Origin of the sequence: Arenibacter sp. S6351L (genome assembly GCF_023016025.1) — a bacterium.
GTDB classification, from domain to species: Bacteria; Bacteroidota; Bacteroidia; order Flavobacteriales; family Flavobacteriaceae; genus Arenibacter; species Arenibacter algicola_B.
The window spans coordinates 1-57671 of the sequence record NZ_JALKBB010000020.1 but is presented as its reverse complement, the minus strand read 5'-3'; the positions used below and the strand labels follow the sequence as shown (position 1 = coordinate 57671).

The following is a 57671-nucleotide window of genomic DNA, read 5'->3' as shown; positions in this document are numbered from 1 at the left end:
AAAAATAGGACTCCGTTATGGGATAGGGATATTTCCCCAGGTTGGGGATATGCTCCGCCACCGACAAGGGCGACGTCCGAAATAGTGTGATGTGGGCTACGAAATGGTCTTTGGTTCATAAGGCCCATATTCTTGATCTTCCCCACAACAGAATGAATTTTGGTGGTCTCCAAAGCTTCGTGCAAGGTCATGGGCGGTAAAATGGAAGGCAGGCGTTTGGCCAACATGGTCTTCCCCGCACCCGGGGGACCTATAAGGATAATGTTATGTCCGCCGGCAGCGGCGATTTCCATACAGCGTTTTATACTCTCCTGTCCTTTCACATCCGAAAAATCGAATTCAGGGAAATCCAGGCTTTTATAAAATTCTTCTTTAGTGTCTATTATGGTTTGATGTAAAGGGGTACCCTTATCAAAGAAGTCCATCACTTCTTTAATATTGTCTATGCCGTACACTTCCAAATCGTCTACTATAGCGGCTTCCCTTGCATTTTCATTGGGTAAAATAAACCCTTTAAATCCCTCCTCCTTGGCCTTAATGGCTATGGGCAAGGCTCCCTTTATGGGCTGCAAACTCCCGTCCAGTGAAAGCTCGCCCATGATAATGTACTTTTCTATGGATTCCGATTTAATCTGATTGGAGGCGGCCAGAATACCCAAAGCCAGGGTAAGGTCGTAGGCCGAACCTTCTTTGCGAAGATCGGCAGGTGCCATATTTATGGTGATTTTTTTTCCGGGTATTTTGTAGCCATTGTTCTGTAATGCTGCCGCTATACGGTAATTGCTCTCCTTTATAGCATTGTCTGGCAGACCTACTAAATGGTAGCCGATGCCTTTGTCGATATTTACTTCAACGGTGATGGTCGTAGCTTCAACCCCAAAAACCGCACTACCATAAACTTTTGTAAGCATTTACTTGTTATTTGTCTAAATGTAAACAAATAAAATAAATTTTCGGGTGTTGATAATAAGCTAATTTATAGGGTATTGGCAGCTAATTTGAAAGGAATGTTGGAATTAATACTATATGTCCAGGTTTATATTATGGCTTAATCTTCTACAGTAATTTGGCCACTGCCGTTGATACATTACTTTTTAGGCTCAAAGATCAATATGGATTCATGGGTTTTGATAATCTCCTCTTTGTTCATCATCATTTTTCGAAATTTGCCCTGATTGTACATTTCGGCCTGATCTTCATAATGTTCACTGAAAGGATTCCCGGACTGTCCTGTTGGTAGTATACTGGTGCTATTTTCAATGTCGGAAAAATCGATTACCCTTCTTGTAGAGGGGCCGGAAGTTGCCGGGTATAAACCGGTGTCGTCATATTTGAAATACATATTGTTGATTACTTCCCTAGTTCCTGAAACAGGGAAGGGCCCCACATTAAAAAATGATCTTAGTGCCTTGATCTGTCCTATGGGATGCCCGTGTTCCAGAGTATGTACCTTATTCCAGGTCCATTGGTTAGGGTCTGTGCCAAAATCTTCTTCCAGTGACCGAAATGCTTGTCTGAAAGCGAGGTTCACCCTTTCATTTTTTGTTTCTACACTGTCCGTGGTGGTTACATCATCCCACCAAACCGAATTATCTTTTGCGGCCATTGGGGCTATTAGCCGTTTGTGGAAATGGGTGTCCAACAATTGTTGAAACATCTGGGGTCCCAATTCGTCCTCGAACGTATTTTTTAGTAAGAAGTAGATCCAACGGTGATAAACGGTAGGTTCTATTTGTTGTAGTTGATTGTTCCCGTCCCAAACATTCATTCTATCCAAGACGCTAATCTGTGCCTCTGTCATACCCTTTACTTCAATACTTTTGGCCAAATTGGTGACCACTTTGGCATTTACACTGGAAGTAGCATCCACTATCATTTCCTGTACCGTATCCCTATCCCAATCATTTTTCGGTTCTAAAAGTGCTACAATCCTTTTCGCCCTATTCTCGGGCAGGTAATAACCTGGATAAAACCTTCCATTGATGGAATCGGGCTGATTGTTGGCAGAATACACATAGTTCCAAGGCGGATTAATGGCCATGGGGTTTTCGGTAAAATCCAAATAACGAATGGGTTCCTCCTTTCCCGTACTTCCTTCTAAAATAAATTTGGTATTGGTACTATCTGGCATTTGATAAAGGTTGGCTGTTGCAAACCACCCTACATTGCCCACAGCATCCCCGTACATAATATTTAAGCCTGGGGCATGAATATGTGGCAGGGCTTCTTTGAATTCCGTTAAATTTTGGGCATGAGACATGCCATAAAGGGCATCCATGACCTTGTTTTCCAATTTGGTATAGATCCAGGACATGGCTATTGGCCGCTGGTCCATTACCTGATCGGCAATTCCGTTGAGAATGGGACCATGATGGGTTTTCTTAAAGGTAAAACTAAGGTCGTCCTCCCCTTTTACTTTTATGGTCTTGGTTACCAACTCATATTTTTCCCACCCCGTAGAGGTTTTGTAGAAGCTGGGGTCATTTGGTTTTTCCTCTTCATAGTAAAAATCAATATCATCATTCCCGAACATGGTGAGTCCGTAGGCCAATTTTCGGTCATGCCCCAATAAAGGAAATGGTACCCCGGCCAAATGATAACCATACTTTTCGTAGGTAGGGGCATTTACATGGGCCTCATACCAAACGGAGGGTTGGGCAAAACCAATATGGGGGTCGTTGGCCAAAATAACCTTACCGTTTTTGGTCTTATTTGGAGCTATTACCCAACTATTGCTCCCTTCAAATTGAGGGACCGGAAAATCTTTCAATACCTCTGAAACCAAGCTGGCAATTTCATTTTTAATGGAATCTCGAATGCTGGGCTTGTAATTTTTGATCAATGTTTTTTTGGGGTCGGCGCCTATTTCCAAATCACTTAAATAGGCTGGCCCTAGTTTGTTCTTAATGTTCGTCAGCAAGGGATCGGTTTTATGGGCCATGGCAAAGCTGAAGGCCATATATCCCACGGTATTATAGATGTCCTTAAGGGTAAACGGAGTTTTTTCCAAGCTGGTAAGATGGAATTCAATTGGGGTTGGCCCTTCTGCTATAAACTTATTGATCCCATCCAAATATGCCTGGGAAAGTTTGACCATGGGGCTGTTTTTTGAAATTTTTTCCACGGTTTGTTGGGAGGCATCATCTATACCCAAGGACAGAAAGAATTTGTCCGTTTTAAGCATATCCTCACCAAAAACTTCCGAAAGTCCGCCTTTTGCAATCCTGCGAAGCAACTCCATTTGCCACAGCCTGTCCTGGGCATGGACATAACCCAGTACTCTTAGGGCATCTTCTTCAGAATTTGAATAAATATGAGGTATACCATAGGTGTCAAAATAAACCTCCACCTTATTATTTAATTTATCCGTTTCAATGTTGCCGGCATACTCCGGGGTATGGGTATAAACATAAATGGCACTACTCAAGGCCAATATTGCGATAATGCCCAAAATTATCCAGAGCAGCTTTTTTAATACTTTCACACTTATAGGTTTTAGATTAAAGGTATGGCAATTCAGGATATAAAAAAAGTACTCCTGGGAGTACTTTTATTTCTTAAAGTGAAAATAATGTCAAGGTTTTAGGGTGGTAAACTCTATTAAAGAAGTGTTGTAGACACGATGTGTTTGTTTTTGAAAGTCTTCAGGTTTGGCTTGAAATATATTTTCTACAAAGGTTTGAGGATTAATATCTATATAGGGAAACATAGTACTTTGGACCTGCACCTGTATTTTATGGCCTTTCTTAAAAGTATGGAAAACATCCTGAAGTTGAATGTTAACCTGAGTTACCTCTTCAGGAACAAAAGGTTCGGGTTTTGAAAAATCGTTTCTAAATCTGCCTCGCATTACCTCACTACGAACCATTTGATGATAGTTGCCCATTTTTAAATAGGCCTGGGTCTCCTCGTAATCCTTATGGTCTGCGGGATATACATCAATAACTTTTACAATCCAATCTGCATCCGTACCAGTGGTGGAAACGTTAAGTTTCGCCATGATATCACCGGCAAGGGTAAGTGGCGTTTCCAAGGGTTCGGTTTCAAATATTAAAACATCGGGTCTACGGGCGGCAAAACGCTGATCATCGGTCATGAACTTACGAGGGGTAAACACCATTTTTATGTCTTCGGAATAAGGGACAGGTTTTTTTGGGTCGCTTATAAATTCCTGAAAGGAGTATTCCCTAGTTGCAATCTGTCCCAAACGTTCATTGCGCTGTAAGGAGTACGTTTCCTTGGAGGTGTTCTTGGGAGGCCAGGTATCAAAAGTTTTCCATTCCTTGGTACCCGTATCAAAAACATAGGCCTCGGGCAAATTAGTGGTCGCCCCCTCCCCTTTTAAAAAGTGATTAAAAAACCTGGTTTCAATATTTTCCTGATAGAATTTTGAGATATCATCCCCAAAATAGACATTGCCAATGGCTTGGCGTTTTGTTTCCTTGGACCAATCGCCGTGGCTCCATGGCCCCATTACGATGGTGTTATAATTGGAACTGTTTTTTTCTATATGTTCATAGGTGTTTAATGGACCGTAAAGATCTTCCGCATCAAACCAGCCTCCAACGGTCATCACTGCCGGTTTAATATTTTCCAAATGTTGTATGATTCCACGCTTTTGCCAAAAATCATCATAGTTCGGATGTTCTTTTAGTTGCTGCCAAAAAACATTGTCCTCTTTGTAATACTTGTCCAAGTTGGACAATGGACCGGCATCCAAAAAGAACTGGTATTGGTCTTCTGTGCCCAGTTCGGGAAAAGAATACCATTCTTCGGTGGTAGGTTGGTCTTTTATATATCCAAATACCGCCGTAGCCCTCCAATAGCTCAGTAAATAAGCACCATTATGATGAAAATCGTCGAAAAAGAAATCCCCGATCGGGGCTTGGGGCGAAACCGCCTTTAGTGCTGGATGGGCATCCAATAAAGAATAAGTGGCATAAAAACCAGGATAGGAAATTCCCCAAATGCCTACATTGCCATTGTGGTTTTCCACATTGTTTATCAGCCATTCTATAGTGTCATAAGTGTCCGAGGCCTCATCTACTTCCCCATCCTTTTTATTGGGAATATAAGCCCTCATATTGTCATAGACCCCTTCACTGTTCCACCTGCCCCTAACATCTTGGTAAACTACAATATTCCCCTCCTTCATCATTTTTCTATTGGGAGATATCAAGGCTTTATATTCGTTAGAGCCATAGGGTCTGGAGCTATAAGGCGTTCTGGACATGAGAATGGGATACTTCTTGGAAGTATCCTTGGGGGAGTAGATTGTGGTATGTAATTTTACCCCATCACGCATAGGAATGGTGACTTCCTTTTTGTTGTAAAAATTAGTGGGGTTATACGTGTCAACAACTCCGGTGTTGGTTTTATTTGTCGAAGGTTGAATCCCTATTCTTCCACACGATACCAGTATTATAGCCGATAAAATAAATATAATCTTTCTCATGAAGGTTGATTTAGTTTTAATTGTATCTATAGGATTTTATGCCCATTTCACGATTATTTACCTTGTCAGGGACATGGTTTAATGGTTAAATAACCAGGAACACTTTTGTGTGGGTCCTATTTAAGCTGTCCTAATTCCTTAAAATTGCTCACCCCTTTTTTTAACCATTCCTTATAGGTGTCCCGATCTGTATATTGCACAGCTGTGTTCAAAATTTCCAGATCAGGGGACATGATTACATAATATGGTTGAGAGGCGGCATTAAAGTTCAAAGTCTGGAAAGTACCCCATTTTTCACCCACGGTATTGATTTTTTTTACGCGTCCGGATTCGTATTTAAAATCGAATTGTTCTTCGGCAGGCAATTCCTTTCTATCATCTATGTAGAGCGATATTAAAACATATTCATCCTTAAGGATAGGATAGATATCCGGCTCGCTCCAGACCGTTTCCTCCATTTTTCTACAATTTACACAGGCCCATCCTGTAAAATCCAACAGTACCGGTTTGTTTACCTTTTTGGCATGGGCAAGGCCTTTGTCAAAATCCTTGAAACAATCTATTCCTAAAGGGCAATCGCTTTCTGTTTCGAAAATGCTATAAAACTGGGGGGGTGGAAAACCGCTCAACAGTTTCAAATCGGTTATTTTGGATAGCCCCAATATTAGGTAGACGGCAAAAGCTGTGCTTAGGACGGCGGTAAGCTTCCTGCCAGTCGACAATCGTTGTTTTGGTCCGTCGTGCGGAAATCTAAATATTCCGAATAAGTAAAGGGAAAGCAATACAAATAATAATATCCAAATCCCCAAGAATATTTCCCGTTTAAAAATTCCCCAGTTCCCTACTAAATCCGCATTGGACAGAAATTTAAATGCCAATACCAATTCCAAGAAACCAAGGGTAACCTTTACCGTAGTCATCCATCCTCCAGATTTAGGCAGCGAATTAAGCCATGTAGGGAACAATGCAAAAAGGCCAAAGGGCAAGGCCAGGGCCACTCCAAAACCGACCATCCCCATGGACAGGTTGGTAGCCACGTCTCCTTCCGCCAAAGCAGTACTGCCCAACAATCCTCCTAAAATAGGACCTGTACAGGAAAAGGATACAATGGCCAAGGTAACTGCCATAAAAAAGATTCCAAAAGCTCCTCCCACCTTGGAGGAGGCCGAGTCCATTTTATTGGCCCATGAACTAGGGAGCGTCAATTCATAATATCCGAAAAAGGAGAAGGCGAAAAATATAAAAATGAGAAAGAAGAATAGGTTTAGCCATACATTGGTGGCAATGGTATTCAATATTTGTGAATCTACAGAATCGAACAAATGAAAGGGCAAACTCAATAAAAAGTAAATAAGTACTATAAAAAAACCGTACAGCAAGGCATTTGCAATTCCTTTGGATCTGTTGGCCCCTTGTTTGGTGAAAAAGGATACTGTTAATGGTATCATAGGAAATACACAGGGAGTTAGAAGCGCAATTAAGCCGCCCAAAAAGCCTAAAACGAAAATGGTCCAAAGACCAGATTTTTCATTCACGGCATTTATATCCCCGTTAACTAACAATTCCTTGTGCTTAAGGTCCAGCATTAAGGCAGCACTCATATCCAGGCTTCGCTGGTCCACATTCTGTTCCGCAACAACTATTTCCTCTCCGGTCAGGGAAATATGGAATATTTCATCCTTTGGGATGCAGACCTCCTTGCAGATTTGATAGAACAAATCAACGGTAACCTGTTTAACCTCCGGATTCAATAATTTTATTTTTTGGGTAAAGACAGCCTTTTCCTTGAAGAAAGTTTCATCCACCTCAAAAATATCGGAGTATTCGGTAAGGGTTTCACTTTCTGTAGTGGTTCCTACCAATTCATAGTCCTCACCTGCCTTTTCAAATGTAAATTCACTTGGCAAAGAACCATTTTCATCCGTAAACTGGGAATAGATATGCCAGCCTTCATATATATCGGCCTTAAAGATAAGCTTGTACTCGGTATCCGATATTTTTTCTGCTTCATAGGTCCATATGGCCGGATCATTATCCGACTGGGAAAACCCCAAGAAAAAACTGAACACCATTAAAATCAATCCCAGTATATGTTTCATTATTCTAATGTAATCTTTAAAATTTCTTTAGTCCTATCCGTAATTTTATAACGTTCGTCGGCACGTTTTCCTATTATCCAGACAATATTATTGCCAGAACACACCAACCATTGGTTTTCTTTGGCAAAAACATCCATCTTCTCATCCTTGAAATATTTGGATATTTTTTTCCTGCCCGACATTCCAAGGGGGTAAAAATAATCTCCTTTTTGGCATTTACGGACTGTTAATGGGTACTTTAACGTTTCTTTATCTACATAAATTATCTTAGAAGAGGTTTCCCCAATGGCTTTAACCGTGCTGAATTTTAAGGATATAGGTTCTAATACCGCCTCTTGTCCGTCATCAATATTAAAAACCTCGGTATTTTTAAGTACTTTGGGTTTTAACAACAAAAAGTCCCTGTCCTTCAGTAATCTATGGGTGTTTGAATGCACTTCTTTTCCGCTGTTGGCGCTTAGAAGTCCGTAAATGTCGTCCCATTGTGTAAACCCGTACTCCCGAAGGAAATGAAAGAGATATGCTTTGGTAGGATTAAGTGCCAACAGGGAGTCTACATTTACCTTTTCTATTCCGTCCTCTTTTGAAAAAAGTTGCTTTCTTAATTGGACTATTTGCTGATTGGATATTTCTAGGGTCTGCCGAAGATATTCTTGGGTCTTTAAAAAATTTTCTAAAAAATAGGGATTGAGTTCCTTTAACTTCGGAATAATATTATGCCTAATGTTATTCCTTAAGTATTTGGTATTTTCATTACTGGCATCCTCTCTCCAACGAATGGCATTGACTTCCGCATATCTTTTGATCTCGCTCCTGGAAAATTGTAATAAGGGTCTGGAGATGGTGTCGGTATGCGATGGTATTCCGGTAAGCCCTTCGATTCCGGTTCCCCTGGACAAGTTGATAAGAAAGGTTTCCAAACTGTCATCGGCGTGATGGGCTGTGACAAGGGTTTTAATATTGTGAATTGCCATTATTTGCGAAAACCAATTATAGCGGAGTTCCCGTGCAGCAATTTGCAAGTTGGTTTTATGTTGGGCCATATACCCGTGGGTATCAAAAGTGGTCACAAAAATTTCCTTGCCCAAATTCTCGGCCAAATCCCTGACCAGTTCTTCATCCTTATCACTTTCCTCCCCGCGCAATTTAAAGTTGCAATGCGCTATGGAGAAATCCAACCGATAGGAGTTACATAAATGTGCCAGGACAACACTGTCCACACCCCCACTACAGGCCAATATAAATTTACCTTCTTTTAGATGGGGAAAGTGTAGGTCTATGTGATTCCTAAAGTTTTCTAACACACGGCTAATTTACACAAGAAAAATGATAGCAACTACATTTGGTTATAGAACTGGTCCAAGCTTTTCCTTAGCCAAATGCCGATTATATCCAAAGTGTTTTTGCTTCCAACATCCTTGTGTAATTCGTGATAGCCGCCTTCAATTAAATGTAGTTCGGTACTATTGGAGTTTTTGTGTAATTTTTCGGTGGCCCTATAATCTATAATTTTATCGCCGGTACCGTGCAATAAAAGGGTTTTTGCCTTTAGTTTGCTGACGTTGTTTATAGCCCACTCCCCTGCCGCCATTATGGGAAAAGAGTACATGGGGCTTACTCGGTCATGAACTAAAGGGTCTGCAATGTATTTTTCCACCTCCTGGTTTATTCTGGAGATTTGTTGTGGATTCAGGCCAGATGACATTGTAATGGAGGGAATTATTTTCAACATAACTTTGCCTAAGATCATTTTCCATTTAGGGGGTTGAAAAGCCAATTTAAGGTATGGACTCGTCGCCACAATACCGGCCAAATCCGATTTTATTCTCAAGTCGTAGTTCAATACTAGGTTTCCCCCCATACTATGTCCGTAAAGGTATATGGGCTTATTGGGGTTTAGCATTCTTGCCTTTGCAATTATATTGTCCAATAGTTCCAAAAGTGCCATATAACTAGGGCAATGCCCCCGTTTTCCGCCAGATTTTCCATGACCAATATTGTCATAACAAAATACGGCCAAATTTTCTTCCAAAAGTCTTGGGATCACATCGTACATGTAGCGGCCCGAATGTTCGCCAAAACCATGTACCAGTACCACGGCACCTCTAACTATTTTGGGTCTGGAATACCATGCGTTAATGGGGATGTTCTTATAATGAAGATCAAGCATTCTTACATCCATAGTTATTAAATATAGAGTATTAGGTATACCTAAATTTATAAACGCTTAAGGTAGATTGAAAATTGAATATTACCAAATGGCCTATTAATTTTCAAGTACCTGTCTCATAGCCTTGGCCTTAAGCAGGCATTCCTCGTATTCTTTTTCTGGAATTGCCTTGGCAGTTATGGCACTCCCTACGGAAAAAGAGACATATTGGGCCGTTTTATTATAGAGAATGCTTCGGATGACCACGTTAAAATCGAATTCGTTATCAGGGGTAAAATAACCCACCGTTCCAGAATAGAGTCCTCTTTTCGAGGCTTCCAGCTCCTCTATTATCCGCATGGCAGACACTTTTGGAGCCCCGGTCATACTGCCCATGGGAAACGTTTCCTTGATAATATCCACCGGATTTTTGGTGCTGGAGACCTCTGCTGTTATAGTGGAGATCATCTGGTGCACCTGATCAAAGGAATATACCTTACAGAGTTCTTCAACCTTTACAGAACCTTTCCAAGCACTTTTGGATAGATCGTTCCTTACCAAATCCACAATCATAATATTTTCGGCCCTTTCTTTTTGGTCCTTTTCCAAGGCCTCTGCCAATAGCCTGTCTTCGTTTTTATCCAATGAGCGTTTTGCAGTCCCTTTAATAGGCTGTGATATAATTTTGTCCCCAAGTTTTTTAACGTAACGCTCCGGGGAAGATGATAATAGGTACTTATCGTTTATTTTTAAAAAGGCTGAAAAAGGTGCCCTGGTTATGGAATTGAGTTTGAGATAAGTCCTTAAAGCATCTATTTTAGTGTTTTCCGCATAAAACTCCTGACAGAAATTTGCTTCGTATATATCCCCTCTGTGGATATGGTTCAGCATTTTATTTACACGACTAAAATATTCGTCCTTAAATATTCTAAGTTTAATTTTGACATCCGATTGATTTTCCAATTCTGGGGCAAATGGTTTAGGTCCTTCCAGGATGTTATTAAAATCTTCCTCAATTTCATCCGCCACCATATTTAGGTAGTGGAAGGTGACCACTGTTCCCTGTATTTCTATTAATTTTTTGGGCTGAAAGAAATACAGCGCAGGAAAGTTCAAGCCATCGGGATTGCTGGAAAAAAGTTGTTCTGTATCATTTTTTAAGTCGTAGGAGAGATAGCCAAAAATCCAATCTTTGGTGTTGGATTGGTAGTTGCTTAGATCCTCAAATGCGTTTTGGGTATCCGTTACTATAGTTGTTAGTGCATCCGTAGCAAGCATACCATCAAAAGAGCTGTACTTGCTTTTATGTCCATTACTGTCCAGCCAAACAAACTCATAATATTGTTGGGACCAATGTAATAGGGATTGCTTAAAACCTGCAATGTCCGGAACTGTAAATGAAACCTTTTTTCGCAAAGACTTTTAAATTTGTGACAAGAATATTTCCAAAGCGTTTTTATGGCCTTCGGCAAGCTCAGGGTCGGTTATACCCTTGGCCTTGTCAAAGGTATGATTAAAGGACGGTAAAGAAAAGGTAGCTGTAATTTCGCCCCCAAATCGAGGTAACATTCCCTTGACAACCTCTAAGGAGCCAGTGCCTCCCCTTCTGCCTCCAGAACAGGACATTAGTAAAATCTTTGTGTCCGCCAAGAAATTCCTGTCCACCCGGGACAACCAATCCAATACATTCTTGAAAAAAGCGGAAGGATTACTGTTGTGTTCATTTACAGAAATAATCAAGGCATTGGCACGTACTATCCTATCTTTTAGCTCTCGCAGTAAATCGGAATATCCCTCTTCCCTTTCCAAATCCTCACTAAAGACAGGAAAATTATAGTCGGCCATATTTATAAGCTCAACCTCATGATCTATAACAAGGGAGGTGGTGTATTTTACTAATTTATAATTGATGGAGGTGCTGGAATTGCTTCCGGCAAATGCCAGTATACGGGACATCTTGATTATTTAAATGTTTGCACAACGAAAATACCGTAAAATAGATTGAATTGCGAGGAAATTGCATAATTTTGCACGCGAAAACATCCAAAGCCACTGTTTTACAAGTATATAGGGTGTACATAAAAGTTAATATGGGGAATAACAACCTGAGATTGTATTTTATTGATGCTATGAGGGCATGGGCCATCCTTATGATGCTACAGGGGCATTTCGTGGATGGATTGCTGGATAATGCATTTAGGGATAATTCCAATGCGGTTTATTCTGTTTGGAAATATTTTAGGGGGGTTACGGCACCAGTCTTTTTTACGGTTTCCGGTTTTATTTTTACTTATTTGCTGATAAAAGGGAATGAGATTGGGTTTAATAACCCAAGGGTAAAAAAAGGGATAAAAAGGGGGTTGCAGTTATTGGCCATAGGTTACTTGCTTAGATTAAACTTCTTTGGATTGTTAAAGGGCCAGATTTATGGTTCTTTTTATTTGGTAGATGTTCTGCACTGTATTGGTCTTTCTATTTTGGGGATTATTGGTATCTATCTTCTTACCAGCTCCAGAAATAAATATTTGTTCCCTGGAGTGTTATTGGCCACTACCCTGGTCTTATTCGTGCTGGAACCAAATTATAAACAATACGCCCATCATTATCTGCCGGAGATGATAGCCAATTACCTGACCAAGGCCAATGGATCTGTGTTCACAATAATACCATGGTTTGGGTATGCTGCTATTGGGGCTTTTATGTCCGTATTGTTCAATAGATTCAAGAATTTTAAATTTTTATATCCTGTTGCCATTGCTAGTTTTACCATTGTGGGCTTTGGTCTTTTGTTTTATTCCTCAGGCTTCTTTTTAAAGCTGTATAACTGGACCGGAATGTTAGTGTTTTCGAAAGTTTATTTTAATAACTATCTATTTATACGATTAGGGGATGTCTCCTTGGTATTTGCCATATTTATGTTGTTTAGAAAATTTATGAGCAATAGTAGCGTACTTAAGATAGGACAAAGTACCTTATCTATCTATGTGATCCATTATATTATTTTATACGGAAGTTTCACAGGTTTGGGACTTTATTACTTCCTGAACCACAGTTTGTCCCCTACTATAGTAATTCCCGGTGCTCTGGCCTTTATGGTGGCAACTACTATGCTGGCGCTACAATATGAAAGAAACAAAGTTTATATAAAATTGCAATTGTCTTCAGCTGTTAAGTTAGTTCAACAAAAGGGAGAAGCCTGGTTGAACGAGGAAGGTCAGCCCCTTTTAAAAGCATTCGTGCTTAAATCCAAGCTATCTTTGATACGCTTATTTAGAATGGTAAAAAATTAGTAGTTCCATCTTTTTACTACTTGAGTTTCGCTTATTTTCGCACAAAAAATATAGATGAGCGAGACGAATAAAAAATTTTCACCAATTGCGGTGGAATTGGAGAAGGATAAAAAATATAAGTGGTGTACCTGTAGCCATAGTAATGTTCAACCTTTTTGTGATGGTTCCCACAAGGCCGAAAATGCCACACCCCCTTTAATTTTTGAAGCTGAGGAGGATAAAAGGGCCCATTTATGTACCTGTAAACTTACCAAGAATCCACCTTATTGCGACGGTACCCACAAGTTGTAAATACAATTTGAATCCAGATATATAATATTTAAGGAATTACTATAATAAAATAGCCCCGTTAGACATAATCTAACGGGGCTATTTTATTATCAATATGTTTAATTATTTAAACATGTAGGGCTCTATTATCGGTGGCGGCCAAAGCAGCTTCTTTTACAGCTTCTGCAAAGGTTGGGTGTGCATGGCTCATTCTGGAAATATCTTCGGCCGAAGCTCTGAATTCCATTGCCGTAACCGCTTCTGCAATAAGATCTGCCATTCGGGCTCCGATCATATGTACTCCCAAAACTTCATCGGTCTCTTTATCCGCCAATATTTTAACGAAACCGTCCAAATCCATACTGGCCCTAGCCCGTCCCAAGGCACGCATTGGAAACTGACCTACCTTATAGGCTACTCCGGCCTCCTTTAGTTGCTCTTCGGTTTTTCCTACCGCGGCTACTTCAGGCCAGGTGTAAACCACACCAGGAATTAAGTTGTAGTCTATATGTGGCTTTTGTCCCGCCAATATTTCGGCAACAAAGGTTCCTTCTTCTTCTGCCTTATGTGCCAACATGGCTCCTCTTACTACATCACCTAGGGCATATATATTTGGGATATTGGTCTGTAAATGGTCATTTACGGCAATGGTACCGTTCTTTTCCAGTTTAACACCCGAAGCTTCAATGTTTAATCCATCTGTATAAGGCTTTCTTCCTACAGAAACCAAACAATAGTCTCCTTTAAAAGTTATCTCTTCCCCTTTTTTATCCTCAGCTTTTACAATTACTTCCTTGCCTTTAGCCTCTACCGATTTAACTTTATGGGATAAATTAAATTTCACCTTCTGCTTCTTCATTACTTTCAGCAATTCTTTTGAAAGTGCTCCGTCCATACCAGGAATAATACGGTCCATATATTCGATGACCGTTACTTCTGCACCAAGGCGTTTATATACCTGTCCCAATTCCAATCCAATAACACCACCGCCAATCACTATAAGGTGTTTGGGTATTTCCTTAAGTTTTAGGGCTTCTGTTGATGTAATAACGCGCTCCTTGTCCAATTTAATAAAGGGCAGACTGGATGGCTTGGAACCTGTGGCAATAATTATATTTTTTGCCTCAATGGTCTCTGTTTTACCATCGTTCTTTTTTATATTGATGTGGGTTGCATCCTTAAAACTCCCTAGGCCCTCATAAACATCAATTTTATTTTTGTCCATAAGAAACTTTACCCCAGCACAGGTCTGGTCTACCACGGCCTGCTTTCTTCCGATCATTTTCTCTAGGTTGATCTTGATTTCTCCAGGAATTTCAATTCCGTGATCTTCAAAATGCTTTACGGCATCTTCGTAATGGTGGGAAGAGTCCAATAATGCTTTGGAAGGAATACACCCTACATTAAGGCATGTACCGCCCAAAGTTGAATATTTTTCTATTATCGCAGTCTTCATTCCTAACTGGGCACAACGGATTGCTGCAACATATCCACCAGGACCTGAGCCTATAATGGCTACATCATATTGGGTCATATTATTATTTTATTGAAAAGATTAGTTTCATTAATGTGAATACAAAAATACGAATGTTTTATTCTTGGACAACATTCATATTCCTTGGGATATGAACGTTTTATGGACAAATGTTATTATATGAACACTTCTGTAGTACTTTTTACCTCATTGATAACGAATGAACTTTGGGTACTTCCAATATGATTTATGGCCGTAAGTTTGGTGATCATGAATTCCCTATACTCTTCCATGTTGGCCACGTATATTTTTAGGATATAGTCGTAATCCCCGCTGGTGTGATAACATTCCGCTACCTCATTTAATTTAAGTACCTCCCGCTCAAACTGTAGTACATACTCTTTAATGTGCTGCACCAGTTTAATATGGCAAAGTACCGTAAAGGCCTTGTCTACCTTCTTTTTATCCACCAAAGCTACATATTTGGTTACCACCCCCAACTTCTCCAGCCTTTTTATGCGTTCGTATACGGCCGTAACCGATAGATTTAATTGAAGGGCATATTCCTTAGTGGTTTTTTTGCTGTCATTTTGTAGCAATCCCAATAGTTTTATGTCTATTTCGTCAAACTTCATGGTGATATATTTTCTTTGGTTTGGCTATTATTTGTTTCCTAGTATAAAAATAAACTAAATAATATGTAATATATAGATTTATAATCTACATTTATTTTATTTGGTTGATTAATTACTGATATACCCTTAATTTTATAGTAAAATAAATATTTTATTATGGATTTTAAGGCATCTGATGATTTACAGGATTTACAGTATTTTGGAGAATACGGAGGGGTTAATCCCTCTATATCCGACTCTTCCACCTATACTTTTTTATCGGCAAAGACTATGTTCGATACGTTTGAAGGCAATACGGAAGGCTGTTATCTCTACAGTAGGCACTCCTCCCCTTCCAACCTTTATTTGGGAGAGGCATTGGCGGCTGTGGAGGGCACGGAAACGGCCAATGTAACCGCCAGTGGTATGGGAGCTATAAGCGCTGTAATTATGCAGCTGTGCAATGCCGGGGACCATATTGTTAGCAGCAGGACCATTTATGGTGGTACTTACGCCCTAATGAAGAACTTTCTAAAGAAATTCAATATTACAACTTCCTTTGTGGATAGTACAAAATTGGAGGAAGTGGCCATGGCCATTACCCCAAAAACAAAAATGATCTATTGTGAGTCTGTTAGTAACCCCTTATTGGAAGTGGCCGATAATGAGGCTCTTTCCAAACTGGCCAAAAAGCATAACATACCTTTGGTAGTGGATAACACCTTTTCGCCCCTATCCATCTCTCCTGCAAAATTGGGGGCCGATATTGTTATTCACAGTTTAACCAAGTTTATAAACGGTACTAGCGATTGTGTGGCCGGAGTGGTTTGTGGTACTAAAGATTTTTGTTTAGGCCTAAAGGATGTGAATAATGGCGCTGGAATGCTGTTGGGAAGCACTTTGGATAGTTTAAGGGCATCTTCCATTTTAAAGAATATGAGAACGCTGCATATAAGGATGAAAAAACATAGCGAAAACGCCTTGTACTTAGCCCAGAATTTTGAAAATGACGGATTACGCGTGGTTTATCCTGGATTGAAATCACATGCCGGGCACGCGGTTATGAAAAAACAATTTAATCCGGAATATGGCTTTGGGGGATTAATGACTTTGGATGTAGGCTCCTTGGAAAATGCCAATGCCTTGATGGAATTAATGCAAAGGAAACATTTGGGATATTTGGCCGTTAGTTTAGGATTTTATAAAACCTTGTTTAGCGCCCCTGGAACATCCACCTCTTCAGAAATTCCAATCGAAGAACAATTGGAGATGGGATTGTCCAATGGTCTAATTCGGTTTTCAATAGGATTGGACGATCATATTGATAGAACATATAGGGCCATGAAAGATTGTTTGATCCAATTGAAAATTTTAAAAAGTTCCAAGGCATAGGTGTAATATTGGGTTTGCAGAACAGATATCAAAATCGTAATATTACGAAGAAACAAATAGCTACTAGATGCAAAACCTTAGCACTAATCCCGCTGGACCAGAGAATGAACATATTGTAGAAAATAAGGAACTAAATATCTGGGAGGCCCTTATCCCAGTTGTTCTTTTGATGATGATGTTGGCCTATAATATTTTCTATGCCGATGGGGAATGGTTCGGGGAATATTCCAATCAGATTATTTTATTAATCGGTGGCGCTATTAGTGCTATTGTTGGGTTTTTTAATAAAACCTCATTAAAAACCATGTGGCTTGAAGTGCTGGAAAACCTAAAAAGCGTTCTTGTCCCAATAATGATTTTATTCTTGGTAGGGGCATTGGCGGGTACTTGGTTGGTTAGTGGTGTTATCCCTGCCATGGTCTATTACGGACTTAAGGTATTGAATCCCTCCATTTTTTTGCCAGCTTCCGTGGTTATTGCTGCTATAATCTCCGTGGCCACAGGAAGTTCTTGGACTACCTCAGCAACTGTGGGGATTGCACTTGTGGGTATTGGAACTGCATTGGGTATTGATCCCGGTATGATTGCCGGTGCAGTAATTTCAGGAGCTTATTTTGGGGATAAGATGTCCCCCTTAAGCGATACCACCAATTTGGCACCCGCCATGGCAGGGACTGACTTGTTTACGCATATAAAGTACATGACCATTACTACCGTGCCTACTGTATTGATTACTTTGGTAGTTTTTGCCGTAATTAGTTTAAATATAGAGACTTCTGGGAGTGCGGATGTAAGCGCATTATTGGACACTATTAAAAATACCTTTAATATAAGCCCGTATTTATTTATAGTGCCAGGAGTGGTAATAGCACTCATACTTCTTAAAACAAAACCACTGATTGCCTTGGGGACTGGTGTAGGGCTGGCTGGGGTGTTTGCCCTGTTTTTTCAAACCGAAGTATTGAAAACCCTGTCAGATTCCAATGTAACAGCTATTTTCAATGCTATTTTTGTTGATACCGCCATTGTCACGGAAAACGAAAAGTTGAACGATCTGTTCAGTGCCGGAGGCATGCAAGGTATGATATGGACCATATTGCTTATTTGCTGTGCCATGGTATTTGGGGGTATAATGGACGGTATTGGGGCGTTGGCCCGAATTACCAAATCCTTATTGTCTATTGCATCTTCTGTATTTGGGCTATTTGCCAGTACCGTATTGAGCTGTATTGGATTAAACGCTATTGCCAGTGATCAGTACCTGGCTATTGTTATCCCGGGTAAAATGTTTAAGAAAGCTTTTCACGACAAGGGCTTGGCTCCTGAGAATTTGAGTCGGACCTTGGAAGATTCCGGAACGGTAACTTCGGTGTTGATTCCATGGAACACCTGTGGGGCCTACCAATCGAGTGTATTGGGCGTTGGCGTTACAGAATATTTTGTGTACGCCATTTTCAATTGGTTAAGTCCTTTTACTACCTTGTTCTTTGCAGCACTACATCTTAAGATAAGACAGCTTAAGACCTCTTCGGCAGCTGCTTGATCAGTGCGTAATGGACAAGTCATTATTCTATAATTAGGTGTGATTATTTCTGCCATAATTTTTCATCAAATTGACCAATTTTCAAACTATATGTGGGCAGGTAATGAGTAAACCTCTTATAACAAAATGGGTAATAGACCAATAATTGATTTTTTTTAAAACTCGCTCCATTTTCAAAAAACAAATTTGATATTTTTTAGCTCTCATCTTTGCTATATCGCGAAATTTACCGTTCATTTTTTTGCAACTTCGCAAGTAAAATCCATAATGGGCATAGGTATATACAATAGTTATATTGGAATAAGTTTTTTAAATCCAGAATCTGGCAATCCGCCTTATTTAGCTGTAATTTTACATCAGAAATTAATAGTATAAAATTTATAAATATGACTTTAGTAGGTAAAAAATTTCCAAATCTTAGCGTTAATGCAATGAACGATTTGGGCGACACTTTCAAATTGAATGTTTTGGAGGAAGCTCAAAAAAACAATAAAAAAGTGATCTTGTTTTGGTATCCAAAAGACTTCACTTTTGTTTGTCCAACAGAATTGCATGCTTTTCAAGCTGCTTTGGGAGAATTTGAAAAAAGAAACACTTTGGTTATCGGAGCTTCTTGTGACACTGCCGAAGTTCATTTTGCTTGGTTGAATACAGCTAAGGATAATGGAGGTATTGAAGGGGTAACCTACCCTATTCTTGCAGATAGCAACAGAAACCTGGCCTCTACTTTAGGTATATTGGATATAACCAATGAGCAGTATAATGAGGAAACCGGTGTTGTTATGGTAGATGGAGACAATGTAACTTACAGAGCCACCTATTTGATAGATGAGGAAGGTACCGTATTCCATGAAGGAATTAATCATATGCCTTTGGGTAGGAATGTAAACGAATATTTACGATTGATAGACGCCTATACCCACGTTCAAGAAAAAGGAGAGGTTTGTCCTGCCAACTGGGAAGAAGGTAAAGATGCTATGACCGCAGATAGGAATGGTGTTGCCAGTTATTTGTCCGCACACGCAAACTAAATTCAGAAATTAAATATAAGGAGTCAATTTATATTTTGAATTGACTCCTTTTTTATAAAATTAAATTTAGAATTTATGATAGTTGAATTGGAAAATGATAATCTGAAAGAGATTATTGATCAAAATAAAAATGTGGTTGTTCAATATTCGGCTACCTGGTGTGGCAACTGTAGAATAATGAAGCCCAAGTTTAAAAAAGAGGCCTCCATTAACGAGGATATTACCTTTGTTCTTGCAGATGCAGAGAAATTTCCTGAATCCAGAAAGTTGGCCAACGTGGACAATCTTCCCACTTTTGCCATTTTTAGCGATGGTGAATTCAAAAATCAGGTACAGACCAATAAGTATGAAGTTTTAAAAGATTTGATCAGTGAAATTACCAGTAATTAAACACCTTACGAGCTTTATAGCTGAAAATGATGAGGATTATGTATTGGAAACCATAGAAACATTGGAGTCCATCACCGAAGTGTCTTCATTAAAAGATGAGGAATTGGATGTTATTGGTGAATTGATTTCCAATCTATACGGAGCCTTGGAGGTACAAAAATCCATTAAAGAAGGTAAGCCCCAAAAAGAGGCCTTGAACGAATTTATGCAACGGGTAGTTGGTTCTATAGACAAATAATTGTAAAGGAATCCATCAAACCAATTGCGGTTAATCCCTCTATTCCACTGTGCAACTCATTGGTTAGAGGGATTTTCTTTTAGTTTACCCTCTGGACTAGGCTTTTTGTAATCCTACTTTTTTATCCATTATTCCTAACATATCAATCATATATTTTTTATTTTCACGCAAAATTTAAAAAAATAATCATGGCAACAGTAACACTTAAAGGAAACCCCATAAACACTATAGGAACACTACCTAAAGCAGGAAGTAAAGCCCCCGCATTTTCTTTGACCAAGGGAGACTTGTCCAATGCACATTTGGACGATTACAAAGGTGTAAAAGTGGTATTAAATATTTTCCCCAGTGTGGATACGGGTACATGTGCCCAATCTGTAAGGCAATTCAATAAGGAAGCTGCCGAATTGGAGAACACTAAGGTTTTATGTGTTTCCAAAGACCTTCCCTTTGCCCAAGGTCGTTTTTGTGGTGCCGAAGGAATAGAAAATGTAGAAATGTTGTCCGATTTCAAGGACGGTAACTTCGGAAAGGCCTATGGCTTGGAGTTTTCGGACGGACCACTTCAATCCCTTCATTCTAGGGCAGTGGTTGTATTGAACGAGGAAGGAAAGGTTATTTATACCGAGCAGGTTGCAGAAACCGTTGACGAGCCCAATTACAAATCGGCATTAGAAGCCTTGATGGATGCCTAAGGAAAGCTTCTTGGTGAATAGAATAAAGAGTGTTGGTTTCGCTTTAAAGGGAGCATTACTCTTAATAAGAACAGAATCCAGTATCAAGATACAGGTTTTTATTACCTTGGTGATGACTGCTGCTGGATTCTATTTTGAAATTTCCAACACGGAATGGATCCTTCAAATTCTGGCAATTGGATTGGTCCTGGGAATAGAGGGATTAAACACGGCCGTGGAAAAAATTGCGGATTTTGTCCAGCCCGAATTTGATGAAAAAATTGGGTTTATTAAGGATATTTCCGCCGGTGCGGTCATGTTGGTATCCATTGCTGCATCCATTATAGGCCTTATCATCTATATTCCTAAACTCTTATAAGATTTATTAGTTGCACCTTATTCCCTATCGTGCTTGTACAGAGTTTCCGTAAAATGCTATTTCAATCGGAAAAGTTCTAATGAGTTCATAAGTAAATTTGTAATTTAGCCACCAGAATTTAAGATTTAATGGCAAAAAAGGTAAAAAAACCAAAGTCAACACCCACTAAAAAAGGCTTTTCCTTAAAACTATCGCAACAGAACAAAATTATTTTTGGGGGGTTGTTAATGCTTTTAAGTATAGCGCTGTTCTTTTCTTTTGTCTCCTTTTATTTTACCTGGCAAGACGATCAAAGCTTACTGACAGAATTTGCAAACAGGAATGAACAGGCTAGAAATTTATTGAACAAATTTGGAGCCAACGTAAGTCATTTTGTGCTCTATAAAGGATTTGGTGTTTCTTCAATCATATTTACTTTTCTACTTTTTACAACTGGGCTATACATGTTTTTGAGCATGCAGAAACAAGGGCTGCTCCGAAAATGGATATGGGGCTTGGTATTTATAATCTGGTTCTCTGTTGCCCTGGGCTTCTTTGCATCTGGAAAACCGTTGTTAGGCGGTATGGTCGGGTACGAGATGAACGATTTCCTTCAGGATTATGGAGGAAAAGTGGGGGTCTTTCTTTTATTGCTTTTTGGTTTGATCGTAATTTTGGTAAGGTTGTTCCAATTTTCACCGGACAAGGCAGTTGCTTATATAAACGACAAAGGAAAATCTTTGGCTACCGAATTTAAAAACGGTAAGGCTGCCAAGGTTGATAACAGTGACAGGGAGAACGATATTTTATTTACGGAGGAAGATGAAAAGGAAGAAACCCCAGTGGTAATAGACACCTACACCCATAAGAAAGATATCCCCGTTTTGGCAAAAGAGGACAATGACGACGAGTTTGAAGTAAAGGTGGGTCCAGAAGAGGATACTATTGCCATGGAAGTGGAAAAAATTAAGGAAGAGAAAGAGGAATCGGACAATATTTCGGATAAGTTGGTGGAGGATTTCGGTGAATTTGACCCTACATTGGAATTGGGCAATTTTAAGTTTCCCCCATTGGATCTTTTGGATCAGCATGGTGCCACGGGTGGTATTACCATCAACCAGGAGGAGCTGGAGGAGAATAAGAATAAAATTGTTGAGACCCTAAAGAACTATAAAATTGGTATTGCTCAGATTAAGGCTACCATTGGTCCCACGGTTACACTATATGAGATTGTACCTGACGCCGGGGTGCGAATTTCAAAAATAAAAAATCTTGAGGATGATATAGCCCTGTCCTTGGCGGCACTTGGCATTAGGATTATTGCTCCTATACCCGGAAAGGGAACCATTGGTATAGAAGTACCCAATAAAAATGCCACTATCGTATCCATGCGTTCCGTTATCGCCTCCAGTAAATTTCAGAAGGCGGAAATGCAATTGCCCATTGCTTTTGGAAAAACCATTAGCAATGAAACTTTTGTAGTAGATTTGGCTAAAATGCCCCATTTATTGATGGCAGGAGCCACTGGACAAGGGAAATCTGTTGGTCTAAATGCAGTATTGACCTCTTTGCTCTATAAAAAGCATCCAGCAGAGGTTAAGTTTGTTCTTATAGATCCCAAAAAGGTGGAACTTACGCTATTCAATAAGATTGAAAGGCATTATCTGGCCAAGTTACCTGATTCCGAAGAAGCTATTATTACGGATAATAATAAGGTAATCAACACCTTAAATTCGCTTTGTATAGAAATGGACAACCGTTACGAGTTGTTAAAGGTGGCCATGGTTCGTAATATAAAGGAGTACAACGCCAAGTTTAAGGCGCGGAAACTGAACCCCAATGATGGGCACATGTTCTTACCTTATATAGTGTTGGTCATAGACGAGTTTGCCGATCTGATCATGACCGCCGGTAAGGAAGTGGAAACCCCTATTGCCAGATTGGCACAATTGGCCAGGGCTATTGGGATTCACTTGATCATTGCAACCCAGAGACCTTCGGTTAATGTAATTACAGGGATTATAAAAGCCAACTTCCCAGCTAGGATAGCTTTTAGGGTTACCTCAAAAATAGATTCGAGGACCATTCTAGATACCCAAGGTGCCGATCAATTGATTGGTCGTGGGGATATGTTATTTACACAGGGCAATGATGTTACCAGAATTCAGTGTGCTTTTGTGGATACCCCAGAGGTTGCTAAGATTACTGAATTTATAGGTTCGCAAAGGGCTTATCCAGATGCGCATTTACTTCCGGAATACTCAGGAAATGATGATTCTGGCACAAGTATTGATTATAATATATCTGACCGTGATGCCATGTTCAGGGAAGCGGCAGAAGTAATTGTAATAGCACAACAGGGTTCGGCCTCCTTGATACAACGAAAGTTGAAATTGGGATACAATAGGGCCGGGAGAATTATAGATCAGTTGGAAGCGGCAGGTATTGTTGGTCCTTTTGAAGGTAGCAAGGCTCGTCAGGTATTGGTACCTGATATTTATGCCTTGGATCAACTTTTAAGCAATGAAAGTGCATAGAAGGCACCGTTAAAAATTTAAATAAAAGAAAATGAAAATTAAATTATCTATTATATTATTGTTATTAACTACTTCAGTATCTATGGCCCAAAACTCTGCAAAGGCCAAAACTTTGTTGGATGAAGTATATAATAAGGTAAAAAGTTACGACAATATTTTTGTAGACTTTAAATATAGTCTTAATAACGAGGAGGCCAACATAAACACCGAAACAAGAGGGGATGTAACTATGCAGGGTGATAAGTATTTATTTAATTATTTGGGCTCCAAGCAAATATATGATGGGAAAAAGGTTTATACCGTTGTTCCAGAAAATGAAGAGGTGACCATTGAAGAGAAATTGGATGATGAAAACACCATTACGCCATCTAAAATGCTTACCTTCTACAAGCAGGGACATAACTATGACTGGGATATTCTGCAAAATATCCGAGGAAGAAAAATACAGTTTGTGAAGTTGACACCCATCGATACCAATTCAGAAATCAAATCTATTCTGTTGGGCATAGATGTGGAGACCAAGCATATCTACAAGCTTATTGAAACGGGGAAGAACGGTACAAAAACAACCATTACTGTTAATTCTTTTAAAATAGACCAGCCCTTGTCCAAAACCTTATTTACTTTTGACGAGAACAAGTATAAAAATGATGGGTACTACATCATAAGAAATTAGACGTTGAGAATTCTAGACCGATATATATTATCGAGGTTCCTCTTTAATTTTTTCAGTTCGTTCGTAATACTGATGTTTATCTTCGTATTTCAAACGATCTGGTTGTTTATTGATGATTTTGCGGGAAAGGGATTGGATATTTTCATAATTGGAAAATTCCTGTTTTACCTTATGCCCAATCTAATGGAACGGGTAATTCCCTTGACGGTATTGCTTTCTTCCATACTTACCTTTGGTTCCTTTGCGGAGAATTATGAATTTGCGGCCATGAAGGCCTCTGGTATTTCCTTACAGAGGGCCATGTTGCCCCTCATTGTTTTTGTTACGTTTTTAGGGGGGGTCACTTTTTATTTTGCCAATAATATTATTCCAATTTCAGAACAAAAAATATACAATTTAAGAAGGAATATTGCCAAGGTTAAACCCGCGGCGATTATTTCGGAGGGAGTTTTTAGTGATTTGGAAGGTACGGAAATGAACATGAAGGTAGATCGTAAATATGGGGAAAATGATCGATTCTTGGAAAATGTCATTATCCATGAAAAATCCAAAACAAAGGTCAATACCACTGTTATCAAGGCCAAATCAGGAGAGCTTATTAGTAGTGAGGAATCGGACATTCTGCAGTTGGTATTAAAGGATGGGCATTATTACTGGGACGTGACCACTAAAAATAACAAGGAGAAGAAGAAAAATCCTTTTACCAAGGCCAATTTTAAGACTTATACCATAAACAAGGATCTTTCGGACCTTAACGACGTAGATTTGGATGAGGAGCGGGATGTAAGTACGGATAAGATGAAAAATATTTCCCGCTTAACCAAGGATATAGATTCCCTAAAAGAGGACAATGTAAAATTGGTAACTGCTTTTTCCAAGAATATCGTTGGAAGAATGGGTGCTTTCGTGCCCTTGAAAAAGCCCGATTCTTTAAGCCAAGTTAATATCGACAAGAAAAAGAAAGAAATGGATTCTTTGGGCACCAAGAAGGATACCGATAGTATATTGGCCCTCTTTCCTTCCTGGCACCAGACACAGATATTAAGTTCTGCAAAAAGTGCCACTTCCAATATTATAACAAGTATTCAGGGAAAGAAAAATGAGCTTCAAATAAAGTATAAGATATATCGTCTTCACATTTTATCGCTCCACAAAAAATATGCATTGGCATTATCCTGTATTATTTTGTTCTTTGTTGGGGCCCCATTGGGTGCCATTATAAGAAAAGGAGGTTTAGGTTTGCCTATGGTTATCGCAATTGTTCTATTCCTAACCTATTACTTTATAGGTGTATTTGCCGGGAATTATGCCAAGGAGGGGAATATTAATCCTATTATAGGTGCATGGCTATCTACATTTATAATGTTACCTTTAGGTGTTTTTCTAACCAGAAGGGCAACGGCAGACAAAGGATTAATGTCCTTTGGGAGTATTTTGGATTATTTTAAGGGCGTATTTAAGAAGAAAGATAAAATTGCAGTGACATGACAACAAAAGTTGAAAAGGCTATTACGCTAAATACCATTGAGGAAGCTATTGAGGATATAAGGCAAGGCAAGGTAATTATTGTAGTGGATGATGAAAATAGGGAAAATGAAGGGGATTTCTTGGCAGCTGCAGAATTGGCCACTCCAGAATTGATCAACTTTATGGCTACCCATGGTAGAGGGTTGATCTGTGCACCGCTCACGGAAGGTAGATGTAAGGAATTGGGTCTTCACATGATGGTCCATAACAATACTGATCCTATGGAAACCGCCTTCACCGTTTCTGTAGATTTAAGGGGTCATGGTGTTACCACAGGTATTTCTGCCGCAGATCGTGCAAGTACCGTTAAGGCGTTGACAGATATAAGCATTAAGGCCCATGATTTGGGAAGGCCGGGGCATATATTTCCCCTTGTAGCCAAAGAAGGTGGTGTATTAAGAAGAACGGGACATACCGAAGCGGCCATTGATTTTGCCCGTTTGGCCGGACTAAAACCTGCCGGGGTCATCGTTGAGATCATGAACGAGGATGGATCTATGGCCAGATTGCCCCAATTGGTAAAAGTAGCCAAGACATTTGATCTAAAAATTGTGTCTATCGAAGCCTTGATAGCCTATCGTATGGAACATGATAGCCTGATCCGTAAAAAGGAAGATTTTAATATTGTTACCAGGTTTGGCGAATTTAGACTGAGGGCATACCAACAGACCACCAATAATCAAGTTCATATAGCTTTGACCAAGGGAACCTGGAAAAAAGATGAAAAGGTGCTTACCCGTATAAATTCTACTTTGATCAACAATGACATATTAGGCACCCTAACCAACAATCCGGACAAAAAATTGGAGGACATGTTCAATGCCATCAATGAAGAAGGCAAAGGGGCAATAGTCTTTATAAATCAGGAAACCGAATCTTTGAACCTTTTGGGCCGATTGGGGGAACTGAAGGAGTTGCAAAAACAAGGAATATACAAGGCCCCTAAAGTGGATATGGACGCCAAGGATTTTGGCGTTGGTGCCCAAATTTTGCACGATTTGGATATTGCCAAAATAAGGCTGTTATCCAATTCTACCCAAACTAAAAGAGTAGGGCTTGTAGGATACGGACTGGAAATTGTGGATTACGTAAACTATTAAGGTGGGTTCACTTTTGTAGCTACTATTTGATCACATTGCTTGGAGGATATCCGAACTGTTTTTTAAAACAGCGGCTAAAATAGTAAGGGTCGTTGAATCCAACCATAGTTGATACTTCGGAAACATTGTACTTTTTGGTATTTAACAATTGAGCTGCTTTTTTTAACCGAATCGTTCTTATAAATTCATTTGGAGCCAGATCTGTAAGTTCCTTTATTTTTCTGTACAATTTGGAGGAACTCATTCCCAATTCCTGGCATAGGTATGCAGTATTTATTTCCAAGTTGTCTATATCTACCTCTATCAATTTAATGAGTTTTTCCATGAATTTCTCATCAATGGGAGAGTGTGTTAAGGTTGTTATGTCGCTTTCTGCCTCCCCGGAGAATTTACCTTTCAGATCCATTCGGGATTGGATAATATTTTCGATCCTCGTTTTTAATAGGGAGGGATCAAATGGTTTTACCAAATACCCATCGGCTCCGGAACTATAGCCCCTAATCTTATCGTCATTATCGGATAGCGCCGTTAGAAGTATTACCGGTATATGGCTTATATCCCCATCATTTTTTAGTACTCTACAGAATTCAAGTCCATCCAATACGGGCATCATTATATCGGCAACGCAGAGTGCAGGTTTTATTTGCCTACATATCTCTAATCCCTTTTCTCCATTTTCTGCCTCAAAGACCTTGTAGTAATCCGATAAAAAGTCTACCAAATAGTTACGCAATTCGGCATTGTCCTCAATAATGAGTATTCTTTCCTTTAAATGGGCACTCTGGTTTATTTTTTTACTGGGAATTAAATGGGGAGAATGTTCTATAACCGGACTCTGACCATACTCGAATACTTCACTCTCTTCATAAGCCTCGTAATCTATGGGGATTTTGATGGTAAATACACTACCCTTATCGGCCTGACTTTGCACAGCGATGGTACCTTTGTGAAGTTGTACCAATACCTGAACAAGGGAGAGCCCTATTCCAGACCCTGTATTGTTCACTTTGCTGTTGGGAGCCTGATAAAAACGGGTAAATATTTTTTCCTGGCTTTCCAAAGGAATCCCAATACCGTCATCACTTATTTCCACCACCAATTCCGTTCGGCCATGTACCGATTGGGTTCCCACAAAAACGTCAACATGGCCATATTTATGGGTAAATTTTAAGGCATTGGACAACAAATTGTACAGTATTTTATCATACTTGTCACGGTCTACATAGCCTTCGATCATTTCACTTTCACAAATAAGGCTAAACTCAATTTTTTTGTCGTCCGCCAGCTCCTCAAAAGAGCGAAATGTATTTCTGGTGTGCAATAAAATGTCCGTATGGGTAACTTTTAAACTCAATTCGCCAGACTGTGCCCTTCTAAAATCCAACACCTGATTCACTAGGTTTAGCAGTCGGTTGGCATTTTGTAGAATCATTTGGTATCGGCTCAATTGAAACTGGTTACCACTAGTTTCACCATCTTCTATAAGTTGCTTGGTAGGTCCTAGTATAAGGGTTAAGGGGGTTCTAAGCTCGTGTGAAATATTAGTAAAAAACCTTAATTTTTCGTTGCTCAATTTTTCATCACGTTCCCTTTTTACTTTCTCCAACAACAATTGGTGCTTTAACCCAAGTCGAGCTTTCATCTGTTTGCGTACCACATAGAATATAAGAAACAGCAGTAGGATAAGAATGATCAAGGACTGGTAGGTAAGCCAAAACGGCGGAAGGATCTTTATTTGGTAAGAAGAGACATCGCTCCATACCCCGTGACTGTTCATAGCCTTTACCTCAAAGGTATAATCGCCAAAAAACAGATTGGTGTACTGCACCGTACGCTGTCTTATATCGACCGTATTCCATCCCTTGTCAAATCCTACTAATCTATAGCTGTACTTATTAAATCGTTCACTGGTGTAGGAAGGACTGGAAAAAGTAAGTGAAAAATTCTTGTTGACATTTTCCAAAACCAATTCGCGACTTAAATTTATGTCGGAGGTAAGTATTTGTTGATCGTTTAAAATACTTCCCACTTCCAAATCGGTATTCTGAATTTTGATATTCGTAATCAGGGGAGCCGGTGATACATCATTGTCTTTGATGTCTGCCGGTGAAAAGGAAATAATTTCATTTTTGCCTCCCAAATAGATGTGGGAATCATCGGCGTAGTAAAACCCCGTTAAACTAAATACGTCCAACCTATTACCACTATCGGTATAATATATTTTTAGTTCGTTGGATAGCTTTTTGTATTGGGCAATACGATTATTGTTCATATTTAGCCATAGGCTGCCGTTGGTATCGGATACCACATCGGTAATCCAACTGCTTTTTAATTCCGCCGGCTCCATAATTGGGACAAAATTATCCAAATCGGGATCGTAGTAATCCAACCCCATCCGTGTCGCTGCCCAAATTTTCCCTGACGGATCAATGGTGATATCACTGACATTCTCATGTGACAAACTAATGTTTTCGTCTAAATCGGCGTCATATACATGCGTATTTCCACTTACTGGGTCAAATCGAATAACCCCTGTTTGGGAGGCGAACCAAATAGTGCCATTATTATCCACCACACATATATTAATGGGACGTGAAGGCAATAATATTCCCGTTCCCTTTACAGGTGACAAGGTTTCTGTATTGATAATTACCGCCCCCTCTCCATGAGCGCCAACCACCATCTTTTTGTTACCTAAATCTGCGAAAGCAAGAATTGGAGACCTACTAAAGCCAACATCAAATACGGACGCTTTACCACTGCTGTAATCGTAACGTAAAATATGACCTTCCCATAGTCCACAGTAGAATATGTTGCCATCCATGGTAAAAATACTGGCTATGTCCTTTTGGTTATTGAACAAGGGTCTATAATGGCCATTGTCCGAAATAAAGAGGCCATTATGTCTTGTAGCCACTATGATCTTATTGTCTTTGGTTTTTGCAAATCCACGAATACGGGGTACCTGATTCCCAATATATTGGGAAATATCCGAGTTATAATTAAATTGATTATTATAAGGATCGTATTTCTCCAGGCCGTCTTCCGTGCCAATCCATAGCACGCCTGAGGTATCAAAATACAGTGCTGCCACCAAATTATCCGCCAAGGAATCATCATCCGATAATTCCGAGTAATACCATCGGTATTCTTGAAGTACAATGTCCTCCAGTTCATCTACCACTAGGATTCCGCCTAGGGTTCCCAGCCAATATTCACCGTTGGGCGCCCTGGCTATCGAAATAAAGTATGGCCCCAATTTATCCCTGACCTTAGAATCTTTTAAATACAAATTTCTAAAAGAATCGGTCTGCGCTTCCAATTTATATAGCCCTCTCCTACTCCCCACAAATATATCCGATTTGTGATCCTCATAGATAAAATTGACATATGGGTTTGTTTCGGTCGACTCCGAAACTTCCAAGGTATATTCCCTTATTTGCCCGATGTTACCTGTATTGTCCAGGGAAATTTTGGCAATGCCCGCAGTGCCATAACTTGCAATCCATATATATCCCTTGGAATCTTCAAATATGTCCTTGACGTAATTATAGCCTTCCAGTTCTACTTTCTTAAAATACTGGGTTTCGGGATTATAGATAAAAAGTCCTTTATCCTTGGTTCCCACCCACACTTGCTTGAAACGATCTACATGTACGGACCTGATCTCCCCATCTTGCAAAGCGTTTGGATCATTAACATTAGGAAGGAAGGTTCGGAAGGTGTGGGTGTCCAACTTATAAAGTACAAGTCCCTTTCTTGTGCCGATCCATAATTGATTGGATTCCCTATCCAATTCCAAGTCTGTTATATCATCGTCCGGGATGGTATTGTTAATTTCGGACGAGCTGGTAAAAGTTTTAAACTCATAACCGTCAAAACGATTTAACCCTGAAAAAGTACCCAACCACAAAAAACCCCGGTCGTCCTGAATAATATGTCTTACGGAATTATGGGATAGACCATTGTGGTCATTATAATGTTCAAACTTTATTGTCTGCGCATGCAGGTTCCATATGGAGACCATAAATACCAGCAGAAATCGAAGTTTGTTTCCCATAAAGTAATTATCATTAACCTTTTAATAGGCAATATAAGGAGCCTTGGATGCTATAGTTTAAACACCTCAAATAAATTAGCCATAGTGAACTAAGATATTTGAGGTGTTTTATCTGTTGTTCCTGTAAAACCCTAATGCATCACTTTACCCTTATTTTTCCTGTGAATTCATGGAAGGTACGGACCCCATGGTAAAATCCAAAGTGGTCCCTTTTAAAATATCGGAATGACTAATGTAATTTTGGTCCGATACCATTCCATTTATTTTTATTGTATTTAAATAAGGCTTGTCCGAAGCTGTACCTGGGGCATTGATGACCAATTCCTTGCCATTTGGCAAACTTATACTGATTTTATCAAAAATGGGGCTGCCAAATTCGTATATAGGATTGTCCTCGGTACCCCCGTTCATTTGAAAAAGTCCTATTTTCATTAATACGGCCAAACTACCCATTAGTCCCTGGTCCTCATCCCCGTTGTATCCGGTAGCGGGAGACAAACCGCTAAAAGCTCTATCCACTACTTTTCTGGACCAGAACTGCGTTAAATCCGGCCTTTCCAATTTATTAAATACAAAGGCTGTTTGCATGGAAGGCTGATTTCCATAATTGATCGGTATTTTTCTATATTCGGGATGCAATTCCAGAGCATGTGAATTACCAGAAGTAAATCCTAGTTTTTCCGCCGTTTGGAATTGAAGGTTTAGTTTCTCCACAGCTTTTTCATTGCCTCCCATAAGATTTGCCAGACCGCTAAGATCGTGCGGTACAAACCAAGTGGCTTGGGCCCCGTTGGATTCTACAAATCCGTGCTGATGTTGGTACGGATCGAAGTTTTTGGTCCATACACCATCTACATCTTTTGGTCTCATCCAACCCACAGTCTTATCAAACACATTTTTGTAATTTAAGGAGCGCTCCATGAAATAGTTGTAATCCTCTTCATGTCCTATTTTTTTGGCCAATTGTGCCAAAGTCCAGTCCTGATAGGCATATTCCATGGTTACACCTGCTCCTTCCTGATGGCCACCAAATTTTCCTTCTGGAATGGGATAAGGTACGTAACCATCCCTAATATAGTATTTTAATCCACCCCCAAGTGCAGTATTATGTTCATATCCAGCTCTTTCCATAATTCCGCCTGGCATATGATTTATCTTTAACGCCTCATATATGTCCTCCAAGTTGTCCGTAACTATTCCTTTCTGTATGGCGCTGACAATAAAAGGTGTGGATGAGGCCCCGGTCATTACATAGGTATAATTACCGCCCGAAGGCCCACGGGGAACCAATCCCCCATCCTTTTGGTACTGCAATAAGGATTGAACAAACTCTTCCATAATTTCAGGATAGACCAAGCCCCAAAGTGTGTTTATGGTCCATTGGGCACCCCAGAAGGAATCGGAATTATAGTGGTTGAATTTTGGTTTTCCGGCTGCATCCAAAGGTATTTGTCCTATTCTGAAGTTCTCCCCTGTATTATCGGGATAGGCCCCGTTAACATCGCTTATAACCCTTCTACCCTGCAAGGCATGCCATAGATCCGTATAAAACCTTTTTTGGGAGGTTTCCGTGCCGCCCGTGATTTTTATTCTACCCAAGGCATTGTTCCATTCTTCCTTGGATTCCTTTACAATCCTTTCAAAATCCCAATGAGACAGTTCCGCATCTATATTTGCTTTGGCATTTTCTGCAGAAGTATATGAAATGCCTACTTTCATTAAAAGCTGGTCGGAGTCATTGCCCAATTCGATCAAATAGTTTCCGGTTTCTTTATCCTTGTTTACCCCACCAACTTCTCTATTCAAAATAATATGGAAAAATAATTTTACCGGTTTTGGCCTTCTATGGGTCGGTGCCATGACAAGCTCACCTGTAAGATTCTTAGCATCTACTTTATTTAGTTTGCCATCTAAATTTTTACAAGGCCCCAACATGCCATTAAGGTTAAAAAGAATAGCCGCATCCTTATTTTTTGGATAGACATATTTATGAAAACCAACCCTTTTGGTGCTAGTGAGCTCTACATTAATTCCATATTTTTCCAAAGCTAAAGAATGATAGCCCGGCGACACTTTTTCATTGTCATGACTGAATTTGGATTTAAAATCCTTAAAAATGGACTTGTTGTTATCTTCGGATATGGTTACCGGAAGTACGGATAGTCCTGAAAGTTGCCAGGCATGAATATGGCTAAAACCTTGAATGGTATCTACCTTATATCTATATCCGCTTCCCCACGCCCCGTCCACTTCCGTATCCGGACTTAGATTTACCATCCCGAAAGGGCGACTGGCCGATGAAAAGAAAAACCAGCGTGAATTTTCGGTATCCAATTGTGGGTATACCAGTTCTACAGGACTTTTTGCCGTGGTTTCATTAGTTTGTTCAACTTTATTTTCTTTGCAGGAATTAAGGAACGTTGCTAGTAGCACGGTGCCGAGAATAGCCGACAAGGATACTTTGACTAATTTCATTTATTAATTAATTTATGGTTCAGTTCTAAATTTAATGGATTGGAGTCCAATATTTCAAAAGTAGGAAATCCATTCTTGTGTCTTAGAGATTTAGGGTAATAACTATTTAGATGTTGGGTATTTTTATTAATATGTGCTCTATGATGATAGTTTATTGGTCCAGATTTATTTAATGTGTTTTGTATTGCTTCTGGCTGGGCCTTTATAATCATCCGTTATTCTCCTATAGATTGTATTGTACATACTTGGATGAAATGATTTTCGGCTTAAAAAATATGGACAGGGATAAACGAACCCCCGTCCATAATTCTAACTAAACTAACTCAAACAAAAATTTCTAAAATCATTTCCTATTAATAATTAGGGTTTTGCACCATCGTGTTTGGAGATAGGGCAATCTCCCTAGTGGGTATTGGTCGTAATAAATGTTTTGAGGAATCAAAAGCACCATGATCTATGACATGTGGGTTATATAAATTGATTCTTTCTTCCAATTTCCCCATACGCTTTAAGACGGCCCATCTATTATCCTCCCCGGCAAGTTCCAAGGCGTTCTCGACAAGTATGTCATCCAAATCTATGGTTGAATAATGATCAGCTACACCTGTTGCCCGTTCCCTCACACGATTTAGGTGAAAGAGGGCCTGAGCAGTGTTTCCAGCACCTAAGAATGCTTCTGCCGCCAATAAATGAGTTCCTGCAACCCTAAAGATAAAAGTGTCACGTGCACCACCGTTTTGATCAAAATAAACCTCATCATCAAATTTTTTCATGATTGGGAAGTGCGTAAAAAGGCCGGTAGAATATAAATAGTTTACCCCGGTAATATCAGCTGGTTTACCGTACAGGTATTGATCTGGTTGATATACCCAGTACCTCTCCAATTTATCGGTAAGTTCTGTTAAATCAAGTGCTTGTTTTGGGAAATATACAACAGTATCTCCAGGCACAATGGTGTCGTCTCCCCACCCAGCATCTTCGTCCGCATAAAGCACTCGGTGTATAGTGGCATCTTCTCGAGTGTCGTTATCTTCAAATAAGGAATAGAAATAAGGAGTCATCATTTGACTACCATCCGATACACCATATTGATTGGCTCTACTTACACCAGGTAATTCCTGTACGCCATACATAAATAAGGAATGCTTGTTATTATTTCTATCTTCCGTAAATTCATTATTTTCCCATTGGGCAGCAAAAAGTATTTCAGGGTTTACCTGGTTGTCATAGTCAAATACCTGAGCGAAAGACTGGCTTCTAATATCGTAGGAACCTATGGCCTGTACGGCCAAATCTGCCGCTGTTTGAAAATCGTTACTACCGGCAAAAGATTTGTAAGCCCTAGTCAGATAAACTTCCGACAACAAATGTTGTGCTGCCCTTTTTGAAAATCGTCCTGTTTCCGGTTCATCCTCAAGGTTTGGTATGGCAGCTTCCAACTCACTTATTATCAATGAATAAGTAGCTTCTTCTGTAGAACGGGTATAATCGTTACGTATGCTTAAAGGTTCCTCAAGTCCTAGATCTACACCGCCGTATTGTACGGTTAAATTAAAAAATGCCAACGCTCGCAACGCACGTGCTTGAGCTATACCATACGCTTTAGCGTCCAAATTATTATCACTCCAACTAATTTGGTTTTCAAAACGGTTGATTGCCGTATTAGCTTTTGCAACCACATTGTAATTACTGCTCCATACACCATTGGTTTCAGGTGCTACAAAATTGGTGTAATCGTTGGTACTGTTAAACGAAAACAATTCATTTTTAGCAGTAAAAATGTCTGTACCTTCAAATTTATAACTGTGATTTCTGTACGTTGCCCTTGTAGCCGTATAAACTCCAACCACTAATTGATCGGCATTATCTTCATTAAGAAAGGTTTCACTGGTTACATCTGAATAGGCATCCTCTTGTATATATTCATTACAGGAATTCAATACTATTGAAAAAACCAGTAATGTTATACCTTGTTTTATATTTTTATTTATTTTCATCTTTAACATTTTTAAAATTAATACGACAACTTAAGTCCGAATAATACTGTTTTTATCATATAACCTGCGTTGTATGTATTATTTAATCCGGTTTCAGGGTCTGGACCAGCATAATCGGTAAACGTAAAAGGATTTTGAAAATCTAGAGTTAATCTTAAGCTAGACATTTTTAGCTTGTCCAACAATGCTTCTGAAGCATTATAACCTAGACCGATGTTCCCGATTTTTACAAAATCATAACTTGTGTAATAATTATCTCCTGTTGAAGCATAATACGCTGCGGGGTATTTTGCATCTGGATTGTTAGGCGTCCAATAATCCAGATTTACCTTATTAAATTTTGCTCGGTCGTTTTGCCAAGGTGCAAAGTTATTATAAAACTCAGAGTGTCCGTAAGTGCCTTGTCTGGTGTACATTTGTACGGATAAATCCAAATTCTTATAGGCAAAAGTATTTGTCATACCTCCAATCCAATCGGGTGATATGGATCCAATTACAGTGTTGTCATCTTGATTTAAAACACCATCGTTATTAAGGTCCGCATACTTCCATTGACCGGGAAAAGCATTGTAGCTATGTGCTTCAGCAGCTTCATCCAATTGCCAAATACCTGTTATTTTGTAACTGTATATGGCATCTACAGGTTCTCCTATTTGGCGTACTCCATGATTTCCGTATGGAAGTTTGTCTATACCACCATCAAGCTCTAAAATTTCATTTTGGTTCCGTGCATAGTTTAAACTTGTAGTCCATTTAAAATTTTGTGTCTGGACATTGGTGGTATTTAGGGTTATTTCAACACCTTTGTTACTAACAGATCCGTAATTACCAATTGCAGTGCTATATCCTGTTATTGCCGATAAGGTTTTGCCTAAAATAGCATCCACAGTTTTTTTATTGTAAACTTCCAGTCCTAAGCGTACTCTATTGTTGAGTATACCTAAATCTAAACCAAAGTTATACTCCTTAGAACGTTCCCATGTTAAATCATAGTTGGCCAGTCCTGCTACTTGCACACCGTTTAAATGGTCACTTCCATAAACATAGTCGGCTCCATTTAAAAACGCCAGTGACTGGTATGGTTGAGCCACATTGTCATTACCTGACTCACCATAACTTAAACGTAATTTAAGATTGCTTAACCAATCTACATCTTGTAAAAAGTTTTCCTCGCTGGCTTTCCAAGCAAATGCGGCCGATGGGAAGAATGCCCACTCATGTCCAACAGCTAGTTTGGAAGATCCATCATACCTACCTGTAAAGGTGAATAAATATTTATCATCTATACTATAGTTTAACCTACCAGCAAAAGACGACAGGGTTTCTTTTTCATAGTCAGTGGCGTAATTATATACATCCAGTCCGGCAGCAGTATTATAAAATTTATAGGCATCGGTATCAAAGTTCCGAGTTTCAATTTTACTGCTTTCATCTTGTCTATAATATACGGAAGAAATTAGGGTAGTTTTTAGGTTATGACCTTCAGCAATATCAAAATTTAGATCTACAATATTATCCCAGGAATAAGAAGTATTAAAAAACGCATCATAATATTGGCGTGTACGAGGTGCTTCATTTCTTGCCGATTTTGTAAGCAAGCCGAATTGCTGCCCATGTCTTACAGTTCTTAAATTAGGCGCGAACTGTGTTTTAAAGCTTATCCATTTTGCAGGTTGATACTGCAAAAACACATTGGCAATTACGTCCAAAGTTCTTGTGTTATTTAACCATGCATCTTCATAAGCTTCATAAAACGGGTTTGTAAAACGTCCATCCTGATCGTCAGGAAATAGAATGAGATTGCCATCCGGGTCACGAGGATTTACTGTAGGTGACAAACGCAAGGTGCTTCTAAACAATTCATTACTACCGGTTTCACGTTCTGATAGTGATAAATAAGCCTTTAAACCTACCGTGAATTTATCGGATACTTTTTTGGTTATAGAAGTATTTAAGTTATAACGATCGAATTTCTCAATTCCCATGACCCCTTCATTACTCAAGTAACCTATAGATCCATTATATGTCAATCCATTACGACCACCCGACATACCTAAATTATGACTGGTTTGAATACCAGTTTTTAGATAATCGTTTTGCCAATCGGTATAGCGGCGGTTGGCCACATTATCGGCTTCTTCATTTGACGATCTAAATTCGTCTGAAAAATCTACAGGTGTATTGTTGTAATCGTCTACCGTTGGGTAATACGGTGTGTTAAAATCAAAAAGGCCTTGCCAGTTTCTACTTCTTATAACATCTTCAACAAAACCCACAAACTCATCTCCATTATACATATCTGGTTTATTGGCTACTGAGTTGATACCTACAGTAGTCTCGTATGTGAAAACCGTTCTTCCTTCAACACCATTTTTAGTAGTAATAATTACCACACCATTGGCACCTCTAGATCCATAAATTGCCGTGGCCGAAGCATCCTTTAAAATGTCTATTTGTTGGATGTCAGCTGGGTTTAAGATGTTTATGTCATCAAAAAACACCCCATCTACCACATATAATGGACTGGAAAGGTCGGTTGCCAGGTCATCATTTAGTCCATCGCGTGTTTCATTAGTATTCTGTATAACGGTATTACCCCTAATATCTATTGATATTGGTGCCCCGGGCTTGTTATTATTGGCCCTCACATCAACACCAGCAACACGCCCTTGCAGTGCCTGACTAATATCAGTTTTTTTCTGCTCGGTAATTGCCTGTGCATCCAAAGAAGCTACTGCTCCTGTTAAATCGGTTCTTTTAACAGATCCGTAGCCAATAACAACTACTTCTTCAAGACCTGTAGCATCTTCTACAAGTGTAATGGTGTAGGAAGAGGAACCGTCCAATTTTACTTCCTTGCCCACATATCCTATATAGGATATTACCAACACCGCATTGGTGTTGCTTACCGATATGGAAAAATTTCCATCAAAGTCCGTCACTACCCCATTGGTGGTGTTTTTTACCACTACGTTGGCTCCGGGGAGCGGAACATTTTGTTCATCCAATACCGTTCCTGTCACAGTGGTTTGTGCCCAGGAAACCGTTGATACGCCCATCAATAAGACAAGCAATAAAGATTTCAGTTTGTTCATATTACATTAGTTTGTTAATTATTAAGGGCTAAGCTAATGTTAAGAAAACGTGAAGGGATGGACATATTTCCCAAAAACATGGATAGAATTGTCAAAGCCCCGTATAATGGTGTGTTAGCAGCCTATGTATATTGGAAAATAGGTTGCTATTGGATTGAAAATAGACCAATTACGATGTTACATAGGTGGCATACAACCCACTTTTTAAGAATAATTGGAAATATAAATCGGTAAAAGAAGGTGCCTTTTGCCATTACTTTAAATCCCGTTTTAAGACAAAAAAAATACCTCCAAGCCAAATTGCTTAGAGGTATTTTGTATCATTATTTTGTTAGGATGAATTATATAACCCTGCTAAAAGAGGTTAAATAGATACTCCAATTGGCATGGACTAACTTTAGGGGTCTATAATTTTCTTAACCAAATATTTCTGAACTGTGTTTTATTCCCATGATCTTGGAGGGATATTACATCATCTCCATGGGCCGAAGGATAGTTGTGTAGTCCAATATAGTAGGTTATTCCATTAATCACCGTATTGTTCTGGACCAAAACACCATTATGCAATACGGTTATTCTAGCTTTGGCATCCAAACGACCGTCTTCCTTAAATCGGGGCGCCGTATAAATAATGTCGTAGGTATTCCATTCCAACGGACTTTTCATAGCATTCACCAATGGAGCCTCGTCCTTATAGATACTTGCTGCCTGTCCGTTACGGTAAGTTCTGTTGTTGTAGGAGTCCAAAATTTGAAGTTCGTACCTATTTTGCAAAAACAATCCACTATTGCCCCTACCCTGACTTTCTCCTTCAACCACATCCGGAGCACTAAACTCCAAATGTATCTGACAATCCCCGAATTTCATTTTGGTGCTTATACCACCAGACCCTGGCACTACTTCCATATGGTTATTGTCAACAATTTTCCATGGTGCCGGCTTTGAATTATCTTTTTGACTTGTCCATTGATCCAAATTTGTGCCGTCAAATAATATAATGGCATCAGACGGGGCATCCCCTAATTTTTTTGCTGGAACCACAACTTCAACTTCCGGCTCCCATATTTCTGTCATTTGAGCTTTCATAGGCATTGGGGATACTTCTGGAGGGGTACCACCTTTGTTTTGAGCTATCACTTGCATGGATAACACTGCCGCAAATAGGCATAGGAAAGAAGTCTTTGTATTCATGATTTTTTGGTATTTTGATTTTGGTTTAATAGTTATAATAAAAAATAAATATAGGCATAATGCTTCATTTTATCAGGAAAGTTGATTCTTAATGATTTCGGCCATTTTGTTGGCACGGGCCGCAACTTCATTTTCCGACCAACCCAACTTGATTAAACAGGATATATTTCTACTGACATATTGATCGGACTTGGAGAAATCTGAAGTGCTATAGTTGGGAAGTCCGTCTTTAATCTCTTTGGAAAAACTATTCAAGCCTTGCAAATCCTTTAAATGATCCCATTTTCTGTAATAATGCCAATTATTGTCGAACCAATAAAAGCAGGCATCCACGCCATTTTCAGAAAAAGCCTTGATCGTCTTTCTAGCTATTTCTTCCGTAGGCAGATAGAAACTGAGAAAGGAATAGTTCTCAACACCGTTTTTTGGTACCCGCCTAAAGATAATTCCAGGGATTTTTTCCAAGGCAGAACGTATGATGGAATAATTTTTTTTCTGGGTGGCTATAAAATCGTCCAAACGTTCAATTTGTGCCAGACCAACCGCAGCATGTAGTTCTGAAATCCTATAGTTATACCCAAGAATGGGATGGTCCTCCGCTCCCCTATCCTTTCCAATATGGTCATGACCATGATCGGAATATTGGTCGGCACTTTTATAATATTCTTTGTTATTGGTAATAATAGCGCCACCTTCCCCACAAGTAATAGTCTTTACATAGTCGAACGAAAAACAACCCAAATCTCCATAACTGCCCAATGGTTTGCCCTCATAACTGCCACCAATGGCCTGACAGGCATCTTCCAGAAGTATTAGGTCATGTTTGTCGCATATTCTTTTTAGGGCTGACAGGTCTGCCATGGAGCCGCACATATGCACAGGCATCACGGCTTTGGTTTTACTGGTAACGGCCTTCTCAACTGCTACGGGATCTAAGGTAAGTGTATCGTCCACATCTACTAAAATGGGAATAGCACCAACGGAAAGGACCGCTTCAAAACTAGCAACAAAGGTAAACGTGGGTAAAATAACTTCGTCCCCTGCCCCTACCTTTCCACAGGCCAAAGCAACTGTTAAGGCGGCGGTACCACTGCTCACCAATTGTGCGTGATTGACTTGCATTCGTTTTTCCAGGGCCTGTTCCAATTCCTTAGCTTTCCAATGACCATTCCTCATGCCATCAAAACCATACCGCATCAATACTCCTGAATCCAAAACCTCGTTTACTTGTTCGCGTTCCTTGTCTCCAAAAAGTTCAAATCCTGGCATATCTTAATTCTTAATTATTAGGTTATTAAATTGATTTTTTTTGAGATTGGATCAGGGTATATGAATGATGCTTTCATCCAAGTCCCTACGTACTTTTTTTAGGGACGCGAACATATCATCCGTTGCCCTATATCCAACGGGAAGTACTAAGACCGAAGTCAGTTTTAGTTTATCCAGTCCCAATAGTTCATCGTAAGACTTAGGTACAAATCCTTCCATTGGACAGGCATCGATCTCCTCCAAGGCACAAACGGTCAGAAGGGTTCCCAATGCCAAATAAGCCTGATTCGTGGCCCAAACCCTGACCTCCTCAATTTCCTTTTTGGAAAAGGTTTCAATAAGGGCGCCCTTGAAAGGATCAAGTATTTCATCTGAAGTATTTCTAATTTGCTGTACCCTGGCAAAGTAGTCATGAATAAATTTCTTATCAATTTGCTTTTCAATACAAATAACAAAAACGTGCGATGCCTGTGCCACCTGCTTTTGTCCATAGGAAAACTCAACCAATTCTTTTTGCAGTTCCTTATTTTGAACTACTAATAATTTAATGGGTTGTAATCCATAAGAAGTGGCCGTTAAGTTAAAGGCCTGCTTAAGTTTTTCCAGCTTATCCTCCGTCAATATCTTATCGGCATTGAACTTCTTTACAGCATAGCGCCATTCCAATTTCTTGATAATATCCAAAATATATTTTCTTTTAATTAAAAAACCATAGTTTAATGGACATGAAAATGACTACAATAATCAGTAGGATTTTCACGATTTTGTCTCCTTTATCTACGGACCATCTGCTGGTTAACCATCCCCCGAGTGTCTGTCCTGAGGCCAAAGTTAAGCCTATTTCCCAATCCAACTTACCGTTCAACCCGAAAAGTATTAAGGCTGCACTGGTGTACACTACCATAACCACAGCCTTAATGACGTTGGATTTCATTAATGTAAGGTGATTGATCGTCGACAATACCAATAAAACAAAAATACCGGTTCCGGCTTGTATGAAGCCACCGTAAATACCAATAAAGAAAAAGGAGACTATGGCCCAAAATTGTCGTTTTCCCGTAATTATTTCTTCAAAATCATTAATGCGTATTCTGGGCTGTATAAGCATAACAATAACTATAAGGACCATTACAATGGCCAATATCTTATTAAAGGCGTTTTCATTAATATCTATGGCCAGTTTGGAACCAATTAGCGTACCTACCGTGGCTACTACGGAAAGATACAAAATAAACGGACTGGCTATTGTCTTGCCCTTACTCTTATAACCGGCAACATTGGCAATACCTTGGGTAAGGACGGCTATCCTGTTGGTGCCGTTGGCAACACTGGCAGGTAAGCCTAGAAAAATCAGGATGGGCAATGTAAGAAGGGAGCCACCGGCAGCCAAAGTATTTAGCGCACCAACTGCGAGACCTACCAAAGCCAAAAGTACATAATGGTACCATTCTTCCATTAGGCAAAAGTAAGTTCTTGGAAAGAATCTAACCTAATTTAAATTCTGAAATAAAAATTGCATTTTCTTTTAAAAAGAAAAAAAAGGTTTCTATATTTGCACCCGCTAAGGAGAAATGGCAGAGTGGTCGAATGCGGCAGTCTTGAAAACTGTTGAGGGTCACACCTCCGGGGGTTCGAATCCCTCTTTCTCCGCTGGGAATTGCGCAAATTCCACCAAAAGCCCGTAAACATTATGTTTTCGGGCTTTTTTAATTTTCCAAAATATCAAATAAAACCATAAAATATCATAAAAAAGGTGCGGTATTCGGTGCGTAATTTTTAATTTGATTTTACGCACCGATTTAGCTGTAATTATCTAAATAACAATAGTTTGTAAATGTTTTTTTAAAATTAAATTATTAATTTTAACTATCATTTTAAATACGCACCTATGAAAACAACATTTTCCGTACTTTTTTATCCAAGAGGTAATGATGTGGATAATGAGGGCGAAGCTCCTGTTTATGCTAGAATTACAGTTAATGGTAAGAGGGGTGAATTCAGTATTAAGCGTAAAGTACCATTGGCCAAATGGAATGCGTCCGCAGGAAAAATGAAGGGTACCACACAGAAAGTTCGCGAATTGAATGCCTATATGGATAAGATACGTTATCGAATTTACCAAATTTATGAGAGTCTTCTAAATAGCAATGATCCAATTTCCGCTGATTTAATAAAGAATATTTTTTTGGGAAAAACAGACAATGAGAAAATGTTACTGAAAATTTTCCAGGATCATAATGATAAGATTGCACAATTAGTAGGTAAGGAATATGCCCCTGGAACTATAGAAAGATATTGTACGGCCAAAAAGCATGTGGAAGAATATATTAATAAAGAGTATAAAGTAAAAGACATTCCAATCAAGAAGGTAGACCATGCCTTTATAGATGGCTTCGAGTATTATCTAAAAACAGAACGTGATTGCGCCCACAATACGGCCGTTAAGTATATCACTAATTTTAAAAAGATTGTTCGCATAGCTTTTGCGAATGATTGGATTCAAAAAGACCCTTTCCTTCATTGGAAAGGCAGATTAAAAATTGTAGACCGTGAATTTTTAACTGAATCGGAAATTCAACTGATGTTGGAGAAGGAAATCAGCAATGCCCGACTCGATCAGGTTAAGGATATCTTTCTTTTTTCATGTTTTACCGGATTGGCCTATTCTGATGTCAAAAAGCTGTCCAATGACAATGTTGTCTTGGGGATAGACGGTGAAAAATGGATAAAAATAAAAAGATCCAAAACGGACACTAGGAGCAATATACCCATTTTGCCATCTGCACAGGCCATTATCGATAAATATGCGGAGCATCCGGCCGTGCTAAATGGAGACAGAATATTGCCTGTGTTGAGCAATCAAAAAATGAATGCCTATCTTAAGGAGATAGCTGATCTCTGTGGCATTAATAAAAATCTTACCTACCATTTGGCCAGGCATACATTTGCCACAACCGTAACCTTGACCAATGGTGTTTCAATTGAATCCGTTAGTAAGATGTTAGGTCATAAGTCGCTGAAAACCACCCAACATTATGCTAAAATATTGGATAGAAAGGTAAGTGATGATATGAAAATGTTGAGGAAGAGATTAAATTTTAATAACTAGATCTAATATTCTGTTTGATTTGATTGGCCTTTTTCAATTTCTATTTTGAAAAGGATTGCTCCAGTATATCACTCATTATATTTTAGGGTGTAAATACCTCGAGATGGATTTTCTAAAATCCCCAGGTTTTTCAATTGGGAGATATAGACTAAAATAGAACTTATCTTCATTTGAGGGTAATCTTGCAATATTCGGTCAATCAGCTGATTTTTGGTCAGGATCTTTTGTTCCAGAAAGTAAGATTGTACCCTTAGTTGAAATAAATTGTTCAAAATCAAACATTTAAAATACACGGTACATAAAATTACAGACAATTATAGAATAATTGTATAATTATTTTGGGTTTTGAACGTATTTGCAATTGGCAATAAAAAGGCCACTGTTTAACGATTGAGTTAGTTTTAGTATTAAAAAAGAACTTTTTGGAGTACGCAATAGCTATATTTGGTAAACATAAGTTAAGACTTGCAAAATAGGTTATTAAGCAAATCTATTTTTACAATTTAAAAGAGGACGTAGGGGTGCGTCCTCTTTTTTATTAAATATGATTGCTTTTGCAATCCTGAATATGGTCTAAAATTGGTCCATTGGATATAACGGGGTTGGATATTTTGAGCTTTGATTTTCTTTATAAACTATCATCCTCATGAATTTTGTTATTGAAGCGTATAATTAGCTCTTCCAAAAACCTTGTTTTACTATCCTTTCTACTTTTTATCTCCGCGTATGTTTTATATATGTTGTCCAATCGGATATTGAACAAATCTTCAAATGCCGTTGCAATACCTTTTATATCCTCCTTGCCATGGTTAACCGCGGAACTGGAATAAAGTGCATATATCAACTCAGTTAACGCCGCCTTTGAGGCACTCCAAACCAAAGTTTTTTTAGGTTTTCCTAGCTGTAAGGCTTTGTGCTTATGTAATTTTAATTGATTTATTCGCTCCTGAAGGTAAATGATGAATTTGTTCATTCCCTTTATCCTTGCCCAGAGCATATCATGTGAAGTAAAGAACTTAGGATCCAAATAACATGATTCAGGTAGGGAATAGAGAGGAAATACTTGATTGGACCGTGTAAAGTACTGAATATCCAAGTATGTGAGTTCTTGTTCCATGTAATGGACAAAATCCCAATTTCTATTGAAGAATTTATTGATTCGTTTAATTTTCTTTTCCAAGAAGTTCAATTGATTTCCAAGACCAATCTTGGGCATCAATAGCTCACATGATCGGACTTCGCTAAAATAAACCAGATGGCTTAGAGGTTCCGACTTTACTTTTTTAAAGAAGTATATTTCTTCCTCAATGGACTTAAAGCCATTCTTTTCCACTATTTTTTTCAACAAATAAAGGGCATTATTGCTTAGATGAATTCCTTCATTGCTTTTTTTGAGATCAATCCTTTTACTTGGTATAATTTCCTCTAGTTTTTGAAAATAGCCATCAATAATGTGTTTGAATCGGTTATCCATCCTACTAACTTTTTATGGTATGTTGGTGAATAGCAATTCAGAAGATTCAGTTCTGGTTTAAATAATTTTGTGGGGCGTTTTATTTTATTTAACCACTGTTTTCAAGTATCCCAACCAATTCAAGGTTGTAATTGTCCTTGGACTGTATGTAGGAAATCTGTGATATTGTTACTGCTCCTAGCTTTCTTTTTTCGAAGGCTGCGGTCATTCCAAATAGAATCTCTCTATATCCCAACTCCCCTGCCCTCTTTATAGTTTGGTACAACAATTGACGATAAACTTGATGAACTTTTGCATACTCATAATCCATTCCAATAAAGGATGGAATATAGGCCCTTGCAATATTCTTATAGCAAAACATTACACCTACTACTGGTTCCCTGGCATCCTTGGAGTAACCGGACCTTAGCTTAAGAATAATGAATTCCCAATTTTGGTGGTCGCTCATATATTTGAATATTTTTTTTGGAAATGGGAAAGTGTTTAAACCAAGGTTGTTTTGTCTAACGTTTTCTAACAGCTTAAAAAAAAGATTGTATTCACGGGGTTCAATTGTATTTTTTATCTCTATGTTGAACCTTACTTCATAAGGCTTGATATCCTTTCTAAAGTGACTTCGTGATCGTTTGGATAGATTTGATATGTAGCTTGGACTGTCTTTCCATATAAGGTTTGATATTCTGCTGGAATCCGGCATTGAGACTTGAATAAATCCAAGATTATGGAAAAACTCATGGAGCTTTTCATCTTTAATAAAATCCCGGAACACCACCATTTTAGAATTCAATTTACTATCCAATTTTTCCAGTTGATCCATCAGGCTGTGCAATGCTTCATGCCAAAGTGGATGGGAGGTGTCCAAATACAAGTGATTACCTTCAGTGAACAGGGAACCCATCCCAAGAACATTGGAAGTCAAATAATAGGGGTTTTGCTGTCTTATTTCCTCCACCTTCTTTGAGACCGATTCGGAAGCCAACATATCATCCTTCCAAAGGGAGTAAGTAAAAAAGGTGGCCAATATGGGTTTATCCATGAGGTCTCGAACAATGTAATAATGAAATTTCCAATTTTCTTCCTTCTTTTTGTTCTTCGAAAAAACAGATTCCAAAAAGTGTAGTCCCTCCCAATCGAAAATGCCATTACCACCTAACAAGGTATTCCAGTCATTTTTAGGTATTTTTGAAATGCTATTGGCAAATTGAGTGTTAAGCTTAATTTTTGGTTTATTATTTATTTTTTCAGTTTCGTTTAGGGGAAGTTTAAAAGCTGATCTTACCTTAGCATCATTGGTGTAAGTTGCTTCCAATGCACGCGGATAATGATATTGCATGGCTTCCACCAAACCTTTGATTTCTTCCTTCTGATTGTGCCGAGAAATGGTTATTCGCACACCGGTATTCTTCACCGGTACGGCTGGGAACAATCCTAAATTGACAAAATAGCCCTCTTTCATCATTCGGTTTACAAAATTATAGCCGGTGACAGGCATCCCTGTACCAATGTAGAATACGGGTGAATTATTCTGTTCAACAAGAGGTAGGCCAGATTCTGAAAGAAGCGTGTTAAAGTACTTTACACGTTCCATAAGATCGGCCTGTAATGAATAGATTTCGGGAGTCAAATGTATATCTGCGGAAGCAATCGCGGCAGCGACTGACGCCGGTTCCAATTGAGCCGAAAAAGTCAAGGGTCCACCAAAATTTTTAATTTTCGCGTACATTTTGCGATTGGAACATGTAAGTAACGAACCACTTGCTCCAAAAGTTTTGCTTAAAGTTCCAAAAAGTAAGACCTGTTCGGGAAGTTCTTTTAAATTATCGAGCACATATCCAGTGCCGTTCTTACCGATCCAACTCATTCCGTGAACATCATCAAAATAAAGGTGTAGTTGGGAATATTTATTACAAAGCCCCATAAGTTCCATTACTGGTGAAACATCGCCAAACATAGAATAGACTCCGTCTGCCATGTACCATATTTTCTTATGTTTGGAAGAAAGTTTTCTAATTCTATCTTCCAGCATTTCAAGATTATTATGCCTGATCATATCAATTGGAATGCTCCTCGATTTTAGAAGTTTGGCAGCGCTTTGTACGCTCCAATGGACTTGATGATCCAATATTATAGCATCTTGATCGTCAACAGCGCTTGGAATGACACCGATATGGCCTAAGGTGCTATTTTTAGTAATAATAATAGGGTTAGAGTACATTTCTGTAACCTTTTCCTCCAAGGTCTTGTACAACGGGTGTGAGATATAGGTTTTAGAAAGTGGAAATTGTGTTCCATATCTATTAATGGCATCCACTGCGGCTTTTTTCAACCTTGAGTCTTGTTCCAAACCTAAGTATCCGGTAGTTCCGAAATGGAACATATCCTTTTGTCCTACCTTGATATGCCTACCGGTAAACTGGTCACCTTCTGCATAAAGGTGTAATATGCCCTGTCGTTTGGCATCATTGAATACACTATCCACGGTATCAAGAAAATTATTGGGTTTTATCTTTGCCATTTTAACTTGGTTTATGTACGCTGCAATAGTCCTATTATTAATTTTAGATATATAAAGTACACAAAATCAACAGTGTAAAGCTTCTTCAAATGGTCTTGATACCGAATAAATCCTTTATAGAACATTAATAATCCCTTACAGATAAGTTCTAAAGCATTTTATCGATAATCCTACAAAATTTGTATAAAAATTATTACTTTGAGTGGCATTTTTGAAAAGTTACCATGGAAAATAGTTTCGAAAATGAATATGCTGAGTATTATATAGATAATGGAGTTGTCCGATTTATTTACAAGCAAAATTTAACTATTCAACTGGCCGGTGCCATGGAAATAGTGTCTGATCGTTTACAACTTCAGAAAGGTAAGGCCTATCCCATACTCTGTGATATTCGAGGAATAATAGATATAAGTAAAGATGCCAGAAGATATTTGGCAACTGAAGGCTCGTCACTCACAAAAGCTGTGGCCTTTATATCAGATAATCCCTTATCCCAAATTTTGACTGACCTATACCTATTGGCCAATATGCCCCCTATACCCACTAAGGTGGTAAGCAATGAGTTGGAAGGAATGGAATTTCTTTCCGAATTTATCGAATAAATGAACGTACTAAATTATAATTGAATCCATAATTAATAAATATAGAAGGGTAATTAAGTACCATAGCCCATATATTCATGGAAAATATAACGTACAATGGCAGGCTTAACAAAGTTTTTCAACTGTTGATCGAATTATCAAGGGGTAATTTCTCCTATCGCCTGGAACGATCGGATAAGCGGGACGAGCTGGAAGCACTTTCTGCAATGGTGAATATAGTAGCCGAAGAAATAAAGGATTCCTTCTTACATCAAGGGTATGTTAATATGCACGACTCGTATATGCATATGGTGCAAATGATTTTTTTCTTGGATGACACCTTTAAGATAACTTATATAAATCAAGATGTAACTAAATTATTACACTGGGAAAATAGTGAGCTACTAGATCAACCTATGGTTAATCTACTTGAAAAAAAATCGATCCTAAAATGGGTCGATTTAACAAATTCATTAGGTAGTGACCAGGATTTTGAAAGTGAAATGCGACTGGTGTTTAAGACCAAAACGGATTTGCAACTTCCTGCATATTGTAAGATGGTTGACCTTCCCCAAGTGGAAAACTCCATTGTCAGGTATATGCTAATATCATCGGATATTATTAAAAACACCAAACTGTACGAAAGAAAACTGCAATCTAAAATATTAAAACAAATACGACTTACTAAGCACAAACATCCTGTAGAAGAAAAGTCTTTTTTAAATATATCCGATTTGGAAACTTTTAGGGCCATAGGAAACTTTCTCAAGAATAATCTAGATAAGAATGCACCATCCCTTCAGGATTTGGCCCATGAATTTGGAACCAATGAATATAAATTAAAGAAAGGTTTTAAGGAGTTGTTTGGTATGACAGTGTTTCAGTTTCTAAAAAATGAGCGGCTTAGAAATGCACATGTTTTGGTAAAAAGTTCCAATGAACCCTTTAAGCGCATAGCTCGGCAAAACGGATTTAAGAACGCTACTCACTTCTCACGGGAGTTCAAGGCTAGGTATGGGTACACTCCCAGAGACCTTAGAGCTAACTCTTGACCGTGTTACTTACTTAAAACTAATCCTTTTCAGAACAGTTATTATCCCAGACAGATAAATCAACCAGCTTAATTTTATACCATTCAATATCAAAACGATTCAAATGATATGAAATGGTATCAAAAGTATAGGGAGACAATTGTCGAGGTCATCTGTTTGTTATTCATTACCCTCTTTGCTTATGCCGGAATCACCAAACTCTTGGAAGGGCATCTGTTCTATGATAACTTCAGAAACTCCCCAGTGCTTGGGGGCAAGGCCATGGCATCCTTGGCCTCTTGGGCCGTACCATTGTCGGAACTGGCCGTAGCCCTTTTATTGATTTGGAAAAAAACCAGATTGATGGGACTCTATGGGGCAGCAATCCTAATGCTCCTCTTTACCGGCTACACCCTGGCCATTGTATTTTTTGCCCCCTTTAGGCCCTGTTCCTGTGGGGGTGTTATCTCCCTCTTGTCATGGGAACAGCATTTGGTGCTCAATGCGATATTGCTCCTATTGGCCCTACTGGCCATATGGTACTCCCCCAAACATAAAAAAAATTCCATGGGACAAGATCCATCAAAGCCCGTAGATGGCCATGGGGTCTAAACATTAAATGTAAAATAATGAAGATATTTTGTTGCAACAGAAGCAGGGGGAAGACCGAAAACCTGTACAAAAGAGTAGGCACTTATTATTAATTAAAATTATATTATCATGAAAAAGTTAAAATTGATATTACCGATGTTGGCATTTATTTTTGCCATTGCACTGTCATTTGCATTCACCAATTTGGACGACGAGGCCAATAATGATTACATTCTCAGGAATGGTCAATGGGAAGCCATTACCGAGGTGGATTGTGGAACGGGCACCCAACCTTGTGAAGTCACTGTGGGCGGGGATGGTCCTTTTGAAGTCTATGATGAGAAGAATCATTCTACTCAAAAGACGGGCAACGGCACCCTTATTATTCTGCCCTAATTAGGCAATGTTATTAACCTTGGCACACAGCGGAAAACTCCGCTGTGTGCTTTTGGTTTCGATCATAAATATTGCAACTATAAATCCTCTCCCATAATAAACTCATATTGGTCATTCGCATCAAAAAATTCATTCGAAAACTCTACAATATCTTTGAAACTAATAGATCTTATATAGGTTTCCATTTCTTCGGGATCCGTCCAAGGTATATTGTAGCGGTATTGATCAATGGTTTTTGATAACCTATATTCCGGGTTTTCCGATTTGTTGGCGTCATATTTTGCGCACAAACGCTTATACACACGATCAAAAAGCTCTTCCTTTACCTTACCCTTCCTTATGTCCGTAAAAATTTGTCGACATTCCTTTTGTAATTTTTTCCATTCCTCTGGTTCGCAATCCACTTTTATACCAACGTCATATCGGGACATTTCTTTGTTGTATTTGCCATAACCTTCTATATGATAAATAGAGTAACCTTTCTCAAATCTCAAGGCCCAAGCCAACTCCCATACCAAGGCTCCCAATAATTCAGTTTTGATCTGTTTCCTCCAATTTACATTGGCCTTAGCGTCTTTAACGAACATTATGCTATACAGGATATTGTTTCTATTATATTCCGAAGGGACAGGAAATGTCTTAAGTATTGGCCCTTTGGGCAGATGGTCCCGAGCAAATGATTTAATATTACTTTGTCTGGATCCATATTTATTCGGAAGATTTCCCAAATATTTTTGTAGTAATGGAAGTATTTTATCCTGGTCAAAACTTCCACTGATCAAAAAGGTAAAATCCCTGGCATTTCCAAAGAGCTTTTGATAGTTCTTATATGCCTTTTTAAAGCTTGTATTCCTAGTGCCATTAAAATAATGTGTTCCATCCACTAAAGCCGTTGGCCAACCGGCAACAAACTCCTGTATATAGTTATTAAAATCGGTATATGCTAAGTTATATGTAGGGTCGGAATACGATGCATTTACCATTTTCATCCAGTCCAGATTGGCATCCTTATCTTTTCTGGCTTGCGTGTAATATAAATAGACCAATTGCAACATACTTTCCAGGCCATCCAACATTGTTTCACCCCTAATGCCTGATTCCTGGGATTTCACATAAGGTGTAACCCATTGTACTCCCTTATCGGAAAGAAATCTATTTATCTCAAATTTATCAAATTTACCTACCCCCGCGTTTAAAACAATCCTTGGTGCACTAATAGCGGAATAGTATTCCTCTTCCGGTAAAAAGGATGCTCCAACAGTACTGAACCCATGCAGCTTAATCTTATCTTCCTTGACATCGGAGGATGGGGTATTGGGCAGTAATACTATCCTTACCCCGTTGTCCAATATGAACTCAGAGGCCCCGGAATCTGTTTTTCCTTTAAACATATATCCTTTTTCCCTTAGTTTGGCAATCTTGCTATCATTGATCAATTTTGAAGGTATCGTGGGTAGGATATATGGTCCCTTTGGAGTGTTGATTGCCGTATTGATCCATGAGCGCACTTTCTCTTCCGTGCAGGACAGCATTTTGTTGCCTGAAGGGGCAATTATCCCAATATCCTGCGGCATTCCAGTAAATAGTTTTGTTACCAGAACATTGAAATCATTTAAAGAAAGTTTACGAAGCCACTGTTCCACAGAAGAAAGTTTATTGGAAGGCAATGGTTCTCCCAATATATAGTGATCCCGAATTTCCTTGATCCAATAATCCGCCAAGTGAGCGGGTTCAACTGACAATTTTTTAAGTTGCCTGGCCTTCTCCCCTTCCCATTCCAAACCAGTAGCTCCATATTTTTGAAACTGGCCAACGATTTCCATAGTTCTGGCTATGGCCTCCATTTCCTTTCCATTTTCAGTTATGATATTTGCCATGAAACAGGAGGGTACACTTTTATATTCCTTTGGGTCCCAAGCCAATGCTCTTAAGCCATTATTGTAATTATTGTTCAACGCTTCAAATCGACTATTCATAATTCCAACAATCGATTTCCACAATAGTTTCTTCGTAATTTCTTCAAAATTGGTTGTGCTTGATCCATCCGATCTATCCCGGTAAAACAATTGGAATTCTGTTGTTTCATTAGATTCTGCATCAATGGAATCGGGCTCCAACCCAACTACAGCAAACTGGGTAGGACTATTAAGATAGAGCGAATCGCAGTTGGGAGACTTTCTGGGGTTACTGGAAGGCTTAATACTTGCAAACACGTCACTGATCCGTTCTTCAAGGCCAACCACGTTCTCAATATTGCCTACCACGCAAACAGCCATTAAATCAGGTCTATACCAATCCCTGTAAAAACGCCTTAGTGCTTCTGGGGAAAATGTTGCCATATGCTCAAAAAAGTTGCTTTCGTCCTTTTTGCAGGGAAATAACCGGGCATATAGTGCTGAGTGCACAAAAGATGCATTTACGTTAGGTTCGGCCCTGAGTATAGTTTCCTGCTTTAGGGCACCTCTTTCTGAATCTATGTCCTTCTTGTCCAACCTTAGACCAGTAGCGATATCCCTAAACCATAACAATCCGGTTTCCAATGATTTTTTGTTGTTTGGATTGGCATTGAATACATAATTCACCGATTTATCCCCTGCATTTGCATAAAAGCCACGGCCTATGGCATCAATTCCTATTTCTTGTACAAGTTTAGTCTCGTTGGCAATTCCCAATGGAAAATGTTCACTCCCTTTAAAAGCCATGTGTTCTAGGAAATGGGATAGGTGCAACTGATCACTATCCTCACATTCATAACCGGCCTTGACATAAAACCGCAAATAGGTTTTGACCTGGGGTTTATCTAAGGATTTTATGTAATATGTGAATCCATTGGGTAATATACCATGCCTAATGCTATTATCTATAGAGGAATCATCTATCTTATTTGGCATGTAGGATTGTGCCTTGGTGGTACTCAAGGAGTGAAGAACCATTGTAAGAAGTAAAACGAACTTTAATTTTACGTACTTCATTTTAGCTATCATTAATAGCCAGGATTCTGACCAAGATTAGCATTTTTTAAACGTTCCTGTTCAGGAACGGGATACAACACATCCGTATCCTGCCACAATGATTTTTTTGGAGCTAATACTTCCGAAGTATTTTCTGTCCGTTTTAGATCCAACCAACGATGCCCCCATTCTGTAAACAGCTCAATTCTTCGCTCGTTTAATATCAATTCCAATAAAATCTCTTTAGTTAAGGTCGGATCCGTTTCTAAAATAGCTGGAATATCTGCTCGACTTCTTATGCTATTTAGGTCGGCGATTGCACCGGGAAGATTGTCCAACATTGCCCTGGCCTCTGCCCTTATTAGATATTGTTCGGCCAACCGAAGGACCATGGAATATTCCGTTAGATTGTTGGTACTGTTTCTATCCTTGTATTTATAAGGATAGTAGGCATTGATTCCTTCATGTAAGTCTATCCAGTGGGCCAGCCGTTTGTCCTGGGATTCAAATGACCCCACCAAATCATCGTTCAGTTTTAATAATGATGCCGAAGGAGATGTTGGGTGGATAATAAATATGGCCCCTTCATTGGTCTGTGTTGAAGTATCCCCGTTGCCCACAGGGGACAATTGCCAAATTGCTTCCCTGCTATTGGCCAGGAAGACCTCATTCAAATCCTCCAATATTTCAAACCTACCGGTTTCAGATATTACCTGACTGCTCCAATTTTCGGCCGCTGTCCAATTTTGTTGGTATAGGTTTACTCTGGACATTAGGGCCATAGCGGCAAAACGATTTATATATGTTCTTTCCCCCTCTTTGTAATCGTCTGCCAAAACCCCTATGGCCTCTTGAAGATCCTTCAGGATTTGACCGTAAACTTCCTCTTTCGAATTACTGGCGGCCCGAGCGTTTATTTGGTATTCAGTGGACAGCAGTAGTGGTACCGGGCCATAAAGATTCACCAAATAGAAATAGGAGAATGCCCTAACAAATTTTGCCTCTCCCTCCAATTGTATACGGATTTCCTCGGTCAAATCTTTCGAGTTTTCCAAGCCCTCCAATATAGAGTTGGTCATATAAATAATATTGTAGGCACTGGACCATACCTCCAGGTTTCTTGTATTGGATGGCATTATTTCATTTTCTTCAAATTCCGTATAGGTTAGATTGGTTATACTTAAACCAGTACATTCATCAGCGGACAAACTTGCCAAGGCCGTAACACTGTTTTGCCATCCGCCGCTAAAGGTTGCACGAACCAACTCGTTATAAATTCCCTTCATTGCGCTTATGGCCGTCACATCGTTGTTAAAAACTACTTCACTGACTATTTTTAGATCGGGCGACTCCAGTTCAACGAATTCTTCACAGGAGGCAAAATGGCAAAAGAAAATGATCACCATAAATTGCTTGATATATACTTGTGTTTTCATAGGGTTTATTTTAAAAATTCAGTTTTATTCCACAGGTGATCGTACGCAGTGCGGAAAACTGCGTTCCGCCAACTGGCATTTCAGGATCCAGGCCACCATAATTGCTGATCGTTATTAGGTTCTGTCCATTCACAAAAAGTTGGCAAGCACTTAGCCCAACTTCTTTTATTATATTAGGAGGTAGATCATATCCAACAGAAAGGGTCTTTAAGCGAATAAAGGAGGCGTCCGTATAGGGAAAGGAGGAATTCTGAGCATTGGAATAGGCAATCAGTGCCTGTATGGACCGGGAAACTTTTTGGAATTTGCTTCCTTCTTCCAAGGCCTCCACCACCTCCTGCCGCTGCATACTTAGGTTTCCTGCATTGAACATATGCAGGCTTCCTTCCTGCTTAACAAATTCCCACAAGAAATTCAGGTTAAAATTTTTGAACCCTATACTGTTGTTTATACCTCCAAAATATTGTCGCCCCAAATCCTTGATAACAACACGGTCTTTATAGTCCAACCTATTATCCCCATTGATATCTGCCATCTTATAAAATCCGGTTTGTGGATCCAGACCATCGTATTGATACAAAAGTGCAATGTTCAACGGCTGGTCTACCCTATACGTATTTGCGTGAGAGGATTGTTCAATATCGGGATAGCTTAATAGTTTGTTCTCGGGGAAACTTATATTCAGAGAAGTCTGCCAACGTATCACCTTGTTCTTTATGTTCAGCGTGGTAAGTCCTACCTCCCACCCGGTGTTCTGGACTGTGGCTGGCAGGTTGGCCTGTACGGAATTAAAGCCCGTCATGGCCGGCAAAGGATATCCTACCAATTGGTTGGAGGACCTGTTGCGATACCAATTAATTGCTAAATTGATCCTATCCCTTAGAAATCCAAGATCAAGGGCCGCTTCCAATTTCTTGTTCTCTTCCCAAGAATAATCGGTATTCGCCAATTGGGTGGGATACAGCCCACCAGGGCCTGGCGTGGGTTCGTAAGTATCCAGATAGCCGTAATCCCCTATCTGATCGCTTCCTGTAATACCGTAACTTCCCCTTAGTTTCCCAAAACTCAAAAAGGACGCTTTATCCCGTTTCGAGTTCTCATTGGCAAATATCCAGGCTCCGCCTATGGCCCCAAAATTCGCGAAACGTTTTCCAGGGCCAAAACGGGAGGAACCATCCCTTCTGCCAGTGAAATTCAGATAATATTGTTGGTCCCAATTAAATCCCAAGCGGGCAAAAATGGCATGGTACCTATAGTCTATATTTTCATTGGATCTTACAGATACGGCACCAGCCGCCCTTAGGTTGCCTATTTGGCTTTCGGATACATAGCCGCTTGCATTTATGGAGAGATTATCATTGCCACTTTGTTGAAAGGTGGTTCCTATCAAGGCATCTATGCTACCACCCAAAAATTGGCTTCTATACAATAATTGTGGTTCTATTATCCAAGATTTTCTGGTGAACTGGAGGTGCTCGGATTGGTGTTCTAGAAAACTCCATGCCGGGTTATAGGATTTTTTTGGGTACTTGACTACCTCCCTACTATTAAAATTGGTATACCCCAAATTGGCCTTAAGGCTCAAGCCTTTTGCAAGTTGATAGGTGATGCCCATATTGCCTACCAAATGGTTGGACACGGTTGTGCTTGAATTGTGAAAGCCCATTAGAGGGTTGTTTTGTCCCACATCGCTCCATTCTTCCCAGTGGAGACTGCCATCCTCGTTAAACACAGGAGGAGCATTGGGCGGTACTTTTAACCCCCCAGTGGTCAGGTTGACACTTCCGACCAGGTGATTGGTATCCGCACCATAATTAACCGAAAGATTAATGGCCAGTTTCTGGTTTTCCGATACGTGGTTTAAATTAAGGGCAGTGGTGGCCTTGTTGTAGTCATAATCTCCCGGAAAGACCGTCCCTTGATTGTGATAGGACCCACGGAGACTATAATTGGTAGAACCATTGCCCCCAGAAAAGGACAGGTTGAGATCGGTTACTGGTGCAACCCCGCCAAAAAATACATCCTGCCAATCGGTTTGGCGATCCTGGTCCCACACCACAAGGTCATAAGCATTGAAGCGGGTAGCTTCTATGTCATCATTTTCAAAGGCCATTTTTCTAATCTTTAGGTATTGCTCCGTATCCAATACGTTAACCCTGTTCGGGACGCTTGACATTCCGGAGTAGGCCTGGGCTTCAACTTTGGTGCCTGACTGTCCTCCTTTTTTAGTGGTGATGAGGATCACCCCATTGGCTCCCCGAGAACCATAGATGGCGGTAGCATCTGCATCCTTAAGGACCTCAATACTCTGTATATTGGAAAGATTCAACATATTCAAGGGATCGGCTCCGGGTCCAAAATTGCCGATCAATGAATTGCTTCCTATGGGAGTTGAATTAATGGGAACCCCGTCTATGATATATAGAGGAAAGTTGCCTTCCGACCGCAAACTGTTGGTACCACGTATACGAATGGTAGAAGCCATTCCCGGCAGGTTTCCGTTGGGCACCACCTCTACCCCTGCCATCCGGCCCTGTAGGGCCTCCAACGGACTTACGATGGGCTGTAGTTCTATTTCCTCGGTCGTTACCCTACTGATGCTGCCGGTGCGTTCCTTTTCCTTTACCGTATAGTAACCGGCATTGACCTCCACCTCTTGAAGCTCGGTGACCTCGGACTTCAT

General features: G+C 39.4%; 41 protein-coding genes and 1 tRNA gene (1 of these 42 running past the window's edge). 19 read left to right on the top strand and 23 right to left on the bottom strand.

The genetic code is table 11. The features are described from left to right. The 8 genes from MWU82_RS15870 to MWU82_RS15835 all read right to left on the bottom strand — a co-directional run. On the bottom strand, window positions 1–911 hold the 5' portion of the coding sequence (locus tag MWU82_RS15870; protein WP_247097128.1) for a YifB family Mg chelatase-like AAA ATPase. It extends 625 nt beyond the left edge of the window; 911 of the gene's 1536 nt are visible here — the first part of the coding sequence; the start codon lies at window positions 909–911; its stop codon lies off the left edge, out of view. Between the two features lie 176 nt (window positions 912–1087). Continuing rightward, window positions 1088–3484 (bottom strand): penicillin acylase family protein, encoded by a 2397-nt coding sequence (locus tag MWU82_RS15865; protein WP_247097127.1) that lies wholly within the window; start codon window positions 3482–3484, stop codon window positions 1088–1090. 90 nt (window positions 3485–3574) lie between these two features. Beyond that, window positions 3575–5455: a CocE/NonD family hydrolase gene (locus MWU82_RS15860; RefSeq protein ID WP_247097126.1), complete on the bottom strand. Its 1881-nt coding sequence runs from the start codon at window positions 5453–5455 to the stop codon at window positions 3575–3577. A gap of 116 nt (window positions 5456–5571) precedes the next feature. Then, on the bottom strand, window positions 5572–7554 hold the full coding sequence (locus MWU82_RS15855) for a thioredoxin family protein (RefSeq protein WP_247097125.1): 1983 nt from the start codon (window positions 7552–7554) through the stop codon (window positions 5572–5574). Next, window positions 7554–8858, bottom strand: coding sequence for a tRNA lysidine(34) synthetase TilS (gene tilS / locus MWU82_RS15850; protein WP_247097124.1), 1305 nt, complete (start codon window positions 8856–8858; stop codon window positions 7554–7556). Before tilS ends, MWU82_RS15855 begins: the two co-directional genes overlap by 1 nt. 32 nt (window positions 8859–8890) lie before the next feature. Then, entirely contained in the window at window positions 8891–9736 is an 846-nt protein-coding gene (locus MWU82_RS15845) for an alpha/beta hydrolase (protein WP_247097123.1), read from the bottom strand. Window positions 9737–9820: 84 nt separating this feature from the next. Beyond that, the gene (locus MWU82_RS15840) at window positions 9821–11119 is read right to left on the bottom strand and encodes a chorismate-binding protein (protein ID WP_247097122.1); all 1299 of its coding nucleotides are present in this window, start codon (window positions 11117–11119) and stop codon (window positions 9821–9823) included. Between the two features lie 6 nt (window positions 11120–11125). After that, entirely contained in the window at window positions 11126–11659 is a 534-nt protein-coding gene (locus tag MWU82_RS15835; protein ID WP_247097121.1) for an NAD(P)H-dependent oxidoreductase, read from the bottom strand. Between the two features lie 134 nt (window positions 11660–11793). On the opposite strand from MWU82_RS15835, the gene MWU82_RS15830 reads away from it, so the two are divergent. Continuing rightward, window positions 11794–12993 carry a heparan-alpha-glucosaminide N-acetyltransferase domain-containing protein gene (locus tag MWU82_RS15830; RefSeq protein WP_215948357.1) on the top strand — a complete coding sequence of 400 codons (1200 nt, stop codon included), beginning with the start codon at window positions 11794–11796 and terminating at the stop codon, window positions 12991–12993. Between the two features lie 54 nt (window positions 12994–13047). After that, window positions 13048–13284, top strand: a complete 237-nt coding sequence (locus MWU82_RS15825) for a CDGSH iron-sulfur domain-containing protein (RefSeq protein ID WP_247097120.1) — start codon at window positions 13048–13050, stop codon at window positions 13282–13284. A 106-nt stretch (window positions 13285–13390) separates the two neighbouring features. On the opposite strand, the gene lpdA is transcribed toward MWU82_RS15825, so the two are convergent. Both lpdA and MWU82_RS15815 read right to left on the bottom strand, forming a co-directional pair. After that, the gene (gene lpdA, locus MWU82_RS15820; RefSeq protein WP_247097119.1) at window positions 13391–14797 is read right to left on the bottom strand and encodes a dihydrolipoyl dehydrogenase; all 1407 of its coding nucleotides are present in this window, start codon (window positions 14795–14797) and stop codon (window positions 13391–13393) included. A 116-nt stretch (window positions 14798–14913) separates the two neighbouring features. Next, on the bottom strand, window positions 14914–15372 hold the full coding sequence (locus tag MWU82_RS15815; RefSeq protein ID WP_215948360.1) for an Lrp/AsnC family transcriptional regulator: 459 nt from the start codon (window positions 15370–15372) through the stop codon (window positions 14914–14916). A gap of 156 nt (window positions 15373–15528) precedes the next feature. On the opposite strand from MWU82_RS15815, the gene MWU82_RS15810 reads away from it, so the two are divergent. From MWU82_RS15810 to ribB, 11 genes are all read left to right on the top strand, one after another. Next, the gene (locus tag MWU82_RS15810) at window positions 15529–16743 is read left to right on the top strand and encodes an aminotransferase class I/II-fold pyridoxal phosphate-dependent enzyme (protein WP_247097118.1); all 1215 of its coding nucleotides are present in this window, start codon (window positions 15529–15531) and stop codon (window positions 16741–16743) included. Between the two features lie 67 nt (window positions 16744–16810). Continuing rightward, window positions 16811–18286, top strand: coding sequence for a Na+/H+ antiporter NhaC family protein (locus tag MWU82_RS15805; RefSeq protein WP_247097117.1), 1476 nt, complete (start codon window positions 16811–16813; stop codon window positions 18284–18286). A 386-nt stretch (window positions 18287–18672) separates the two neighbouring features. Then, complete coding sequence (locus MWU82_RS15800) at window positions 18673–19317, top strand: peroxiredoxin (RefSeq protein ID WP_215948363.1); 645 nt, start codon at window positions 18673–18675, stop codon at window positions 19315–19317. A 75-nt stretch (window positions 19318–19392) separates the two neighbouring features. Next, window positions 19393–19707, top strand: a complete 315-nt coding sequence (locus tag MWU82_RS15795) for a thioredoxin family protein (protein ID WP_215948364.1) — start codon at window positions 19393–19395, stop codon at window positions 19705–19707. Next, window positions 19688–19945: a hypothetical protein gene (locus MWU82_RS15790; RefSeq protein WP_072861224.1), complete on the top strand. Its 258-nt coding sequence runs from the start codon at window positions 19688–19690 to the stop codon at window positions 19943–19945. The genes MWU82_RS15795 and MWU82_RS15790 overlap by 20 nt, the downstream gene beginning before the upstream one ends. 188 nt (window positions 19946–20133) lie before the next feature. Further along, a complete protein-coding gene (tpx, locus tag MWU82_RS15785; protein WP_247097116.1) occupies window positions 20134–20640 on the top strand; it encodes a thiol peroxidase in 507 nt (168 codons plus the stop codon). After that, complete coding sequence (locus MWU82_RS15780; RefSeq protein WP_215948366.1) at window positions 20633–20998, top strand: diacylglycerol kinase family protein; 366 nt, start codon at window positions 20633–20635, stop codon at window positions 20996–20998. The genes tpx and MWU82_RS15780 overlap by 8 nt, the downstream gene beginning before the upstream one ends. A 128-nt stretch (window positions 20999–21126) precedes the next feature. Continuing rightward, window positions 21127–23514, top strand: a complete 2388-nt coding sequence (locus MWU82_RS15775) for a DNA translocase FtsK (protein ID WP_247097115.1) — start codon at window positions 21127–21129, stop codon at window positions 23512–23514. A gap of 31 nt (window positions 23515–23545) precedes the next feature. Beyond that, window positions 23546–24190 (top strand): outer membrane lipoprotein carrier protein LolA, encoded by a 645-nt coding sequence (locus tag MWU82_RS15770; protein WP_247097114.1) that lies wholly within the window; start codon window positions 23546–23548, stop codon window positions 24188–24190. A 3-nt stretch (window positions 24191–24193) separates the two neighbouring features. After that, entirely contained in the window at window positions 24194–25678 is a 1485-nt protein-coding gene (locus tag MWU82_RS15765) for an LptF/LptG family permease (protein ID WP_215948369.1), read from the top strand. Beyond that, window positions 25675–26817 carry a 3,4-dihydroxy-2-butanone-4-phosphate synthase gene (ribB, locus tag MWU82_RS15760; protein WP_247097112.1) on the top strand — a complete coding sequence of 381 codons (1143 nt, stop codon included), beginning with the start codon at window positions 25675–25677 and terminating at the stop codon, window positions 26815–26817. The genes MWU82_RS15765 and ribB overlap by 4 nt, the downstream gene beginning before the upstream one ends. A 22-nt stretch (window positions 26818–26839) precedes the next feature. On the opposite strand, the gene MWU82_RS15755 is transcribed toward ribB, so the two are convergent. From MWU82_RS15755 to MWU82_RS15720, 8 genes are all read right to left on the bottom strand, one after another. Then, window positions 26840–30877, bottom strand: a complete 4038-nt coding sequence (locus MWU82_RS15755) for a hybrid sensor histidine kinase/response regulator transcription factor (RefSeq protein WP_247097111.1) — start codon at window positions 30875–30877, stop codon at window positions 26840–26842. Window positions 30878–31027: 150 nt separating this feature from the next. After that, on the bottom strand, window positions 31028–33352 hold the full coding sequence (locus tag MWU82_RS15750) for a GH92 family glycosyl hydrolase (protein WP_247097110.1): 2325 nt from the start codon (window positions 33350–33352) through the stop codon (window positions 31028–31030). Window positions 33353–33705: 353 nt separating this feature from the next. Next, complete coding sequence (locus MWU82_RS15745; protein WP_247097109.1) at window positions 33706–35349, bottom strand: RagB/SusD family nutrient uptake outer membrane protein; 1644 nt, start codon at window positions 35347–35349, stop codon at window positions 33706–33708. 17 nt (window positions 35350–35366) lie between these two features. After that, window positions 35367–38444 carry a TonB-dependent receptor gene (locus MWU82_RS15740; RefSeq protein WP_247097108.1) on the bottom strand — a complete coding sequence of 1026 codons (3078 nt, stop codon included), beginning with the start codon at window positions 38442–38444 and terminating at the stop codon, window positions 35367–35369. 405 nt (window positions 38445–38849) lie between these two features. Further along, the gene (locus MWU82_RS15735) at window positions 38850–39635 is read right to left on the bottom strand and encodes a DUF1080 domain-containing protein (protein WP_247097107.1); all 786 of its coding nucleotides are present in this window, start codon (window positions 39633–39635) and stop codon (window positions 38850–38852) included. A gap of 72 nt (window positions 39636–39707) precedes the next feature. Beyond that, window positions 39708–40904: a DegT/DnrJ/EryC1/StrS family aminotransferase gene (locus tag MWU82_RS15730; RefSeq protein WP_247097106.1), complete on the bottom strand. Its 1197-nt coding sequence runs from the start codon at window positions 40902–40904 to the stop codon at window positions 39708–39710. Window positions 40905–40955: 51 nt separating this feature from the next. After that, the gene (locus tag MWU82_RS15725) at window positions 40956–41588 is read right to left on the bottom strand and encodes an NAD(P)H-dependent oxidoreductase (protein WP_247097105.1); all 633 of its coding nucleotides are present in this window, start codon (window positions 41586–41588) and stop codon (window positions 40956–40958) included. 13 nt (window positions 41589–41601) lie between these two features. After that, window positions 41602–42360 carry a sulfite exporter TauE/SafE family protein gene (locus tag MWU82_RS15720; RefSeq protein ID WP_247097104.1) on the bottom strand — a complete coding sequence of 253 codons (759 nt, stop codon included), beginning with the start codon at window positions 42358–42360 and terminating at the stop codon, window positions 41602–41604. Window positions 42361–42469: 109 nt separating this feature from the next. Here MWU82_RS15720 and MWU82_RS15715 point away from each other — a divergent pair. Together MWU82_RS15715 and MWU82_RS15710 are read left to right on the top strand one after the other, a co-directional pair. After that, a tRNA-Ser gene (locus tag MWU82_RS15715) sits at window positions 42470–42554 on the top strand. A gap of 238 nt (window positions 42555–42792) precedes the next feature. After that, a complete protein-coding gene (locus tag MWU82_RS15710) occupies window positions 42793–44013 on the top strand; it encodes a site-specific integrase (protein WP_247097103.1) in 1221 nt (406 codons plus the stop codon). 628 nt (window positions 44014–44641) lie between these two features. Here MWU82_RS15710 and MWU82_RS15705 read toward each other — a convergent pair. Both MWU82_RS15705 and MWU82_RS15700 read right to left on the bottom strand, forming a co-directional pair. After that, the gene (locus tag MWU82_RS15705; RefSeq protein ID WP_247097102.1) at window positions 44642–45487 is read right to left on the bottom strand and encodes an RteC domain-containing protein; all 846 of its coding nucleotides are present in this window, start codon (window positions 45485–45487) and stop codon (window positions 44642–44644) included. An 88-nt stretch (window positions 45488–45575) separates the two neighbouring features. Beyond that, the gene (locus MWU82_RS15700; RefSeq protein ID WP_247097101.1) at window positions 45576–48002 is read right to left on the bottom strand and encodes an aminotransferase class I/II-fold pyridoxal phosphate-dependent enzyme; all 2427 of its coding nucleotides are present in this window, start codon (window positions 48000–48002) and stop codon (window positions 45576–45578) included. Between the two features lie 224 nt (window positions 48003–48226). Between MWU82_RS15700 and MWU82_RS15695 the strand changes: the two genes are divergently transcribed. The 4 genes from MWU82_RS15695 to MWU82_RS15680 all read left to right on the top strand — a co-directional run bounded on the left by MWU82_RS15695 (window position 48227) and on the right by MWU82_RS15680 (window position 50601). Beyond that, entirely contained in the window at window positions 48227–48604 is a 378-nt protein-coding gene (locus MWU82_RS15695) for a hypothetical protein (protein WP_187588466.1), read from the top strand. A gap of 77 nt (window positions 48605–48681) precedes the next feature. Continuing rightward, complete coding sequence (locus tag MWU82_RS15690; protein WP_247097100.1) at window positions 48682–49635, top strand: helix-turn-helix domain-containing protein; 954 nt, start codon at window positions 48682–48684, stop codon at window positions 49633–49635. A 108-nt stretch (window positions 49636–49743) separates the two neighbouring features. Then, window positions 49744–50226, top strand: coding sequence for a MauE/DoxX family redox-associated membrane protein (locus tag MWU82_RS15685; protein ID WP_247097099.1), 483 nt, complete (start codon window positions 49744–49746; stop codon window positions 50224–50226). 108 nt (window positions 50227–50334) lie between these two features. Continuing rightward, window positions 50335–50601 carry a DUF6520 family protein gene (locus tag MWU82_RS15680; RefSeq protein ID WP_247097098.1) on the top strand — a complete coding sequence of 89 codons (267 nt, stop codon included), beginning with the start codon at window positions 50335–50337 and terminating at the stop codon, window positions 50599–50601. Window positions 50602–50678: 77 nt separating this feature from the next. On the opposite strand, the gene MWU82_RS15675 is transcribed toward MWU82_RS15680, so the two are convergent. The 3 genes from MWU82_RS15675 to MWU82_RS15665 form a co-directional block, all read right to left on the bottom strand. Continuing rightward, a complete protein-coding gene (locus tag MWU82_RS15675; RefSeq protein ID WP_247097097.1) occupies window positions 50679–53573 on the bottom strand; it encodes an insulinase family protein in 2895 nt (964 codons plus the stop codon). Window positions 53574–53584: 11 nt separating this feature from the next. Beyond that, window positions 53585–54988: a RagB/SusD family nutrient uptake outer membrane protein gene (locus MWU82_RS15670; RefSeq protein WP_247097096.1), complete on the bottom strand. Its 1404-nt coding sequence runs from the start codon at window positions 54986–54988 to the stop codon at window positions 53585–53587. A gap of 10 nt (window positions 54989–54998) precedes the next feature. Then, window positions 54999–57671: SusC/RagA family TonB-linked outer membrane protein (locus MWU82_RS15665; RefSeq protein WP_247097095.1), on the bottom strand; the 2673-nt coding region annotated here is incomplete at its 5' end.

What these genes read in the sequence shown, in the direction of transcription:
- MWU82_RS15860 (WP_247097126.1), bottom strand. Translation starts at nt 5,455, where the DNA reads ATGAGAAAGATTATATTTATTTTATCGGCTATAATACTGGTATCGTGT.
- MWU82_RS15855 (WP_247097125.1), bottom strand. Translation starts at nt 7,554, where the DNA reads ATGAAACATATACTGGGATTGATTTTAATGGTGTTCAGTTTTTTCTTG.
- MWU82_RS15845 (WP_247097123.1), bottom strand. Translation starts at nt 9,736, where the DNA reads ATGGATGTAAGAATGCTTGATCTTCATTATAAGAACATCCCCATTAAC.
- MWU82_RS15835 (WP_247097121.1), bottom strand. Translation starts at nt 11,659, where the DNA reads ATGTCCCGTATACTGGCATTTGCCGGAAGCAATTCCAGCACCTCCATC.
- MWU82_RS15830 (WP_215948357.1), top strand. Translation starts at nt 11,794, where the DNA reads ATGGGGAATAACAACCTGAGATTGTATTTTATTGATGCTATGAGGGCA.
- MWU82_RS15825 (WP_247097120.1), top strand. Translation starts at nt 13,048, where the DNA reads ATGAGCGAGACGAATAAAAAATTTTCACCAATTGCGGTGGAATTGGAG.
- lpdA (WP_247097119.1), bottom strand. Translation starts at nt 14,797, where the DNA reads ATGACCCAATATGATGTAGCCATTATAGGCTCAGGTCCTGGTGGATAT.
- MWU82_RS15815 (WP_215948360.1), bottom strand. Translation starts at nt 15,372, where the DNA reads ATGAAGTTTGACGAAATAGACATAAAACTATTGGGATTGCTACAAAAT.
- MWU82_RS15810 (WP_247097118.1), top strand. Translation starts at nt 15,529, where the DNA reads ATGGATTTTAAGGCATCTGATGATTTACAGGATTTACAGTATTTTGGA.
- MWU82_RS15805 (WP_247097117.1), top strand. Translation starts at nt 16,811, where the DNA reads ATGCAAAACCTTAGCACTAATCCCGCTGGACCAGAGAATGAACATATT.
- MWU82_RS15800 (WP_215948363.1), top strand. Translation starts at nt 18,673, where the DNA reads ATGACTTTAGTAGGTAAAAAATTTCCAAATCTTAGCGTTAATGCAATG.
- MWU82_RS15795 (WP_215948364.1), top strand. Translation starts at nt 19,393, where the DNA reads ATGATAGTTGAATTGGAAAATGATAATCTGAAAGAGATTATTGATCAA.
- tpx (WP_247097116.1), top strand. Translation starts at nt 20,134, where the DNA reads ATGGCAACAGTAACACTTAAAGGAAACCCCATAAACACTATAGGAACA.
- MWU82_RS15780 (WP_215948366.1), top strand. Translation starts at nt 20,633, where the DNA reads ATGCCTAAGGAAAGCTTCTTGGTGAATAGAATAAAGAGTGTTGGTTTC.
- MWU82_RS15775 (WP_247097115.1), top strand. Translation starts at nt 21,127, where the DNA reads ATGGCAAAAAAGGTAAAAAAACCAAAGTCAACACCCACTAAAAAAGGC.
- MWU82_RS15770 (WP_247097114.1), top strand. Translation starts at nt 23,546, where the DNA reads ATGAAAATTAAATTATCTATTATATTATTGTTATTAACTACTTCAGTA.
- ribB (WP_247097112.1), top strand. Translation starts at nt 25,675, where the DNA reads ATGACAACAAAAGTTGAAAAGGCTATTACGCTAAATACCATTGAGGAA.
- MWU82_RS15755 (WP_247097111.1), bottom strand. Translation starts at nt 30,877, where the DNA reads ATGGGAAACAAACTTCGATTTCTGCTGGTATTTATGGTCTCCATATGG.
- MWU82_RS15750 (WP_247097110.1), bottom strand. Translation starts at nt 33,352, where the DNA reads ATGAAATTAGTCAAAGTATCCTTGTCGGCTATTCTCGGCACCGTGCTA.
- MWU82_RS15745 (WP_247097109.1), bottom strand. Translation starts at nt 35,349, where the DNA reads ATGAAAATAAATAAAAATATAAAACAAGGTATAACATTACTGGTTTTT.
- MWU82_RS15740 (WP_247097108.1), bottom strand. Translation starts at nt 38,444, where the DNA reads ATGAACAAACTGAAATCTTTATTGCTTGTCTTATTGATGGGCGTATCA.
- MWU82_RS15735 (WP_247097107.1), bottom strand. Translation starts at nt 39,635, where the DNA reads ATGAATACAAAGACTTCTTTCCTATGCCTATTTGCGGCAGTGTTATCC.
- MWU82_RS15730 (WP_247097106.1), bottom strand. Translation starts at nt 40,904, where the DNA reads ATGCCAGGATTTGAACTTTTTGGAGACAAGGAACGCGAACAAGTAAAC.
- MWU82_RS15720 (WP_247097104.1), bottom strand. Translation starts at nt 42,360, where the DNA reads ATGGAAGAATGGTACCATTATGTACTTTTGGCTTTGGTAGGTCTCGCA.
- MWU82_RS15710 (WP_247097103.1), top strand. Translation starts at nt 42,793, where the DNA reads ATGAAAACAACATTTTCCGTACTTTTTTATCCAAGAGGTAATGATGTG.
- MWU82_RS15705 (WP_247097102.1), bottom strand. Translation starts at nt 45,487, where the DNA reads ATGGATAACCGATTCAAACACATTATTGATGGCTATTTTCAAAAACTA.
- MWU82_RS15700 (WP_247097101.1), bottom strand. Translation starts at nt 48,002, where the DNA reads ATGGCAAAGATAAAACCCAATAATTTTCTTGATACCGTGGATAGTGTA.
- MWU82_RS15695 (WP_187588466.1), top strand. Translation starts at nt 48,227, where the DNA reads ATGGAAAATAGTTTCGAAAATGAATATGCTGAGTATTATATAGATAAT.
- MWU82_RS15690 (WP_247097100.1), top strand. Translation starts at nt 48,682, where the DNA reads ATGGAAAATATAACGTACAATGGCAGGCTTAACAAAGTTTTTCAACTG.
- MWU82_RS15685 (WP_247097099.1), top strand. Translation starts at nt 49,744, where the DNA reads ATGAAATGGTATCAAAAGTATAGGGAGACAATTGTCGAGGTCATCTGT.
- MWU82_RS15680 (WP_247097098.1), top strand. Translation starts at nt 50,335, where the DNA reads ATGAAAAAGTTAAAATTGATATTACCGATGTTGGCATTTATTTTTGCC.
- MWU82_RS15675 (WP_247097097.1), bottom strand. Translation starts at nt 53,573, where the DNA reads ATGAAGTACGTAAAATTAAAGTTCGTTTTACTTCTTACAATGGTTCTT.
- MWU82_RS15670 (WP_247097096.1), bottom strand. Translation starts at nt 54,988, where the DNA reads ATGAAAACACAAGTATATATCAAGCAATTTATGGTGATCATTTTCTTT.